Below are 57671 nucleotides of genomic sequence, written 5' to 3'. Positions count from 1 at the left end.
TTGCCAGCGTCTTTGGCTAAGTTTTTGGCCATTACTCGCCTCCTCCGGTTGGGTCCGTGGTGTTATTTGGAGCGATATTGAGCTGCTCTGGGAAGTTACCGTCTCTAAGTTCAACGTTCTCTTCCCAACCTAACTGATAATGCTCACCCATTTTGCCTTTCGCTAATTCAATGGGAACGACCTTAATGGTGGCGACTTCCGTAACGCAAGCTTGTTCGCATTTACCACAGCCAGTGCAAGCATCAGAATGTACAGTTGGGATTAGTTTGGCGTGATAACCCGTGCGTTGGTTGCGGATGGACTCAAGAGTGATTGCTTCATCGATAAGAGGACAAACTCGATAACACACATCACAACGCAAGCCCTGCCAATTTAGACATTCTTCATGATCAATGAGTACGGCTAGACCCATGCGGGCGTCGTCAATATTGGTGAGCGAATGATCAAGAGCACCACTAGGGCAGGCGACAACACAGGGAATATCGTCACACATTTCACAAGGAATATTGCGAGCGCTAAAATACGGTGTCCCTGAAGCAACGGGGGACAGTAGGGTCGCAAGTTTAAGCGTATCGTAAGGGCAGGCTTGAACGCACAAACCGCAACGAATACAGGCTTCTTCAAATTGATTTCCTTCTAGTGCCCCTGGTGGACGAATCGGTACGCTGCCGCTGTCTTTTGCTTGGCTTTGGCGAGATTGTAATCCCAATACAGTTGCAGCAGCACCAACACCGACGGCGGTTCTGGCGGCATCTCTCAAAAATCGGCGACGACTTTCAGACGTTTTACTACGAGACATATTGAGACCTTTATCAACTATGACAAAAACATGTCGGTCATTATTGGTGTGGCGTTATTCGATAAATTTAGTGGTATTCTTTTTGAATAACATCACACTTTGGGATTAAACGTAGAGTGTGTTGATTTGCATCAAGTACGAGATAAGGCGGTGATCACATCTTAAGGAAGTTGCTAGGGCGACAATGCTGACAACGCGTGAGTTCCTACGTTTCCATCTAAATATTATAGCTTAGTTGGCGCTGAACGAGCTGTTCAGGCAGCGGAAGGAGTCCACTGCCTAGAGAAGGAAAAGCTAGGCGAATGGATTTTTTTTGTTGTTCTTAATGGCTCGATGAACGAGCCCTATGATGGCCAATAGCATCATAGATAGACTGATTACGACAACGCCTTTAGAAAGCAGCTGTTGATAATTATCTAAAGCCGGATTGGTCATAATCCATTTGCCAGCGAGTAGTAGTACCAAGCACCATATTAGCGAGCTTGAAATACTAATGAGAACGGTTTTTAGGGGGTTAAGTTTAGCGATTCCCATTAGCATGGGTGTGAGCACTCTAACAAAGGGTACGAAGCGAGAGATAAATAATGAAGCGAAGCCGTATTTGTTTAATAAGCGGTGTGCTTTAGGCAGGGAATCGTCGGGAAGAATTCGTTCTAGATAACTCACAAAAGGGGTTTTGTGGAGTACACGTCCCTGGAAATAGGCACATATTGAACCTAGCGATGCCGCTGCGCAAAGCGCTGCTCCGGCTGAGTAGAAATCTAAGATACCCAAGCCTATCATGCCACCAACGAAAAGAACTAGACTGTCTCCTGGCAAGGGCAAGAATACAAAGCTGGATTCTAAAAAGAGAATGGCTGCCAATAAGAACAGAAACCATTTTAGAGAGCTAACTTGCTGTAGTGTTTCAAAGTCGTGATGCCAAACGGCGAGTAATATTTCGAGCATAATTCAAACCATCCTATAGAAAACGGTGCCACTATTATGTGTGAAGCAAAAAAGTGGCACTTAGAGCAACGACTGAAACATCAGCGTGATATCGATAACAAAGACAAGCAGTTGAGTTGCCCTATTTAGTGAATTTGTACGGCGGCTGGTAACGTGACACTAGCCATGAGTTCTGCGATGAACGGTAAGCACACCGAGCAGCAATAAGCGTTCTTTTGTGAAAGCGTATCACGGACAGACCTCCTCATTGCTCATGTCGTTATTGGCATAGTGCTTAGGTTGAAGACCCAAAAGTTGTGGTAGGGTGACGCCAATCGAAATGGATGACCAAGTTCCACTCGCTATTCCAACACACAATGCGATGGCAAAGCCTTCTAGCGCTGCGCCGCCAAGAAGCCATAGGCTTGCGACGGTCACAAGTGTTGTTCCTGATGTCACAAGCGTGCGCGAAAAAGTTGCCTTAACGGCATCGTTAATAAGATGGTTGGTCGTTCCATTTGGGTTGCCTTTTAGAAGCTCTCTGGCTCTGTCAGCGATGATGATCGAATCATTAAGCGAATAGCCCAGCACAGCCAAAACAGCGGCCAAAACAGTTAAATTGAATTCAATTTGCGTAAGTGAAAATAGGCCAACAACCAATACAACGTCATAGACCAGCGCTACTAGTGAACCAAGAGCTAAGCGCCATTCAAATCGATAACTAAGGTAAAGCATCGTGAGAACGAAACAGGTCAGAATAGCCAAGCTTCCTTGCTCTACCATATCTTGTCCTACCTGAGGGCCCACAACACTACTATTGAGAACATCGACACTGCTACTAATCGGTGTCAGCACGTCGGTAATTGAAGGTTGTATAGTCTCCGTCTGGTTGTAACGAATGATCCAGCGGCCGGGTTCATTTGAGCTTACAAGCTGGACGTCTTGAGCAAGCGCAGAATCGAGTTGTGTCTTAATGGTGCTAGACGTAATGTCGTGATCAATATTCACCTCGGCGACCACACCGCCAGTAAAGTCCAGCCCCCAGTTGAAGCCCTTAAAGGTGATAAAGGCAACAGAGATGATAAACAAGAAAGCAGAAATACCAGACATGCCAAAGCGAAGTCTTGTAAGCGTGTTGTGAGAAATCGTCATAATTAAACCCTTACGTCACGGCGTTGATCACGCCCCCAAATTAAGTTGATAAGCGCGCGAGAGGCAAAAATGCCGGTGAACATACTGGTTAGCAAGCCAAGCCCTAGCGTTAGAGCAAAGCCTTGGATAGGCCCATTACCGATGGCATAAAGTGCGAGTGCGACAATCATGGTGGTGAGATTGGCATCGATGATGGAAGAAAAGGCGCTATCAAATCCCCGATCAATCGATTGGGCAAAGTTCCTACCCTCTTTCATTTTGTCTTTAATGCGTTCGAAAATAAGTACGTTTGTGTCTACTGCCATACCAACGGTGAGTACTAATCCTGCAATACCGGGTAAAGTAAGCACCGCACCCGGCAGCAATGCGATAAGACCAAACAACATCACCATGTTGGTGATAAGAGCAGCGTTGGCGACCCAACCAAGGCGGCGATACCACAGAGCAATAAATGTCAGCGTAAACCCAAGACCTAAAGCAAGCGCTGAAAATCCGTTTTTGACGTTTTCGGCACCTAACGATGGGCCAATGGTGCGTTCTTCAATAATGGTCACTGGCGCTGTAAGAGACCCCGCTCGTAATAGCAAAGCAAGCTCTTGCGCGTCTTGCATGCTACCGACACCTGTGATTCTGAAGCGGTTACCAAGCTGGGATTGAATCGTCGCAACACTAATCACATTACTGACTTGCTGGCTTACTCCATTGGCATCTCGACTGTACTCGCTATAAACGGTGGCCATTGGGTTACCAATATTGGCACGGGAGAACTGCGACATTTTTCGGCCACCCATTGAATCAAGTGAAATATTGACCTCGGCTGTGCCCATTTCACCCACGCCAGCACGCGCATCAATGATGTGCTCACCACCGAGTACGGCGCGACGATTGACCACAACGGGGTTGTCGTGATTGTCATTTAACGTTTTAGAGTGCGCGTTGGCGGAATTGACGACGTCATGGAATGCCAGAGAGGCGGTTGCACCAATCACATCTTTGGCGGTAGCGGGGTCCTGCACTCCAGGAAGTTCGATCCGAATACGGTTTTCACCTTGACGCTGAACCGATGCTTCAGTAATGCCTAGTTCTGTCAAACGACTGCGCATGATTTGCAGGTTTTGCTGTACCGTAAGAGTGCGTAGCGTGCTTTTTTCTTCATCCGATTGAGTCAGAATGACGGTATTCGTTGTGGAACTGATCTGCCATTGAGGGAAACGCTCACGAACGATACTGCGCGCCGAAGTCACATCCTCACGAGTGCGCAATGTTATTTGTACTTTGTCTTTTACTTGTCGACCGCGGCTCGCACGAATTTCGCTAGTGATTTCGTCAATCACCATCTGACGGTGCGCTTGATAGACGGGTTCCATATCGACTTCCAATAGAAATTGGACACCGCCTCGCAGATCAAGCCCAAGCTTAATGGGTGAAAATCCCCAGTTGGTAATCCATTTTGGCGCTGCAGGCTCCATTGCTAAAGCAACGGTGGTATCTTCGCCCAGTTGTGCGTCAAGCTGCGCTTTTGCTGTGGCTTGCTGAGCTGGGTCTTGCAATACGACTACGGTACGTTCACCTTGTTGATCGATACTCAATGTATCGATATTGGCATTATCGAGTCGCTTGGATAGCGCAACAGCATCAAGTGTATTGTTGCCGCGTTGACTGATGTGTAAGGCTGCATTTTCCCCGTACCACGAAGGTAGAGCGCTGAGCAGCATGATAACGATGGTGCTAATTAAGACGATGTATTTCCACTTCGCATAGCGGTTAATGGATGGTTGTGTTGTTCTTTTCTTCACGTGTAACTCTCTTTTCAAAAGAAGAATAACAAGTGCGCGAAACAGTTCAGTGTTAGGACGTTGCATACATGTGGCGTAGCGCAATGAGCTCGATTTTAGCGATAAACTACAAGCTACCCCGAATGAAATTCACTTTTGGATGCAAGGAATTGGACTGTTTGAGCGCGATCTAAGTGGGTGCCCTTAAGGCATTAGATGCGTGAAATTAGATAAACCGAGCGTGATCGTGGGCGTATAAAGCGTTGCTGTCCTTCCAACCAGACAGCCGGGAAGGGGAAGTGGCGTTGCTATTGACCCAGTAAAGGGTAGATTCAGGCAGTTCAATGGTGCTTAAGGCGCTAGCCAGAAGCTGTGGTGGCATGAATGCAATAAGTAAGTAGTAGTCGGGTTTTACCCCCAAAGTTGCACAGTTGTCGCCACTCATAACGCGACGTAGCAAGGAAGCAAAGTAGGGTGTCGCATTTTCACTAAACGCGGTGTCATCTTCATTACCTGAAGTGACAGTGTCACCCGTCCGAGCCGGTAGACACCGATCGATAGGGTCGCTATGACTGCATTCTAAAGTAGTGAGGGAACTGGTAAAGTCGATGTTGAATTGAGGTGTTGACGGGTACTCTTGTGCGCTCACTGTGTATGAACACAATGATAAGACCGCGACAACAAGTAATGCATAACAACGCTTCAACAAGGATCAAAACCAATTTCAATTTAGAACTTGCGCAGTATAAACGATAAATACCGTATGAAAGACTCTTATTCAGAGCTCTTTGTTGCAAGATATGTCGAAAACCCAGCTGTGACTGGTTTTTATAACAGAGTCAGCATTAAGAATGCCCCATTGACATCTATATTGTTGTAGGAATGTAAGTTTGTTGTATTGATTGATGATGACCTATATGCAGGCTTCATGGTTTGTATTTTCTTCTATTTTTCTTTTTCCATTAATCTGCTCGCAGCCAAAGACTGGCTAACAGAATAATTCTTAAAGGTAAAATTATGAAAAAGCAAATCGTAGCGATGACACTGGCTTCTCTTTTCGCAGGTGGCGCTATTGCCAGTGAGTTTACTGGTGGTTTAGAGATTGATCATAAATTTGACGCAGGTGCCGATGCCGAAGGTAATAAAGGCACAGTTAAGGATGACGGTCTAAAAATATTTGCTGGCTATAATGGATTTGGCCTATCTGCAAAACGTAACACTGCAGGTGAAAACGAATTTAATGCAAACTACACCCACGATCTTGAGACATTTTGGTTGAAGGGTGAAGTTGAAGGTGTGGTACGTACTAAAGGTAGCAACGATGTGATTAAGGCTGGCCTTACCGCAGGTACATCGTTCGATGACTATCTTGATGTGAGCATTCGCTACCGTAAAGACCAGGAAGTGAACAAGAAAAATGTGACTGCTGAAAAGTCTAATGTTGATCGCTTTGACTTCTTCGTAGGCAGCCAGGTAACTGAACGAGTTTACTTTGGCGCTAAAGTTGTCAACCAAACTGAACGTAACAGCACTCTTGCATCACAAAACAACGGCAAGAACTGGAACAACTATGAGCTTCGTGCGTCATTTACAAGTTTCGAAGCCTGGACTCCATTTGTTGAGATCGGCAACGAACAGACTGGTCTAAACAAGCGTGATTCGTACGCGAAATTTGGCGCTGTATTCGCGTTCTAATTTGTCGGGAATAGCCGCTATAAATAAACTATCGAGTGCTATACACAATTCCATTACCATGCCCCCGCATGGTACTGGAGAGCAGAGTATTCGGTAGATGATAGGCGCATGAGCAAACAACTAGCCATGCGCCATTTTGTCAGACTGGTCGTTAGGAGGTTTCTTCCTCGGTTAAGTTATTCACCCAACGATTGCCGAATACGCGCCATGCTGCGGGCAGCAGTTTGATCATTTCTTCTGATACCATCATCAATAATACAATTGGAAACGTCCATTCAAAATACATGGCGCCCAATGCCGTCATCGGCACAGCCCACAGCCATTGACACACAAAGTCCATATTCATACAAAACTTGCTGTCACCACCACTTCGCAATATGCCAACTATCAAGGTGATATTGATGGTTCTAAATAGAATGCTCAGTGCCATGATAGGGAAAGCGGCCACCATGAGTGCCTGAACCTGTTCAGAGAGTTCGCCGTACAAGGTAAGAATCAAAGGTTGTAATACCAGCAGCATACCAGCAAGGATCATCCCGCCAATCACAGACACTCGTAATGCCCAGCGCGCGTACATCTCACTTTTGGAAAACTCGTTGGCACCAAGAGCATTGCCTATCATGATCGCTGCAGCGCTAGAGATGCCGTGAGCAATAGAAAGGGCAATCGATTCGATAGGCGTAATTACTGCCATGGTCGCCAATTCAACATCCCCCATTCGCCCCAAAATAATGTGGAATGTAAAAATACCAGCACACCAAATAAAGCTACCGACAATGATGGGGTAGGTCACTGTTAAGAACTTACTTAACATGACTCGATTGAATGCGTTGGCAAAATGCTGTGGTCGAATCGCCAGTTCAGGAAAACCACGGTAAAGGATAATTATCGCAGTGACTAAACGAAGCGTTCGGGCTATCACACTACCAATACCAGCTCCGATCAGCCCCAGAGCCGGTAGACCGAAATGCCCAAAAATGAGGAGATAATTGAGAATGACATTGACGCCGATTTCAAGTATCGACAAATACAGGTTTATGCGTGTTTTTCCAATTGAGCGCAGTGCGCTATCAATAGAAATGGAAACACCCGCAAACAGTATGGCGATGCCAAGCAATCGGACATACGATTCGGATAGCGCTTGAACCGGCTCGGAAGGATCAAACCAGCTTGGCAAAAGCGCCGGGAAAAAAAAGCACACGATAAAGCAAAATGTGGCAAAAAGTTGGGTAACGCTCGTGCCGAGTGCAAGGTTGCGCTTTAGGCCCTGGGAATCTTTTGCCCCCCAATACTGAGCAAGTAAGATCCCCATACCCGAGCCCATTCCCCAAATAAATACGCTCGCAACCCAAAACACACGAGAACCAATACCCGCTGCAGCGACTTGGTCATTGCCCAGTTGACTGATCATCAAACTGTCGACAAACCCCAGGCTACTAAATAGAAGGCTCTGTAGAGCGATTGGAGTACCGAGTAGTAAAATCCTTTTAAGAAACGCGCTAAATCTTTGTTCTTCCATGAAAAACCTCTGCATCGACACACCGCTAACGTACTGTTTTTATGCAATGAATTCAATAATTAATCACAAGTCCATAGGGAGGTAAGCGCAAGATCTTCGAGTCAGGGCGCAAAGTGCGAAATTTAAAACCTACCGGGCTTTAAATTGGGGAGACAAAAAAGCAGGCAGAGCGCCTGCTATTTGAAGGGGTGTTGTGATTAAGTTCGCCACTACACCAGTGGCTTGTCCATCAGTTGTTGCTTAAGCGCCAGAATATGCTCAATTGCCAGAACATGCTGAGGATAATCACTAAATTTAGGCAAGATCTGCTCATTGACCAGGTCTAGATCATTGCTGATTTCCCAGAACAAGGTTGTGGTGTGAAGCATCGAGGTCAGTGGTTTGTATACCTGAAACTCATAGACATCACACAATAATGCGTAATGCTGTTCGCGGTCTGACTCACTCAGCAGTGGCTGTGCAAGCGCTACGGTAAAGCGTTGATAAATATCACTGCTTTGCAGAGTTTCTATTACCGGCTTATTGTCTTTTGCTAACTCGCTGAGCTCAGCGTTAATGATGCTCAGCCAGTGTTGCTGACTTAAAGTGCTTTCATCGATGAGGTCGTCATTACTGCGAATATTCGATTCAATGACTTTTTGCCCATTTTTGACCGCCGCTCTAACCTTTGGAAACGGCAATTGGAATTCTTTGCAAAGTTCGACAATGAGCTTATGAAACCCACCGTGTGGTAGGTGGATATTGCTCTTAAATATTGCCAGTGCGCGTTCTTGTTGTGTGGTCATTTGGCTCATAGGGTTCACCTTACAATGCTGATATTCGAATTTGGAGTGAGCGTGATATGGGCTAACAGTATTGAAACTTAAACCACCAAGCGATTATTGCTGTCTCGGCTATTGAGGATCCGCTCCTGGTGATTGATTTCTGTCGATGATTTAGCCAGTCGGTCGTAGAGCAGAACGTTGGTTGTTGCTGCCAGGTTCATACAACCAATCGTCGGCACGTAAACGACAGCATGAGCTTTACTCACGATGTCTTGGGGGATCGAACCATCTTCAGGACCGAAAATATACAGCGCATTCTCAGGGTGTTCGAATTCAGGAAGCGGTGTCGCCCCTTCAACTAATTCAACACAAACAATGCGTACGTCCCCACTGAGATCCGCTGTGAGATCATTGGTTGCCTTGAGTGGGATCTTGCTGGATATATTTTTTGTGTCTGTCTGAAACTTTGCCGCTCTGGCAAAACGTTCGCCACTGTAACGTACTTCTGATGCTTGATAGCACCCGGCAGCACGCATGACGGCACCAACGTTCGATGGGCTTTTAGGATTGACCAAACCAATTACAACAGACATTTTTCTACACACTCACTTTCTTACAAACCAAGTCGAGCAGTATACATAGAAAAGCTTTTTTGATAAGAGCTGTTGAGACTATTTTGTCAAACTCAGGGCAAACGGCGAGCTGTTGACCCGCGCTTTGGGTGTCAAAATGTCACCTGCGCTCGTTCAGCCCATACTTGATGCGGAATCTACTGCCAGCGTGCTGTGTCTCGTTTTTGCACAAAAGCGACTTGGACACGTAGGAATGAATTTACCCACTGGGTAACTTATAGTATCCCAAAACGCAATCAGGATTCGCTTACCGCGCTGCTTGAGATACAAGAAATTGAAAAGAAAAGGGCAACGTATTTTTAGGGAACCAGATGGTTTTATACTGATCTAACGAAAATCTATGTATTGCTGCCTTTTGGAAAATTTGCCAAACAGCACCTTCCCGATGGGTTTCGAGCCGTACACGCACAATTGCCACTCTTTTTTTCCTGAACCACAAACTGACGTGTAAGAGGATTATTATTGGCTTCTGCGTTAGTTATACCGTAGCAATAACAAACTAGAGCATCGTTTGACTCTGACTTAACCCCAACTAAGGTGCGAAGTGAATCGGACTCAATGACTGAATTATCCTGACCAAAGTAGACCACCGAACAATCAGGAGCGGAGCAGAAGTAGTATCCTTGATTCTCTGGTTGCCACGCCCATGGATCTTTGATGTGATGCCTAATGGTTGCTGTGGATACAGAACTATACTGCTCTCCATTCGAAGGACAAGTATGTTTTCGTGGAAAAGAATCAGAACAAGTAGATTTTGAGCAGCAATCGGACATTGTCACCTCCTTGGCCAATTTAAAGACTCAGACATCATTTAGAATAGTTCACAAAGAGTCTCATAAATTGTAAATATATCCACATCAATTTGATGTCGCTAATCCCATACAAAAGTAAACTAATCAACCACAAGATTTTCTTTGTATTCCATTAATATCAATCTATTAGCTTGAATTAAACTATACTCAAATATACACATGCGGATAATGTCCCCATAAGGTTAACTGATGGTAAACATAGAAAAACCGACTCACGACCGAAAAATGACTAGTTTCTTTGAACGCTACCTGACGGTGTGGGTTGGATTATGTATTGTTATTGGTATCGCCCTTGGTAAGGTCGCTCCTGGACTTGCAAAAACGCTAGATGGCATGGCCATTTATGTTAACGGAGCACCAGTGGTTTCTATCCCCATCGCTATCTGTCTTTTTTTCATGATGTATCCAATCATGGTAAAAATAGATTTTGCTAGTGTCGTTAAAGCAGGAAAAAGTGGTAAACCAGTGTTCCTGACACTTTTTATTAACTGGTGCATTAAACCTTTTACTATGTATGCCATTGCCATGTTTTTCTTGGGGACCCTACTGAAAGGTTTTATCGGTGATGAAGCTATAGATCTGGTCAAAATGCCGTTTGGTCTTAACTTACCTGTTGGCGCTGCATATGGTGATGGAGTTGTTGTACTAAAAGATGGGATAAAAATGCTTCAGATCCCTCTTTGGCGAAGCTATTTTGCTGGATGCATTCTTTTAGGTATTGCACCTTGCACTGCTATGGTATTGGTTTGGGGCTACCTAGCAAGAGGTAACGATGGCCTTACATTGGTAATGGTCGCAATCAACTCTCTGACCATGTTGGTGTTGTATGGGATTCTGGGTGGCTTCTTACTAGGCATAGGTAAACTTCCAGTACCATGGCAGGCATTACTCCTTTCCGTCGCTATTTACGTGGCTATGCCATTGGTTGTTGGTTATTTTTCCCGTAAATGGGTTATTAAACATAAAGGTGAAAAGTGGTTCAAAGAAAAATTTTTGCGCGTACTTACACCGATTACAATCGGTTCATTATTACTGACACTTGTGCTCCTATTTAGCTTTAAAGGTGAGACCATTCTGAATAATCCAATGACTATTCTGTGGATCTCAATCCCGCTTTTTATCCAGACAGTGTTTATATTTGCTTTAGGATACTTATCAGCCAGATTCCTCAATTTACGTTATGAGGATGCGGCGCCAGCTGCAATGATCGGAGCATCAAATCATTTTGAAGTTGCGATTGCTACTTCCGTAATGATTTTCGGACTTTCATCAGGAGCCGCTCTGGCAACAGTTGTTGGCGTTCTAATTGAAGTACCAGTGATGTTAATGCTGGTTAGTATCTGCAAGCGTACTTCAGGATGGTTTACAACGGATAACTCTTCATAGTCAGTTCAGTTATCTTTGGTATTGCATGAGTATACATTTCCCCCCTAGAACTCACCAAGTCACGAACGCTGTTACACTGATGCTGTGCTCGCTGTCGTTAGATTCCAGCCTTCACAGTAATGACTGTATTTGAGCTAGGCGTAGCGTCACGTATTCAGTCGAGCGATATGGGGTTCTCATCGTCTTGAAACAACACTTCTGTTCAAACCTCGTTATTTTACAGCTTGCATATACTAGCCATTCGGTTTAGCCTAATTTGTAATCAATTGGAGATTTGAATGCTTTACTTAGTGACTTACCTCTGGCTCAACGTTCTAATGCCTGTAGCTCGGTAGGTAACACTTTGCCCGGCTACGAGATATGCGTAGCCAGGTTGACCCTTTCTCGCACTCGTAGCCCAAACCTGAAGGGAGACGAGAATGACAAACCAAACGCAAGCGATACCAATTAGCGAACAGAAATCCTGTTATACAAAGGGGGTACTGCTTGCTCTATCTGGTGCCGCACTGTTTTCAATTAAGCCGGTACTAATCAAATTGGCGTATTCTGTCGGTGGCGATCCAACATCGATCATGACGATGCGTGCGTTTAGTTCGTTGCCCATCTATCTGGTGATATTTGCGCTTCTATGTCGCCAACAACATCATCGCAATAATGTAAGACAGTTTGGGATGAAAGCGGCGTTAATTGGTGTGGCGGGTTATTACTGCGCCAGTTATCTTGATATTGTTTCCTTGCAATACATCCCGGCTCAGCTAGAGCGGTTATTGCTGTTTCTTTTTCCTAGTTTTGTCATTTTGATATCGTGGCTTGTGTATGGAAAAGTCCCAAGTAAAGCGGTGTTGACTGCGGGGCTTATCGGTTATGTAGGCATTGGGTTTATCGTCGTCCACGATATGTCTGCAGTTGGGCCCCAGGTGTTAGTAGGCAGTGCATGGGCCATCGCCTCGGCCATTGTGTTTGCCTGTTATCTTATCTGGAGTAAAGGTCTTATTGGCGTTATGGGGAGCCAACTCTTTACCAGTATTGGCATGGGGAGCGCTGGGTTTGCGATCATCATTCACTTGCTCGTGACGGGAGCTCAAATCGACAGTTGGAGCGGTGAACTTATCGCCTTAGGCATAGTGTTGGGGATCTTCTGCACCGTGATCCCCTCGTACCTTATTGCAGCAGCCATGGCTCAGTTGTCACCAACCCAGCTCAGCTTAACGAGCAATATTGGCCCGGCGATCACTGCGTTGATGGCGGTATTGATTCTGGATGAGGCGTTTACGGTTTATCACTTAGTAGGGATGACATTGGTGCTGTATTCAGTTTATCGAATGAATAAGAAATAGCCTGAAAGAGCCCTATCGGGCTCTATTGCTTTGTCTTACTACCAGGCACTGCCGAACTGGATGTAGGTGGTCCATTCTTCTGGGCCTTTGGCAACATCCACGCCGACCCTTAAGCCAAGTTGTCTTGCCAGCAAATAACGAAAGCCAGCGCCTCGAGTGTAATACCACTGGCTGTCGGAAAAGCGTTGCTCATGATTGACTGCGGTTGCGCCACCGACAAAGCCAAGCACCGTCCAGCGCTCATCAATATCGTAGCTTAGCTCAAGCTCTCCCAACAGCGTGTTATCGGCTTGATAGCGCATCGCAGCAATGCCTCTCATGTCGATATATGGGCGGGCATAAAAAGGGGCATCGTCGGAACTAGACTGCATGTCAGCACGCAGGCCAAGCCCCCAGTTTTCAGCTAGCCTCGCGTAATGATGGGTGTAAGCCTGATACTTTTGATAATTGAAATCGCCGCCAAAAGCTTTGCGATGATGATCCACTTTGATGCCGGCCTTGGTGCCTTCTCTGGGGGCAAATTGATTGTTGCGGCTGTCATAAGTGACGCGCCAACCAATACGACCGTCATTGGAATTTAAACCCGATAAGCCAAGATTTTCGAGTGTGGCGAATTTTGATTCTGATGACATATAGCTGTAACTGCCGCCAACAAAAATATTCGAATCACCTAAACGCACATCGATATCTTGAAAGAAATACAAACCGCGCATACTGAACTCTTCAGCAGGAGCTGTCGCATCATCGTAGTATTTGAGGTTAAATTGAGCCCCAAACAAACCACCTAAATAGCGAACGCGATCATTGAGCCAGTTACCAGAATGAAATCCCCCATACAGTTGGCTGCCGTTATTGGTGCCTAGGGCCATCACACCGGATGCGCTCGCCGGGATGTCTTCGACTTTTTCGCCCGCAAGTCTTTTGGCTTTGCGATCTTCTGATTCATGAAAGAAAAGTAGTGCTGCACCGCCGCCAACGCCTACAGCAGGATCGGTGACCGTTAAGGGAATGGGTAAGAAGCCAACAGCGTTGTCTAAGATGAAACTACTGGCGTCAAGACGACCATCTTGTGGATCAATGAAGTCATCCATCATTCCGGCCGTGGCAATCATAGGGACCGATGACAGTAAAATGGACACAGCGAATAAGTTTTTAGTTTGGGACATAATTCCAATTCAGTTGTTTGCGCTAATAGAAGGCTCCCTCCCGTTAGTGAGCAATTATAATGAGTTACTGAATTCTCCAGGTCAGTATTGTGTAGGATATTGGCTGTTCTCTAAATAGAAAAACCAGTTACTATCGGTTGGGTTAATAGGTGGGAGGGTTTTATTGGGTTTTTTGCTCTAAATTGAGTTTGCTGTTATCTGCTTAGGTATTTTCTATCTTTGCAATTTTCTATCTTTGCAATGTCCTGTCTTTGCATAGAAGGCTAACTGATCCGTACCAGCAGTATCGGACACCGAGTTAAGTGAGTAAAATCACTAACGAGGTGAATCAATGTCCATTAAGAAAACGAAACGAACTCGACACACAGAAGAATTCAAAGCCGAAGCTCTCAAGCTAGCCGATTTGATAGGTGTGGCCAAAGCGGCTAGACAGCTTTCTCTGCATGAATCTCAGCTTTACGCTTGGCGAAAGGCGCTAAAGCACAGCGCCAGTATCAGTGGCCGAGAATAAGAACTGGCTTCTGAGAATGCTAAGCTCAAACGCCTGCTAGCGGAGCAAGCAGAGGAGCTAGAAATTGTAAAAAAGGCCGCAACCTACTTCGCCAAGCATCTAAAGTAGAGTCTTATGAGTTTATGCTAGAGCACTTGCTATTTTTCAGCATTACCCGAATGAGTAAGGTGCTCGATGTCTCTCGAAGTGGGTTTTATCACTGGTTGAAGCACCGTCACAAGGTGACTTCACGTGAGCTTGCGCGTCACGATCTTGATAGTAAAGTCAAGCAAGCCTTTGTCGAAGGTAAGGAACGCGATGGTGCTCGGCGCATTCAGAAAGCTCTGTATGAAGACAAAAGCCCCCACAACATCAAGACGATATCACAAAGCATGAAACGGCAAGGTCTGGTAGCGAAGGCAGCACGGAAGTTTAAGTGCACGACCGATAGCAATCATACTAGAGCGATATCTCCTAACCTATTGGCTCAAGACTTCAGTGCCACTGAGCCAAATCAAAAATGGGCGGGAGATATCACGTATATCGCCACTAGTGAAGGCTGGTTGTACCTAGCGGTGATTATCGATCTCTATTCAAGGCAGGTCATCGGATGGTCGATGAATGAGCGTATGACAGCGGGGCTTGTTTGCGACGCATTAAAAATGGCGTTATTCCGTCGAGGCTTTCCTGAAGGTGTGCTCCTACACAGCGACCGTGGTAGCCAATATTGTTCGAATGACTACCGAGAACTTATAACTGCTTATAAACTAAGACAAAGTATGAGTCGAAAAGGGAATTGTTGGGATAACGCCTGTGTTGAAAGCTTCTTCCACTCACTGAAAGTTGAAGCGATCCAATATGAGCCGATCATGAGTCGAGAAGAGATGCGTCAAACTGTCTTTGAATATATTGAAGTTGATTATAACCAAACAAGGAGGCACAGTGCTCTTGGATATCTAAGTCCAATCAACTTTGAAAAACAAAATGTCGCTTAACCGTGTGTCCAGTGTTGCTGGGGCAGATCACATCGTCAGTAATTAGGCGTTTAGAAGAGTAGCCATTTCGACTGTTACTATCATTGGTCGGTGAGTGTTTTTCGTAGCCAAGGTGATCATCAAGTTCAGCATTTAAAGCTGTCTCAACCGTCACCTTGGTTAACATTTTCCTGAAGTCATCAAGATCCGAAGGAGTCTTAATTGACTTAGCGGCTTCGCGAGCGAAGGCTTCTAAAGCTTTCTTATCCATGTTGCTTATCCTTAGCCATGACTGGCTTAATTATAAGCAGATACACAATTTAAATTACAGGCTCCCAACATGCATCGCTACTCAATCTGAGTAAAAGAATACGAGTTCTTTATACTAATATTGAAATATTTTCCTTTTGAAGATGCGGATATAAACCCATCCCATACTGTTTCAGGGACACCTTCATATCGATACACACTATCATCAGCAAACTGAACATCGAGTAACTGGCTAATAGATGAATACCCCACACTATTGATAGCAGAGCTGCTTACTGATTGTTGCTCATATATTGGCGGTGGGACTAAGTTACGCGCAATACGCTTGATATGATTGGCAATTACATTCGCCTGCCCCGAAGGAAGCAAATATGACGGTATCAAGCCATGGCCCGTTATGTCATTGAAACTAAAAGAGGCATCATAGTTTGAAGGTGCTGCACCAATATATTCCCTAACTGCCGCCATTATAAAGTCAGTATCATTAGTAATGTGACCAACTAACTCTGGTCTTGCAGAGCCTATAGAGCCCCCTACTTGACTTGTTGGAAGTGCAATTCCCATATAGGACAGCATCGGATATGTAGAAAGCTGATTTCCATCATCGAAACGATACTTATTATACAAGCTCTCCAATAGACCATTGGAATAAAAGTTACCTTGAGAGTGGCCAACTAATATCACTCGCTTACATTGATCAAGGTTAGATGACAATCGTCGTTCTGCAGTGAGGTAATCTTCATCCCCAGTTATAAGGTAAGCATCCAATTCACTAAATAGACCGCTAATCAGAGTTTTAGCCTCTTCGTCACTCAAGCCAGTATAAAAACTGAAAGTACCATTAATAAGCATTTTCAGCACTTCCCTTTGTTCGGGAGTAGCTTCTTCATAATTTTGCTTGGCTACCTGCTCTACCTGTTTGGTTAAGTCTTCAGAATTATTGTAACTGCCATCAACAATTGGAGACATTTCAAATTCATTAGCTAAGTATTTCTTCTGGTAAGTAATAAGATGGGCTTTGTTAGCGCCGAATTTCTGATACGTGGTAAACATTCCATTTACGTAGAACAGTTGAACCTCATCGACTCTAGGACCACAATTTGAAGCGTATGCAGTGTTAAGCGACAAAAGCGCAATAATAACAGCGGTTAATATCTTTTTCATTTCGAAACCCCTCCTAAGAACTTATCACAATCAATTTCAGTCACTACCGGGTCATTTCCTTGTAACGAGTGATAGAGCTTGGTAGAAGCTTCTCTGTTTGCAATCGCACGAGCTAAAGTGTCAAAATACAAATCAATTGGATTTAAAAATTCTGGGTTTTCCATTTTATAGACATCAATACAGTATTGTAGAGCAATACCATTCTTTGCCATTAGTTGTGCATCTTTAATGGTGATTTCAACGTCATTTTCACTAAATTCAAGTAATTTTCCAAACTCCTTACCTGCTTGAGTTGCTAATGCAAATTCTTTCCATTCCGTGTAGCTTTCCTTAATAGTAACGGCGTAATCATCTCGTAGACCATCCCCATCATTATCTTCACCAATGATGTTTGTATCATCAGGGGCAGGGGGTGGCTTTACAATCGTATTGATATCTAAGCGCTGCCACTCTGAAGAGGTGCTAGGAATTGTATTCGTATTCCACCACTTAGCAATGTAGAAGCCTGTATTGTATTCGACTACATCACCACCTTTATAAGCAGTGGATTGTTTCCAATCTTCAATGGATTCGTCATCTATGGTAATCCAACCATCCCATGAAATTTGATTATCAACAGGCTCTGTACCTTGGGTCCAGTGAGAGGAGATATATGTAATGCCCTTCCATTTGACAATATCACCAGATTCATAAACTGAATTCTTATTCCACTCATCTGCAGAGTAAGCAATAGTGGGTATGAGAAAAACCGCAATAAACGATATTTTTTCTATAAATTTCTTTTTCATAAGCTCCCTTTATAAGTATATTTTGAAGTTTTATTTAAAAGGTTGACGCATATTTTTAACTTGATGGTTTCATTACCTGAATCTATTCCAATAGGGCCAGGTAGCAACGATTCAATTTTTAAATAAGGGGGTATCACAATTTGGGCAGTCAAAGTCGAACTGGCTGATTGGTATAACCGTGACTTTAGTCCTGGGGTAATGAGGATCTGGCCATAAAGTGCTTTTTTAACGAGGGAGTCACTTGAATAGTTGTCTAGGTTTTCAAGACTAGAGCCAAGAATGGCTGCGTTTACCAAGTTAATGATAGAGTCTATCTTATCAAGCCTCTTTAACCGATACGAGACGTGATTTGTTGAAGCTAGCGATTCAGTTAATTTAATCAGAAATCCCTCTTTTTCGCTCTCAATGCTCATTGGAGTATAGATATCGCTCTCCAATGTGTTGAAAGAACACTCGTCAGGAGTGTCATTAAATTCGCCCAACAGAGCAACATCATTATTTAGAAACTCTACGACCATTTGATAATTGGGGCACAAATTTTGTTCATGCAAGCCAAAAGAAATTTTGGATTGTATTTCGTAAGTATAAAAATTCCGGTAGCGAGATGCACTAGAAAAATAAAATAGAAAATAAAAAACAATTTCATGATCGGAAAATTTTTTGGTTACTTGGTTTTAAATTACATCACCCCGATTTTTTATGAAGAAAAGAACATTTAAAAATAGACCAATATCTCACCATCTAAACCTAAGTAAACAAATGATTACTTATGTTTTTAAGATCAATATATCGACTATGAAATTATCTTTAGAACGCCTTAATTGAGAGGGCTATAGATTAGACGTAATATTTATGTGTATTTCGTAGTATTCCGAATCGCCATTTTTACTGTTTTTAAAACAAGTGCTCGCATTTACCGAAATGTAGACACTTATACCAAGAAAAACATGCGTATTTGAATAATTCTATGCCAGTTATCGAAAAGATTATAGCTTGGTAAAAGAAATTGAGTCTCGGATTTTTAACGCGGATTGGGACACACGAGAGTCGAAGTCTACCTTATTAATGTGAGTGATTCACACACTTACTTTTACTAGTCCAAGCCATCCAAATTAGAGTAAAGGAACTAGCTCGTCTTTGACCAACAACGTCTTAAATGTCCATCCATGCATAATGTGATCTATGCATAAAACATCCCGTGGAAGGCGTATTCAAACGATGAGATTCACACTGCGTAGCGCACCATCTAAACCTTATATCACACTTCATGATTAGGCGTTGATTCATCTACTCTAAGAACCGGGTGCTTGCGGCGCGGCATGAGCCGCAATACCAGAGTAGCTAACATCTTGTTTCTAGGGCTGTGGCGAGTTAAGGCCGCAGCCCAATTACTTTTCATTTCAATTAATCCTCTCATCTACCTCTATAGCTTGCTAGAATACGGCCAAATTTATGAATGATGAAAGCAGACGTATGTATCAACTGACCTTTTCCTTGCAAGAATTTCTCTCTCAATACTGGCAAAAGCAGCCAACCATTATCAAAGGTGGTTTTGCGAATTTTCAAGATCCGATCACGGCAGAAGAACTTGCTGGTTTGACAATGGAAGAAGAAGTGGACTCTCGTTTTGTCTCTAACAAAGACAACGTGTGGCAGGCTGAGCATGGTCCTTTTTCAGAAGACAAGTTCGCCGATCTTGGTGAGAGTCACTGGTCGTTCATCGTGCAGGCTGCCAATCACTGGCATGCTGGAGCTGCACAGCTGGTGGAACCGTTCAAATCAATGCCCCAATGGCTGTTCGATGATTTGATGATCAGCTATTCAGTGAAAGGTGGGGGTGTTGGCCCTCATATCGACCAGTATGATGTGTTTATTATTCAGGGACAAGGTAAGCGTCATTGGCGCGTGGGAGCCAAGGATGTGGGGCAATACAAGGAAGTGAGCAATCACAGTGCGTTGCGTCAGATTGAATCGTTTGAAGCGATTATTGATGATGTGCTAGAGCCTGGCGATATTTTGTATATCCCACCTGGCTTTCCACATGATGGCTACGCGATGGAGCCGTCTTTGAGCTATTCCGTTGGGTTTCGTTCTCCAAAAGAACAGGAGTTGATCAGTAACTTTGCCGACTATGTCCTGGCACACGATTTTGGTGATACTCACCTCCACAAACCCGATCTAGCGACCCAGAGTAATTTTGGCGCAATTTCGAGCAGTGACCTGGCATCCTTGACACAAATGCTGCAAGACAATTTAGCCGACCCTATACGTCTAAAAGACTTTATGGGTTGTATGCTCAGTCAGTCTCGTCATCAGCTTGATATTGTGCAGCCAGAACCAGTCTGGAGTGCAGAAGACATCGCGATACACTTAGAGTCTGGACAAATCATAGAGAAAGTCGCTGGTTTGCGAGCATTGTTCCACGAAGATGAACCTCACCTTCTTTATATTAACGGTGAAGTCATTAAGTTGACGGCAGCAATGGGAGAATTAGCAGCGTTGTTGTCGGGCAGTGACTCCCTTTCAACGGATGCATTCTCACAACCGGTTGAAAGTGATGCCATTGCCTTGATAACCGACTTAGTCAATAAAGGCTATTGGTTTATCGACGAAGAGTAATCGTCATGGTGAAATGGGTGCTGTATCGCTGAGCTATAGTATCCACCTGGTTTATCTAAGATGAAGCATGTAATACACAGGGTGGGAAAACATGGAAAAGTTCGCGTCGATTTATGAAAGAGCTTCTGAACGTAAAGGCGGAGAATCCCGCCTAGAAGAGCTGCTGTCTAAGCCCCTGCCCAGAGAGGCTTTAGCCGCGATTCCTGATGACCGTTGGTTGGCTGAGTTTACCTTGAAGGTATTTCAGTGTGGGATTAGCTGGAAAGTAGTCAGAAATAAATGGCCACAGTTTGAGGAAGTCTTTTTCCAATTCAAGCCGGAGTCATTGTTGATGCTCTCGGATGAACATTGGGAGCAAAAAGCACAAGATCCCCGCATCATCCGCCATTTGACGAAAGTGATGTCCATTCCTGCTAATGCCCAGATGATCGTGTCAGCGAGAGCTGAACACGACAGTTTTGCACAGATGATTGCCAATTGGCCGAGCGAGCAAATCACAGAGCTTTGGGAACACCTAAAGAAACACGGCAAAAGACTTGGTGGTAATACGGGTCCGTATGCGCTGCGCCAGTTAGGGGTTGATACCTTTATTTTGTCATCGGATGTAGAAGGTTACTTGCGCAGTTACAACGTCATCGATTCTGGAAGAGGAACAAAACGAGCATTGAAGGCCGCGAGTGAAGCGTTCGCCAACTGGCAACAGGACTCGGGACGTTCCCTAACCGAAATCAGTCAGGTGATTGCTTATAGTTGCGGTGATAATCGCGTAGTCTGACGCTTGACGAATAATTGATAAAGCGCGCTTGGGCGCGCGATATCAATCAATCGGTCCTAATTACAATTCCTCGATAGGTATGGTTTTGCCTAACCGACTGCTTTCCATCGCCAATTCAATGAGTTTGATGGTCCAAAGAGCATCTTGAGGATCAACGGGTATTGCACCTTGTTTACGAATAGAGTCACTTAATGCAACAAAATAATTTTGGTAGCTTCCCGATTGAGTTGGAATAGCTTTTGAACCTCTCTCGTTATACAACAGGCCATATTGATCTTTCGTTTCGTCTCCCCAGCCCTCAACCGTTGGACTGACCCCAGCGATAAGCCTTGCTTCTTGAGGATCGAGTCCAAGCTTTTCATAGCTACCGATGCTGCCTTTTATAGTAAAGCGTTTATTGGGTGCGGGGCTGTACAAATCGCCGTGTAACGTGACTTGTTTATCGGCGTAATGAAACACAATATTGAAGTAATCAACGTTGATTGAATTGTCGCGCATTTTTAAACATTGCGCGCTTAATGACTGTGGCAAGCCAAATAGCTGCAATGCCTGATCGATTAGATGTGATCCTAGGTCAAATAAGATCCCGCCGCCATCAGTGGTTTGCTCACGCCAGCGCTCGCGTACTTGCGGCCTGAAGCGATCAAAGTGCGATTCAAAGCTCTTTACGTCACCCAACTGCCCCTGGGTTATTAACATTTTGGCTGTGAGGAAATCGCCATCCCAGCGACGGTTATGATACACGCTTAAAATACGCTGTTGTTGTGCAGCAAGCTCGATCAGTGCCTGTCCATCTTCAAGTTTGGTGACAAATGGCTTTTCGAGAACAACGTGTTTATTGTTCTCTAGCGCTAACTTAGCAAGAGCGAAGTGAACATCGTTTGGTGCCGTGATGATCACAAGCTCTGCGTCTGATTGAGAGAGTAGCTCAGACGCTGTGGAATAGTGCGTCACCTGAGGCCAGTCGTGTTCAACAGCCTCTTTTTGACTGGTACTAATGGCGCATAGTTCGAATTCATCAAGGCCAGCTATGAAGGGAATGTGAAACGTCTTGGCTGAAAACCCATAGCCAATAATGGCGGTTTTAATGGGGAGCTTTGTCATGTTGAATCGATCCTTGATTAGATAAGTTTGTTATGCTTTTTCAATGTTAAAAACAGATCATAGAGCAGCTCAATATCGTTGTGATCCATGCTCATCATTGTGTCCATCATATGCAAGACACTCGCGGGCACTGCAAGTTGCCCGCCATGCTCACGGTCAATGTCATCAACGGGAAACAACTGCAAAATACTGACATCCAGACTCTTACCAATTCGAAACAGGTCGAGGACCGTGAACTGGCTGCCTTGCTCTTTGTCCATCTTACTGTAAAAGGCCGTCTTGCCGATCCCGGCCTGCTCAGCGAGCTGATTTTTCGTTAATTGGCGGTGCACCATGTATGCTTCTATTCGTTGGATTAACATCGCCCGAAAGCGCTGTTCATTCTCACCAAAAAATTCAAACCCGGTTGTATTGAGTTGCGCCATCGTAGACATCCTTCTGGCTATTGGTTTCATATTATAAAAAACATCATAGCTCTTTGTTCATAATATGGAAACCATTGCGCTTATAATGGAGGAAATTTAAGCAACTATTGGTTGCGCGCTGTGTGTTCGATGGGGAGTCGGTATATGTTTATTAAGCAAGTCAGTCAATTAATCACAAGTCTTTTCTTGGTGGGAGCCTTGGTATTGTCAGTTCCAAGTTTAGCCCAAAGTAGCCCTGAAGGGATGGTTGTCGATGGGCAAACAGAGCAATATGCAAGAGTGGTTGCGAGTGGAAAATTATTAAGCTTAACCAAATGGAAAGTCGAAGTAGACTTTGGGCAAGAAACAAAGATCAGCATCCGTAATAAAGACCTTCTAAGGGATGATAATGGAAATACCATTGTCTTTAATTCGCCAATTGATGCCGTGAACTTTTTAAACTCGAAAGGTTGGGTGTTGGTTTCAGCCAGTTCATCAAGCGATCACTTTACTGCGATCATGAAACGTAGCTTGTAATCTTGCTTGATCAAAGAACGGAGAGGGTTGAACGGTTTAATCACAATACACATAGATGTCGTAATTGATTGCTTTGTCGCCAAAGCTTGCGTTGCTGCACTAATTCGATAATAAGATAACAGCTTTTCTGTCAATTAAGTGCATATTTGCTAGTTTACTGCTTGAGGATTTATTGGTGGAGTGAATTGATGGCAAACCCTTTTCGTTTTATTTCAATCAGCAATACTATGCTGGTCGTGTTTTCTATTCCAACCGTGTTGTTACTTCTATTCGTTGGTATCCAACTTAATAATGCCAGCTTGCAGTTAGAGCAAACAGAAAAATCTAGAGAAACCACTCAACTTTTTCAGCTCTACGATGAGGTCGCTCATCAATTTGCGGTTGAGCGCGGTTTAACCGCAGGTGTCGTTGCGGCTAAAGGTCAGGGATCTCAGGTTGACGCGCTGATGAAGCAGCGTCAAAAAGCGGATAAAGCATACGAAGCATTGGCGAGTTTCTCTGCCGTACACCTCGACTCAGGTTTGGTCACCACGCTGTTAACCGACGTTAGCCGTGAGTTAGAGCGTCGACACAATATTCGAACGCAAGTCGATAAACTTGCCATCGTTAATTCTCCTTTCGCGTATTACTCAAATATTAACAGCCTTGCTCTCGATAACCTTTCGGCGCTGTTGACTCAGATTAATGACGCCCAGCTTAAAAAAGAAATGCAGGGCCTGCTGGCTCTTCTTATTGTTAAAGAACAAGCGGGAAAAGTGCGCGGTGCATTGAACGGTGCTTTTGCTGGTAAACGTTCTTCGTTAGAGATTTACGCCCAAATTCAAACTTACCTTGATACAGAAGAGTACGCGCTTCGAAAAGCCAATGTCTTGCTTAGCGACAGTGCCAGAGCATCTCTTGCCTCTCTTTCAGCTCAGCCAGATTGGCTGAAAGTGAAGCGAATTGAAGGGCAGTATTTGCAGCAAAAGGACACTTTGGCAAATCTAACAGGCCCAAGCGCGCCAGAGTGGTTTGGTTTGGCAACATCTCGAATCGGTATGGTCAAGCAACTTCGTGATCAGATTTCTACGGATGTGTTACTGCAGGCGGTTGATAACCAAAAGGCGGCAGAAACGTTACGCTGGTTACTTATTGGACTAACAGTATTTGTGATTCTGCCAATGACATTGGTGACTTTACGTGCCGTGACTTTACTCCGAACTCGTGTAAAAAGCTTTGTTAGTAAACTTGATACAATGGCAAAGAATAAGGATCTCACCGTTCGTCTCGCTGATTCTCAGTACGATGAAATTGGTAGAATTGCGCATCACTTTGACCATCTAACACACGCGCTTGGAGAGGCGCTATCTAAGTCGTTGGCGGTCGCGAATCAGACGGAAAAAGAAATTACTAGTATGGCGAGTTTGGTTGAAAAAGCACAATCTATGAGCCAAAAAACACATCTGCGCTGTGACAGCATTGCAACAGCTTTAACAGAAATGACTCAAACCAGTCAGGAAGTTGCAGGCCTAACGGTTGAGGCGCAACGCAGTGCTGATACGGTCAAAGAGAACGCACTTGGTTGTCAAACCCACAGTGAGAAAACATTGGGAACGACGAAGGGGTTACTTGATAGTGTGAACAATACTTATGCGTGCTTAGAGGGATTGGAAAAGCAGACAGAAAATGTCACGGTGATCCTTGATACCATTAATGGAATATCGGAGCAAACCAATCTACTGGCATTGAATGCGGCTATCGAAGCGGCTCGAGCAGGGGATCAGGGACGGGGTTTCGCGGTTGTTGCCGACGAGGTAAGGACGCTCGCACAACGCAGCAAGCAGTCAACAGAGGATATCCGAGTGTTACTCGATGGTATTAACGAAAATGCCAAAGTGTCTTTTAGTCACATGCAGCAAAGTCGTGATGCCAGTTATGCCACGCAGGAAATGGTCTCTGACACCAAATCTTTGATTGAGTCGTTGATTGTCATTGTCACAGAAATCACGGATTTCAACGCTAGCATTGCCGCGGCCTCAGAAGAGCAGTCACAAACTACCAATACAGTGGAAACGGACGTTGATGATCTGCTTGGTGTGGCGCAAAGCACCAACCAATCGATCGTGTCTATTCAACAAGAAATGGATGTAATCAAATCTAGAATGTCTGAATTGGTCGAGGAAGTGACGGTGTTTCGTCTAGCAAACTAGCGGTCACCTTAATCGTTCATTGGATAATACAATCGTTAAGATGAAAACAGCCCCTTAGTGAATTAGGGGCTGTTTTTTTCGGTGCGTTATAACGTTCGAACCAATTTTTTATTCACAAATTCATCGATGCCTAACCGACCAAGTTCGCGTCCGAACCCTGAGCTTTTGATGCCACCAAATGGTAGGCATGCTTCAGACATAGAGAACGTATTGATAAAAGAAGCGCCGCAATGCAATTGGTCAGCGACACGATGAGCTTTATCTACGTTTTCTGAAATCACCGCTGAGCTGAGTCCATAGGAGCTATTGTTCGCCAGCTCAATCGCCTCTTGCGCGGATTGGACACGGTATACGATAGCGATAGGCCCAAATAATTCCTGGTCAAATACATCCATGTTAGGGGTGACACCGGCCAAAATAGTGGGTTTTAGCCATGCGCCTGGCAAAGGTTCCGCTTCACCGCCCAATACTAGCTCAGCGCCTTGAGAAATGGCGGTTTGAATTTGCGATATTAAGTGGTCACGCTCAGCAACATTAACAACTGGCGCGTAACCCGTCTCGTCTGACATAGGGTCGCCGGGCTTCAAGCTTGAAAGAATAGCAGTAAACTTGCTCATGAAAGAGTCGTAGACAGCATCTTCGATAATAAAGCGCTTGGCACTAATACAGACTTGCCCTGAATTAAACATTTTAGCAATGACAGCAAGCTCGACCGCTTTATTAATATCGGCATCAGCCAACACGATAAACGGGTCATTGCCACCAAGTTCCATCACGACTTTTTTGAGGTGTTTTCCCGCTAAGGCAGCAACACTGGACCCCGCCTTTTCACTGCCCGTGAGTGACACACCTTGAATACACGGGTTGGCAATGACGACTTCAGATTGGCTAGAAGAAATGAACAGGTGATTGACTAAGTTCTTAGGGAAACCGGCTTGCTCGAAAAGCTCAGTAATTGCCTGGGCACATTGAGGTACGTTAGATGCGTGTTTGAATACAACCCCATTGCCTGCCATGACATTTGGTGCGATAAAGCGAATAACCTGATAGAAAGGGAAATTCCAAGGCATCACGCCGTAAATGATGCCTACAGGTCTGCTTACAATATAAGCAGAACCGGCACTGATGTCTTTAATCGGTTCTGGTGCAAGAAATTCCTCCGCATTTTGTGCGTAGTAGCGACAAATCTGGGCACAAAGGGGGAGCTCTAGCCCAATGCCTTCTCTATGAAGTTTGCCCATCTCTTTCGTCATTAGTTGTGCATATTCGTCAGACTTGCTTTCAAGTAAATCTGCGACTTTTAGTAAAAGGGCAGCACGTTCAGCATAGGAGGTTTGACTCCACGCCTGAAAGGCTTCATCGGCTTGATGAATTGTCGCACTGATGTGTAAGTCATCGACAGTCGCAAAGGATTTTTCGATCTGGTTGGTGTAGGGATTCAATGTTCTAATTGTCATTTCGTTTCTCCGGGGGGGCAAAACTAATGCTTATGATGTAGGTATATTTGCTCTTTTTGGCAATGTCTCTAAGCTATTGTCTTATCGGATTTTTGAATAGTTAGTAGTGGTGAAAATGTGATTCAATCCCCATTAATCACTATGTTTTAACATTACCTCTCGAAAGGTTAGTAAAAAACGCCTCATAAGTATTCGCTTGTCATATAGGAATTATTGATGTGCTCAACGTATTGCAGTGGATCTATTTTCTTGGGCTTGTTTACCAAAGTTGTGGCCCACTCCCTTTTTCACTTAGCTTGTCTTCGGGGTTATACAGTTCACAAGACTTCATAGACAAGCAGCCACACCCGATACAGTGATCTAGTTGTCCGCTAAGCTTTTGCAGATTATCAATGCGCGCTTGTAACGTGCCGTGCCATTGTCGGCTCATCTTTGCCCATTGCTGTTTAGTTGGGGCTTTATTTAGAGGCAACACCGACATGGCCTCTTTGATTTCCTCTAATGTTAACCCCACTTGTTGAGCGATTTTAATCACGGCAATTCTTCTTAAAATATCACTGCTGTATTGTCTTTGGTTACCAGCATTTCGTGTAGAGGAAATCAATTGTTTGCGTTCCCAGAAATGGATGGCAGATACCGCGACATCGGCTCTTTTAGCAACTTGTCCAATAGATAGCATGTTCTTAAAATCTCTTGTTGACCTCAACTTAAGTTAAGGTTTTAGGCTGGTTTGTATTGCAAGTCAAATAACAAACCAGAAAATGAGAGGGACCTTTTATGACACATTTTGAACACGCAAACATTACCGTACCGAACATCGATGCATCGATTGCATTTCTGGCCATCGCAGCTCCAGATTTTAGAGTAAAAGCCGATGTGACACCTAAAGGAGAGAAACGCTGGCTCCATATCGGCAACAATAACCACTATTTCGCGCTTCAGGAACCAAAAGACATCAAGACATTTCAAGACCAACGAAATCCGTACCACGATATTGGTGTTAATCACCTTGCCATGATCGTCGACGACTTAGAACTGAAAAAACGAAAGCTATTAGAGGCAGGTTATCGTATGAACGGTGATTTAGTTAACGAGCCATACCGAAAAAGGGTGTATTTTTTTGATTCGGCTGGTTTTGAGTGGGAATTGGTTGAGTACTTTACTGACGATCCGAACTTGAGATATCAATATTAATCCGTGAAGAGTGATTCCGGTCGACGGCATGAAATCAACAGTGATAAGGTGTACGCGAATTGTTTCAATGTTGATAATGAAAAATGACAAAAAAGTTTCATCAATTATCGGGTACGGCAAAGGGGGTGTTAGCCTCTATTGTCGCATCCTGCTTGTTTGGTTTTCTGCCGCTGTATGTTCAATTTCAACCCCAGTTACTCGACACTGGCGTCGCTGGGGGGGAAGGCCATTGGATCGCCAGTCAGCGCATCGTATGGAGCTGCGTTTTGATGTTGTTTGTACTGGCGTTTACGAGAAAACTGCCCCTTTTAATCAAGAGTTTAAGTCAGTTTAACCAATGGCCTAGATACTTACTATCTGGCTTACTCGTTGGCCCCCAGTTTTGGATATTCGTGTGGGCTCCGCTGTATGACGAAACGCTTTCCGTTGCGTTGGGTTATTTTTCGCTTCCGTTAGTACTGGTCGTGGTCGGTAAGGTTGTCTACGGTGAAAAGCTCAGTCGCCTGCAAACGGTAGCTTGCTTTATTGCAGCCTTTGGCGTTGCCTACGCTTACATCATGGCTGAAGGGTTATCTTGGATTGTGTTGCTCATAGCCCTTGGCTACCCATTGTATTTTATTCATCGTAAAAGTCTGAACCTTGGCAGTGATATAGGCTTTACTCTCGATAACCTTTTTCTTCTGCCCATAGCACTCGGCTGTATCTTCTACTTACAGCCGATGGAATACATTGTTGGCCTAGATAGCCCTGTTTGGCTGTTTTACATTGGCTTGGCTATTGCTGGTACAACACCAATGTTGTTGTTTCTTTATGCTTCCCAAGCACTGCCAATGTCGATATTTGGCCTGTTGGGTTACGTAGAGCCGATGTTGGTCTTTATTGTAGGACTATTACTGGGTGAAAGAGTAGAAGCAAATGAATGGCCGACCTATGTGCTCATTATGCTAGCGCTTATCGTACTGGCTCTGGATGGGATACGGCGAGCACGCACCCATGGTGCCATCAAAGTCACCTCAGCATGATTTACGTTTAGAACGGAAAAACCTGCTGCTTTACGCAACTTTACACCTCCTTACGTTGCTTTACCTGCAAGTACCTACAGTTAAAGTGAAGCAGGCTTAACGGAGGGAGTTCTCATGAAAGCACTCATTTATGTACTAGCAATTGGTTTAGCGACTGGCGCATACGCAGCGGGTCGCCAAGCACCGTTGTTTACCGATATTGATATCGATAACAACCAACAAATCACTCACCAAGAGTTGGTAACGTTTCATCAAGCAAGAATGTCTGAGCAACAACTGGAAGGGCGTCAGCGCAAAAATGCCACAATGGGGCCGAACATTGAGATGTTTGATAGCAACAGCGATGGTGTACTTAGCGTTGATGAGTTTGATGCGATGCAATCTCGTCGGATGCAAGCAAACCCGCCAATGAACGGAAAAAAACAGGGTCAACGAAGCAACAAAATGGTAGGTGGTTTTGGTAAAGGGAATGGTTGAGAAAACGAAGCAAACATAGCCTTAGGTTGAATGCCTAGGGCTATGTTGACTTAGCCTGGCTCACATCACCTTTTGCCTACCTATTGTTGTTATAGAAACGGTGCGTAGTCTACTCTTCCATAGAGATTAAATAAGATGCCACTATGACAACTTGCTGTCCTAAATTGCAAATAGCTCATAGTACATGGATATGCAGTGGGAATGTAATTTGAAGGTCATGCTTGTTGAAATTAGTACTGAAGGGGAGGGTATATGGCGACGTTGAGAGCTTATAAATGCCAAGACTGTGGGCTGACTGCAACGGTATCTGGAGGAGAAGATGCGTTATTTTCAGGGCCAACGAATACGTTTTATTGCAAAAGCTGTGAAACGCTGCAAGACATAGTATTGCCCCTAGTGCGTCCATCTTTAGACGCCCCAATCGAGAATAACTGCTCCAGCTGCAATAGTACTCACTTGGTCGAGTGGAGTAGTCTTAAACCCTGTCCTAGATGCAATGGCTCTTTGGCATTAGATCCTACAGATAATTTCGTTATCGATGCTGATTAAGTAGTACCAGTAGCGTATTGAAGTGCAGTGTAAGAGGGGGGCTAAATGATCCTGTCGATAGTCGTACCGGCCCTTTGCTTGTTAAAAACGCGATGCGGTTAGCTTATACGTGAGCGAGGGCCAATAAATTTTGGCGCGGGTCATTGGTGATCTCGCAGTTCTCGTTTATCAACAAATCGTAAATCCCAAAGTTCAAATTCTACTGTCAGATTTTCCATCTTAGTCGTCTACTGACACGTTTGGCTGTTTTTCGGTAAACGGCTTCAATAAAGCCGCGTTACCGCTGGCACCCAAATCTAAAGTTAGATTGGTTAGCCCGCACTCACAACCGGTTGATAACGCCCTGGTTTGTGGTTCATTGCCAATATTAGATTTGTAGTAATGGCTCCTAGTATTGATAGTGCGATAAGCTGAATATCGACGATAAACAGTGACAGCACCACAATAGAACAGTCTAGACCCATCTGAACTTTTCCTGCTCGGATACCAAAGCGCTCTTGTAGGTAAAGGGCAAGAATATTGAAGCCGCCCAGGCTCATTTTGTGCCTGAAAATCACTAGCATACCAATGCCAATCAGCCCGCCACCAATTAAGGCTGCGTATAAAGGTTCAATATGGGAAATTTGAATCACGTGATGCAGATGGTCTACCGCAAAGGAAACAATACTCACCGCCACGAAGGTATTGATGGTGAAGGCTTTGCCCATGCGATAAGCCGACAATAGGTAAAATGGAATGTTAAGAGCAAAGAATACCTGACCAAAAGAAAGCTCGGTGACTTTAGTGATAAAAATGGCCAGTCCGGCTGTCCCGCCTGTCAGTAATCCGACCTGATTAAAGAAGATAACGCCTAAAGAGACTAAGCCACTACCTAAAAGAAGTGCGAGTAAGTTTTCGCGAAGACTATGATCCTTGTCCATGATGAATTGATCCCGTTTTCTGTTAAACATGTTGACTGTACGTAGTGTACAAATCCCGACCTGCCCCAGTCATTAACCGCCAGGGGGGAAATTGGCGCTTAATATCGCTTGAAATGTGACATGTGTCGAGATCTCGCAGTGAATCCATGACGGCGTGAGTGTTTACTTTGCTTTACAGTTGAGAAAACTCTCTGTGACAAAATGGTGCAAACCCATTAACTAAATCATAAAAAAACATTGTTAATTAGTAAGTTGGTGCAAGGTGATCATAGCTGGCGGCAACGCGTTTGGAGTTTACTCGCCAGCAAAAAAGAATGGAACGGTGAATTACGCTTGTTGAGTCAGTTGGCAATAATGAGTGTGATCACTCATCTCTATGAGTTTGTCTAGAATACGTTCGCCATCTGCGCGCAACCCATTGTGTTCATATTCATTGGTGATCCACGCCTTAGAGTTAGGGATGCGCGCTAAGGTTTCACGACTGATGTCCATCTCTACAAACATGTCATCGGCATAGACAGCACAGCTCACCGGCACTGTGTTGTTGGCCAATACGTTAGCGTCATAGAGGCTGCCCCAATCGTCTTTCTCAGCCAGTAGTTGCGCGGCCTGTTGCAGTGGCTGCAAACACTGGTATTGCTCGAACATCCACGGGAAGACCATCTCACCAGTAAAGTAAAATGCACTTTCACTATGGCTGTCGTCAGAGCCTGAACGGTAATTGAACTCATCGAAGCGCTCACGAACCCGGTGTGCCGACCAGTCAGAAGCAACCCCCTGACAGTAAATGGATTCGTGCAACAGTGCATAAATAGGATTGGTCTGAAACGCTTGTTGCATCAGCATTTCATTTAAGAATTCATAGCGTAACGTCGTCACACCATTGATCTCTATGAGTGCATTTTCCAGCGAATAGTAGGTGGGTAGAAAAGTGTCACTGACACCAAAATTGATACCAATTTGCTGAAATTGCTCGACAGTAAAGCGCTGGCCATTGGGCAGAAACACTTCGTTTTGCAGCAGGTGATTCGCTATTTTCTGGCATAGCCCCTGGGCTTTTGGAAATTGTGCAAAAAATGCCTCATTCTTAGCTTTGGTACGCAGGAAAGTCGCTTCATACACATCATCAGGGTGACGGGATACAGAAGGGACGCCACCGGTAATAAAGGCGCGGCTTAGGCTTTCAGGAAACAGCGAAAGGTAAGTCAATGAACAAAAGCCGCCAAAACTTTGGCCAAGGATTGCCCACTGCTTTATGCCCAGGGCTTTTCGAATATGTTCAGCATCACGTACGATACTGTCTGCCCGAAAGTGACTTAAGTATTCGGCTTGTTGTTGCGGCGAAAGATGTGCCAGTGTTTGGTGATTAATCACAGAGCTATTCCCAGTGCCACGCTGGTCAAGCAGCAATACTCGGTAGTCTTGCAGTGCTCGTTTCATCCAACCACTGTTACCATTAGGGCGAGGGGATGGAAAACCAGGGCCACCTTGAAAAAACACCAGCCAAGGTTTGTCGCTAGCGCCTTTTGCGCAGTCAATTTCGCGAGCAAAAACCTGCAATGTCCCTTTGGAGGGGTCATTGTGATCCACGGGAATATCAAAATAATGTGGTGTGTGTTTTAGGCCAGAATCAATAAAGGTGATGGCTGAAGTCATATTCGAAACGTCCATGATGAAGTAAAAATTGCCCGGCTAACTTAACGAGTTTTGACAACAAAGCAACTGGTTTTTAATAGGCCACCATGGTTTGTAGCCAACTGCACACCTAACGTGGCTTAGTCAGAAAAACCAGCGCTATGCCACCTAAAATCATGGCACTGACCAAGATAAGAAAGATAGAAACGGATTCACCAAGCCAGAGCGAGCCCAGCCACAGCGCAATCACCGGCACCGATAATTGTGAAATGGACGCCTGCAATACCGTGAGCTTAGCCACCGCGTAATACCAAATAACATAGCCCAGCGCTGAAGTGATAACACCTGAAGTGAGCGCTAACATCACGCCGTTAAAGCTGATACTTGAGTAGGTAAACATCCAGGGGCTGGCAAGCATCGCAATAATGCCAGCGCCAACAAATCCTTGAGTGATGCCCACTCGTGCAGACGAGGCATGTTTGCCCAGTAAGGTAAATATGGCCCAGCTGACCCCCGACAAAATCATTAACGAAGAGGCGAGTATATTGGGAGAATCGGCCGAAGGCAGTAACAGCAAAACAAAGCCACTTGAGGCGACAGCGATGCCCAACCATTCCCAACGAAAGAGTTTGTTGCCCTGCACCAAGTAAAAACCAATCATCGAAAGCTGAACAGCGCCAAACAGTAGCAATGCGCCCATACCTGCTTCGATATTGGTATAGGCATAAGAAAAGCACAGCGCATAGACAAATAAGGCAATTCCCGAAAAAGCAATAAAACGAGCATTTATCAGCTCGTTGGTTTTACCTCGGCTCAGAAAATGAATAACGACCAGAGTTATGGCTCCGGAAATCAAGCGAAGGTAAGTAAAGCTTGCCGGATCCATAACATCATCAAGCAGGGCTGCGCGGCCCAACAAAGAGTTTGCGGCAAACGCGAGCATCGCCAAAGCGGTGATTAGGATGGTTGGCAAGGCAAACTCCCAGTATGCGATGTAATTAAGAAACCTTAGTGCGGGGTTTCTTAATTAACAAGTTGCGAATAGAAAAGCCAGTGACCAACATGGTGCCCGACAAAACCAACGTTGTACCGACAACGGTATTAAGGCCAATGGGCTCGTCAAGAATCAAATAGCCCCACAAAATACCAAAAGCAGGGATAAGGAAGGTCACAGAAAGTGCTGACGCAGGGCTAATGTCCTCGATTAACTTGAAGTAAAGCAGGTAAGCCGCGGCAGTACATATCACACCAAGCGCGAGAACGGAGCCCATCTCGTAGCCCGATGGTGCGGCGCGCATAGGAATGAACGGCAATAAAGGCATAACAATGAGCACGGCGGCCCACATGTTGCCATGAGCATTATCAAAAGCGGCAACCTGAGGCGCTGTTTTGGCGTAATTAGTGGCGATGCCATAACAGCACGCCGCCGAAATACCCGCGATTATCGGCCATACAGCCTGCTCACCAATATTAACTGCATCCCAACCCACAAGCACAGCAACACCAAACACCCCTAACCCCATGCCAAATAACGCCTTGGGCGTTAATGGCGTTTTATGCCAAAAGAACCCAATTAACGCTCCCCAAATGGCAGCAGTAGAATTGAGAACCGCCAAAGTTGACGCATTTAGCGTTTGCGCAGCGTAAGCGAAAAAAAGAAAAGGTAACGCGGTATTAAAAAGACCAATGGTAAAAAAGTGTCTGGGGTGCTTAAAAAATGGTAAGCGACGTTTGAGGTAGATAGACACTAATAACAAGCTAATGGCGGCAAAGCCAACACGGAACTCGATCAAGTATGCCGGACCGAAAGTATGGGCGGCGATGCGCATAAAGATAAAGGAGCCACCCCAAATAGCGGCGAGACAGATCAAACGTAAAAAGCTGGCGGTAGACATCAATCATCCTTTGATTCAGAAGTACGCCTAATGTGAACGATGATGATGTTTTGTGCAAGGGCGAATGAGTGTTGAAGCCCCTCTCAAAGTAAACACCCAATACGAATGAAGCCGTGTACCTCTGTGCTTCATTCGTGGAGATGATGGCTTTATTGTCTTAGTTGATGAGCTCTTGTGATGTGTTTTGCCAAATCACAGAATCGTCTTTTACAAACACACCAACCAAATACTGACGTTGATTTTGCTGGAAGGTTGCGAGCCTGGCGTGAGTGTATTCACCATCAAAGTCGGAGTTTTTGCACTCCTGAGCATAGACATCATTAGAAACGTAATAGCCATTTTTCTCGACCATTGTGCCTGTTAAGACGCACCCTAACGATTTGGTGTTAATCATAAACATACCAGATTCCAGAATTTGCCAGTTCAAATAAGAGGTATCCTCCACCCAACCCGATGCTAACTCCTGCAATGACTGTGAATCGCTGCTCTTTGACAGGGAATAGTCGATACTGCCCTTGTTCATCACGCCGCTAACAGTGGCCGTATTGTCGGCTATCTGGATCTTAAGTTCGGTATCTTCATCGTCTAGCCAGCCAAACAGACCACCCGAAATCGCCCCTTTGGTTTTGATATTTGGCAACGTATCAATCGTCCGTTTCGTCGCGTAGACAGCACCTTTATTGAAATCGCCAATAAACACAGGGAACTCGTTCGTTTCTGTGTCCACAAACATCACTATTGGCTTTTGGCTATCAATGTAAATACCTTGCTCATCCCCCGTTGCCTGATAAAACGAAAGAGAGTCTGAATTGCATGCCGCTATCGACAATACCACTGATGCCAGCAGTAGCGGTTTGAAATAGCTCATAGTTGCAATGCCCTTTTTATATATCACCTTATTCAATAAGGCGGACATAACCCGCTGAGATTAAGAAAGAAAAGTAAAAAAGAGAGATCGCGAGTGTCTTAAAGACCACACGTTTACCTTGCAACTCTATTTAGAGCTGAGTGAAGTCATCATCACCAGAACCACAAACTAGTTATTAGCGTCGTCAACATTGCAGAGAATGAGAAAAAGAGCGCTATCGTAATGGTCGGTGGGAGACTGAATCTTGTGCCGTTAGGGCTAAACCCTCACAAGGAGCAGGACGACAACACCAGTAGCTGTATGGTATCGCCCAATCATCCAAACAGACCTAGCTGTATTCAATCTCTTTTTCAATAAAGTCCACGTCACTAAACCACACAACACGGCCAATATATTGGTGCTGCTTAAGTTTGGCATCGATCAACGCGGCATAACGCACTGTCATTTTGAACCATCCGTTCTCTTGTTCTAACCCTTCTAATAGATCACAAACGATATCCTGAGCTTTGGCATCTAGTTGTAGGCTTGTAGTGTGCATTTATTTATCCATTTTTCATAACAGCAACACGGTAGGTGGGCTGATAATATTGAGTAGCAGCCATGTTACCATCGTTTTGGAAAGGTGTAGCTACGTATAGAGCTTAGTTAGTGGTAGGGTTATCGGTAGTATGCCAAATAGTGTTGTTCTCTCGTATAAACGTAGCTGAAACATCCATTGGCTGGTTACTTGAGGTGTAACCAGCTCACTAACGACATTTGCTAATTATGCCAGTCTTGTTAGTTACTTATTGGGTATTATCTAAAAGTCATCAATATAATCCCACATAATCACATTATCTCGAATGAAAGCTGCTGTAGCATGCGTTATTTCGTGTTGTACGAATGTTGAAACCCGCACTTGGTGGTAACTACCGCCTAACTCGCTGTTTGTACAACCAGATGCAACCGTATCGGTAGAAATGTAAAAACCCTTTGTTTCGGAAATTAAAGGGACACACATTATAGGGGTAATCACAAATCTTTTAGGCTTATTTTCTATTATTAAAGAGATTGAGTAATTAGTGAGTTTTTTATTTAACATTCCCTTCAAACCAGTCGTAACATGCAATGTTAGTCATAGGAACTAGGTAGCTGTGTTTCTCGAGTACTGAGATCAGCGTAAATAGGGATATTGGAAGATGAAAATAAAACTACTGATAGTTTTACTTACTACTTTGCTTATTAGCTGTACATCGGCTAATAAACATGGAGAAAAAGGTGACAAAAGCATTGCTTTTACAAAGTCTATGAACGATAAGCTTATAGTCCCAATGGTAATTACCGCCAATGTAAGGATTTTTGGATTTCGCCATTATGACTATTGCGGTATTGGAGACCCTATCGGTTTTAAAGAAATACAGAAATTTACGCTTAAAGAACTGCTAGATAAAGCCAAAGATAATGATGGGGCAGCTCAATATAGGCTCGGGGTTATGTATGACATTGGCTATCAAGTGGCTGAAAGTGACCATGATGCTCTCTACTGGTATTGGCGCGCTGCTGAGAATGGGGATTCACGTGCACAATTTTTGTTTGGAATGCGTGCAATGCAAGGCACGCATGTAAAAAAGAATCTCGTTATTTCAGCAAGTTGGCTTGAAGCTGCGCATTTGCAAGGCCACCCTTGTGCGACTACACAATTGGCACGACTTTACCTTACAGGTTCGGGGGTTGCTAGCGATCCAGAGTATGCTTTAACTTTGTTAAAACAATCAGAAAAATATGACCATAATTCGATTTTTCATCAAGCAAAAATCCATCAAAATGGCTTGGGTGTAGAAAAAAATACAGCTAAAGCAGATGAGTTATTCATAAAGGCGGGGCGGTCAGGGCATATCACTGCCCAGTTTCTTAATGGTCATAGATACCAATTGGAGAATGATTTAGAAAGTGCGAAATACTGGTATGAACTTGGTAGCGCGGGTCATGCGACTGCTCAGTATCAATTGGCCTTGATCCTGATAAAAGAGAGAGTATCAGAAGAAGACTACTTAAAAGGTATTTCTCTTCTAGAAGAATCATCAGAGCTTGGTTTTGCTCCTGCAAGTTATTATCTAGGAACGATGATAGTGAAAAAGGAAAATAAAACGGAAAAGGATATCGCAGATTCGCTTAAATGGTTCCGCCTAGCCGCTAATCAAGGTCATTTTCGAGGGATGAACTTTATCGGGCACTACTACGCAGAGGGTAAGGGAGTAGAGCAAAGCTACAGTACCGCTTTAGAGTGGTATTTGAAATCACTACAAGTCGAAAACTCTGATTCAAACCAATATGCACTTAACCAATTGCCTAACACATTACGTAAGTTGCCAACGGGTGTTATCGACAACGAAACGCAATCTTATAAAAACTCGTCACTAACCACGCCAGTAAAAAAACTAAAACATGAAGTGGTATATATTCTTGAGCGCGGTGATAGCTGGGAGAAAATATACTCGGAAAATGAAGACAGCATCGTATTCATTAAACAAGGAATAGCATATTAAAGGAAGCGACTATGCCGAACATCTACTTAAAAATGAATACGTGTATTGCCTTTTCATTGATAGCTCTCTCAGTGGGAATAGCTAGAGCGGGTAAGGATACAGCAGGTATCGATAGTAGCCTATCAAGCCAGATCAGCCAGCTACGAAAGAGTATTATTGCGAAAGACTATCTAGCTGCACATCGAATTTTGTTACCATGTGGAAATGGTTTTTCAGATAATTATGAACAAGAGCAGAGATGCCTTTCAATCTATAAAGACACGCCAAATTTGCGCGAGGATTTAGTTGAAGCTCTTAATCATTGGTTTACGCTTGAGCCAGATAGCGTTCACACAAATATACTCATGGGGAGCCTAATTTCTTTGGACGGATGGGTGGAGAGAACCCACTTTTCGTCGAAGGGCGTATCATTAAATCAAATGACGTATTTTAGAAAAGCTCAGCTAAACGCGGTTGAGTATTTTCATCAAGCAACAATCTTAGAACCGAATTTACCTTTTGGTTACTTGATGGGAGCAGAGGCTCTTGGAAAACTCCCAGAAGAATATGACCAATATCGATTGAATTGGGTCAATGCGACAAAGGAAGTGTTTCCAAACAGTATATCTCTCGCAAAAATGGAAATTTATGACAATCAAGTGCGTTGGGGTGGTTCTTATGAGGAAATGGAAGCAGTTAAGGATCGGTACTGGAAAAGCTCGAACAGTCAAGATGGTAGGTCTGTTTTAGAAAACCAAATTGAGCTAATAAAATCACGCGACCTTTATGGTGATCATGGCATCGGAGAAGGTAACCCCGATTATAATCTAGCACAAAGTATTTTATATATGCTTTTAGAGAAAGGGTTTAGTCCTGCTGAGGTTCATATGCAATTGGCAGAGGCGCATTCAATGAAAAAAGAGCACATTGAAGCTGAAATGCACATAGGTGAGAGTTTAAAACAGAATCCATTTAATGAGTTTGGCTTGTGGGTAGCCGGTGCGTCTTTGAATAGTGATGACTTTGAAAATAGGCGAGAGTATCTCAATATCTATCTTAATAACTACCCTTCTTCCTATGCAGCCTGGGTGCAATTGGGAAGACTGCATTTCGATAAAGGTCATTATTTAGAAGCCATTGAATCATATTCAAAAAGTATTGAGATTAAGCCTTTTGAACCAGCGCCTTGGCAAATGATTTCCTTTTCTAATAGGAAGTTAGGGCGAGAAACGCCACACTTTGAATCTGAAGAATGGTTCAAAGATACCCTAGCTTATGTCTTCCCAAGTCAAAGCGTACTTACATTTTTAATAACTAAGTTGAATGAAGTATTCGAAAAGGTTGAGCAAAATAAGCGGCAGGAGTTAGTGCTTGCAATGGAGAGTCACTTTACATTGGAAAGGTACACTCAAAAGTTAAGACATAATTTGGAAGTTCTGGAGTTAACTCATCAGGAATGGAAGGATGTGATCACCTATTATGCTCATACTAGCCGTATAACGACACAAACAACTAAAAGTCATAAAGATAAGGTAGTGGAAAGGTTTGAAGGGAAACAACCTGATTTACCAAGTTCTAAGGTTAATCTCATAGCTCAACAGACTCTTAGTGAGCTAAAAAATGAATTTATTGTAACTTATGAGGATCTTCTCCGTAATTAAAGGGACACACACCTTAAGCGGGAGGAACAGTCAAAGGGACACACACCTTAAGCGAGCAACGTCGATAGCAGTACGAGGTTTTTACCTTTCCCGACCTTAAAGATGGTCTAGTGTTTCGCTAGGCCATTTATTATGCATTTGGCGCGGCTTAATCAGGTTGTGTAAACCGTCGCCTAAAAGTACAAACACAGCAGCCGATTCCAACAACCCGATTACTGGAACCTGCGCAATACCCATTTGCCAGCAGCGATTCAACATGAGTTGATGCGATTTACTGGCTTAAATACAGCGCAGTTACTCAATGACCCAAGCCAGCAGTTGGAGTATGGGTATGTGAGTGGGAATCCGTTGGGGTTTGTTGACCCGTTGGGGTTGGTTGCTTTTGAGTTTGTTGTAGAGGGCAAAGTAGGTGCGGGAATTCATTACCAGGAGGGTTATGGAGTGTATGCAACTTTTGGAGAAGAAACAGATATTGGCTTTTTAAAGCAAACATCTGTAAGTGCATCTGCAGAAATTTCAACTAGTCTGCAAGCTACGGGAACTTTTAGGCCATCAGTAAGTAGTTCGAAGGAACTAAGTGGCGAATCATACTCTGGAGGTGTTGTTGTAAATACTCCAACTTTTGGAGGTTCAATGTCTACCGATATCAATGGAAATACGGCTTATAGTGGCTCTTTTGGCCCCTCCCTAGGACTAGAACCTCCGATTCATACTGAAGTTTCACGAACAGTAACGGAGATAGTAACGACAGACAGCCTCATTAATAAATTTAATCGTAACTTTGAAAGAGTATTTCTAAAAGGAGTGAAAGCGTGCCATTAATGAAAAAACTACTTGTATTACTATTCTTTATTACTTCTCTTCATGTGAATGCTAAAGGTGATATTGACTTAATGTTGAGTCATACGATGAAAAGCTATATAGAGGGTGGGGTGGGCAAAATTGAACAAATGTGGCCTTTATCTGACGGAATTGAAAAACGACCTTTTGTTGATACGTTTAGAGCGATCGAAGGTTACTATGGCTCGGCTATTAGTTATGATGTAATAAACGTAAGTAACGTCAGCCCTAAAGCCATAGTTGTTTATATTGCAGTGAATTACGAGAAGGGCGTTGGTTTCATCAGAATGCAGGTATATAGAACTCATAAAGATAAATATATTATCACGTATGCAAATGTACATACTGAAGCATATAAAATCATGCCATCACGTTTAACATTGAAGATTAATGAAGAATAGAAGTATTTCAGGGTTTAATAACAGGGTTTAATAAGGACAGGCACCATTAAAAAGTAAAAAACAACTCAGTTGCCTTGCTTTTTGTACTGTTCCAACACCCAAGATGGTCTAGCTCTTCGCTAGGCCATTTTTTATGTTTATTGATGCGGTTTAATTCGGCTTTGCTAACGGTCGCCTAGAATATAAACAGGCCGCGAAGCCATACGTTTAGGGTACAGCCCGTTTGGTCAGGTATACCGCAAACATACCGACAAAACGTTCTGGAAGATAAACTCCGGAGTGAACGCCAACCGACAACTGGGACAGTTAATGCTGTATCACTTTCTTTAGGTAGAGAGGCGGGCGGTTACACCGACGGCAATACGGGCTTGGTTCAGCTTGATGCAAGATGGTACAACCCGCACAGCAGCCGATTCCAACAACCCGATTACTGGAACCTGCGCAATACCCATTTGCCAACGGCGATTCAACATGAGTTGATGCGATTTACTGGCTTAAATACAGCGCAGTTACTCAATGACCCAAGCCAGCAGTTAGCGTATGGGTATGTGAGTGGGAATCCGCTGGGGTTTGTTGATCCTTTGGGCTTGAGTTGGGGGATATATGATTATGATGTAGCCGGAAATAATACTTATGACCCTGATCGAGTAATTGATAGTAACTCCGATGCGGTCTATCACTATACTCACAAATCCGCAGATGGTTCACCTAAAGAACTTAGTGACAGAGCCAAAGAGGCAATAATGAACCAGCCAGAGGTAACGTACAACCTGGAAGCTCATCAAAATGGTTCTGCAAAATATGGTGAAGGTAAGTTTGATGTTAATCTAGAGAGAAATTTAGGTCCAGATTGGCATGTGGGTAATACTGGAGTCTATAAATCTGAAGTATGCAGTGGCAGTACTTGCAAGCTGACTTTTACTGCACCTGTAAATAGAAATGATAAGGGAGAAATCGTCGCTGACACATTCTCAGACCCTTTAGATACTTTTAATTGGGCTGAGAAAGATGTAGAGATAGGCACTCCTTACGAATATAGAAAGTTTAGCTGGAGTTATGAGTATGAGAACCCTAATAACCGTTACTGTTCTGATTAGTGTGGTTACTTGTTTGCAGTTTTTTATAACAAAACCAGCAAGGTTCTATTGTGGGTTATTAAATGACAAACCAGAGCTTTATTTTAACCTCGAGCCTAATTGGGATTTAAATAGATTCCGCGTACTGGTCGACTGTAAAAACCATGGGGAATGTATCGAAGTCCTTAGCTCTACTGAGAAGGTGGCAGATGACCTAACGCTAAAACCCTACTCTATTATTTTAGGCTATTCGAATCAGAAAAAAGACTCTTTTATTTTCAAAGCATATGATGAAGGAAAAGTAATATCATTGTATCAATTAAAGTTTGAACGCATTGGAAAATACTATAAACCTAAAGTGAACAAGTTGAGTGGCGATATAGATTCATTTGTTTGGCATGATGTTAGCTTTACTACCTGTAAAAGGTGGTTTATACCTTTAAAATCATAGGAACATGCATCATTTAAAAGTAACAAACAAGTCAATTTCCTTACTTTTTACACTGTTCCAACACCCAAGATGGTCTAGCTTTTCGCTAGGCCATTTTATGTTTGTTGGAGTTGCTTAATCTGGTTGTGCGAACTGTCGCCTAGAGTTTAAACAAGCCGCCAAGCCATGCGCTTGGGTTACAGCCCGTTTGGTCAGGTATACCGCAAACATACCGACAAGACGTTCTGGAAGATAAACTCAGGGGTGAACGCCAATAGGCAACTGGGACAGTTAATGCCGTACCACTTTCTTTAGGTAGAGAGGCGGGCAAGTATACCGACGGTAATACGGGCTTGGTTCAGCTTGACGCTAGATGGTACAACCCGCACAGCAGCCGATTCCAACAACCCGATTACTGGAACTTGCGAAACACCCATTTGCCAGCAGCGATTCAACATGAGTTGATGCGATTTACTGGCTTAAATACTGCGCAGTTGCTCAATGACCCAAGCCAGCAGTTGGCGTATGGGTATGTGAGTGGGAATCCGTTGAAGTGGGCGGATCCGTTTGGGTTGGCGACGTTTGATGATTTCGTGGATCATCTGGTTACAGCAGGTAATGTTGTAGGAGCAGCGGGTCAAATAGTAGGTGGTTTTGCAATTGCTTACGGGAGCGGAGGACTAGGCATTACGGTCGGTATCGCAGTAGCAGCTAAAGGAGTAGATAATTTAGTTGCAGCGATTACGGAAGACAAAACTGTGACTCAAAAAGCACTAGAAAATGTCGTTAGTGAACCGTGGGCAGAAGGCATTAGCTATGGTTTGGATTTGACTGGATCTGTGTACGGATTGAGTAGACTCGTGCCGAAAGTTAATGAATTAGGCAATGTTGCAAAACCTTTGTTTATTAAAAAAGATCCTGTGCAATTAGAGAGAGCAATAAAACAAACTGGTGGTGTTGCATTGTCTGTAGATATCGTAGGCACTACATCATCAACGGTATCCCTATTAAGAAGTGAGTGTGATGACTAGTATTACAATTGGTTTTTCAATAATTTTAGTGATTTTGTACTATTCATCGAGAAAGCTCGTATCAATGCATCGTTCAGGAAAGAAGTACTCTTTATATATCTATATTTTCCAGTTGATCATTGTAGGAGGCTTATTCTCGGTGTTGGAAGAGAATAGTTTAGAAGTTTCATGGTTGGACTTTGGACTCTGGTTGGCGATGCTTATTGTAAATCTAATTGCAGTTAGTAAAATGTTGTCGACTAAGCCATAAATACCGAATACATCAAATAAAGGCACTCACCAAAATAAAGGTGTGTGCCTTTATTTTTTCTACACGCCATTTGGTGAGGTCTATCGTAAAGACAACGACAAAGCGTTCTGGAAGAAGAATGACACCGTGAATGCTAACCATCAGCTCAACCAGCTTATGCCGTATCAATACACGGGTAAGTTCACAGAAAGTAACACGGGTTTAGTACAAATGGATGCGCGTTGGTATAACCCTCATACGCATAGATTCCAACACCCCGATTACTGGAACCTCAAGAACACATATCTGCCAGCAGAGATTCAGAATGAGTTGATGCGATTTACTGGATTAAATACAGCGCAGTTACTCAATGACCCAAGCCAGCAGTTAGCGTATGGGTATGTGAGTGGGAATCCGTTACGATACATCGACCCATGGGGTTTGTGTATGACTGAGGGAGCATTTAGTAGTTCTTCTAGTCAGCCAGAAGGAGAGATTCAGTATACCGAGCAGCAAATAGCCGACAGCCTTGATGGTGTTGGTTCAAGAGCACATATGACTTATGGTGAGCGTTTAGAGGATGGTTACCAAAATGAAATAAGACCTGTGATTAACACTGCCTCTAAGGGTGCAGTTGTGGTATTGGACACTGTTTCTACTGCTGCGTTAGCCTCATACAAATTCACTGGACTTGCCGGATTAAAAGTTGCTGGTATTGCTGGAGCTGGTAGTTATTTTGTCGGAATACTAGAGGCAGCAACATCTGAAAAGCCTGTCCAAAATACGGTGAAACACGTTTCAATTGAAACAGGCATGCACCTATTACCTAAACCGTTGAAAACCGTAGTTTCAGATGCGATTGATTTAGACGAATCAGCACCTTACTTGATTTTTGAAGATACCGTTAAATCAATCATCAAGAATGAGTTAAATTCAGATGTTAATACCGTAGAAAATAATAAAGAAAATTCAAATGAAAAGTAGGTTTATCATGAGGTTACTGAGCTTAATTGTAATGGTTAAATACCCTATTCGTACAAATTACTATTGGACTGTAAAAAGTATTCTGTTCTTTGTCGCAATAGCTGTTTTTTGGTGGGGACTTGACCAGTATCAAGAAGGTTTCGTGTATACTTCGGCAGGTAACTTAAGAACCAAAGAAGATGATTACTGGCACTTTATGTTGCTAACCATAATTAGGAGCACAGTTATCGGTTTACTTGCTCTGAATTACTCTTTAAATGGAGTAAAAAAAAGACAGATTTAATAAGGACAGGCACCATTAAAAAGTAACAAACAAGTCAATTGCCTTACTTTGTGTACTGTTCTAACACCCAAGATGGTCTAGCTTTTCGCTAGGCCATTTTTGTTTGTTGGAGCCGCTTAATCTAGTCGTGTAATCTGTCGCCTAGAATGTAAACAGGCCGCCAAGCCATGCGTTTAGGGTACAGCCCGTTTGGTCAGGTATACCGCAAACACACCGACAAAACGTTCTGGAAGATAAACTCAGGAGTAAACGTCAACCGACAACTGGGGCAGTTAATGCCGTATCACTTTCTTTAGGTAGAGAGGCGGGCAAGTATACCGACGGCAATACAGGTTTGGTTCAGCTTGACGCTAGATGGTACAACCCGCACAGCAGCCGATTCCAACAACCCGATTACTGGAACCTGCGCAATACCCATTTGCCAGCAGCGATTCAACATGAGTTGATGCGATTTACTGGATTAAATACTGCGCAACTGCTTAATGACCCAAGCCAACAGTTGGCGTATGGGTATGTGAGTGGGAATCCGTTGGGGTTTGTTGATCCATTGGGGTTGTGTTCTCCAGAGTTTTATGGAAAAGAGCCAATCAACTCATACAGTAGTGCAGGCACTGTTATAGAAATCAATTATGACGGTACGGTTTCACAATATGGTGTTGATTCTTACAGAGCAGCGGAAATTGCTGGTGTGACGCCCTATGAACAACAAGATATTGATTCTTTTTCTGACACGATGACTGCCATCTCTACCGGAGCAACACTGGTTGGGAATTTACCTGTTGCCGCTGTTGCTGGAGGACTGGCAGGTATAGGAACAATTGTTTCGATAGCAATGGACGATGAACCGTTGAAAGCAGCGACAGTAGAAGCGGCTTCTGTGGTAACAGGCACTAAAATAATTAAAAGCCTAGAAGTGATCGCCAAAGGTGCAGATGTAATACCAGAGAACAATCTAACTGATGGTGTTATAAAGCATATTGAAAATAAAATCGTCGATACGATTAAAGAAGCTAATGAGTAGGAGCCTCCCTAGTGAACCTAATTAGAGTTTATATTCGTAATAAGTACTTAATCGGTTTTAGGATTGTAATGCTATTGCTAGCACTACCAATTGCTATTGATATCTATGAAATCGTTCAAACTGGAGAAGCTGTTCGAAAAGACGTAGTCCTAATGAATGATAATAACTCGCATAGGTACTATGCATACTTGCTTAAACAAGTAATGTTTTTTTGTTTCTTTTTTTGGTTAGGAACCTTTGGTTCGAAAGGAAAAGACGAAAATCAGCAAAACAAACCTTAATGGTGGCAAGTAATATCTATAGTAACAAATACCTAAGTATTTGTACTGTTCCAACGTTAAAGATTGGTCTAGCTTTTCGCTAGACCAATCTTTATTTTGTTAGTGCCACTTAATCTCATGATTAAATTTGTCGCCTAGTATATAAACAAGGCCGCTAAGCCATACGTTTAGGGTACAGTCCGTTTGGTCAGGTATACCGCAAGCACACTGACAAAACGTTCTGGAAGATAAACTCAGGAGTGAATGCCAACCGACAACTGGGGCAGTTAATGCCGTACCAGTTCACGGGCGGTTACACCGACGGCAATACGGGCTTGGTTCAGCTTGATGCAAGATGGTATAACCCGCACAGCAGCCGATTCCAACAACCCGATTACTGGAACTTGCGCAATACCCATTTGCCAGCAGCGATTCAACATGAGTTGGTGCGATTTACTGGCTTAAATACAGCGCAGTTACTTAATGACCCAAGCCAGCAGTTAGCGTATGGGTATGTGAGTGGGAATCCGCTGGGGTACTTTAGTTGTGTGCCCTCAAATACAATTTGAAGGGAGTGAGTAAGGGTGGGGAACTAGTTGAAGATTGAAGAGACAGCCTATCGTCCAATTTTTTGTAGCAGCGATAAGCATCTCTTTCTTACTTACTAGTTGTTCGAAGCTTCAATAACATTGTCCCATATAATAACGTCTTCTCTGAAGAAAGTTCCAACAACGTAAGTTGATTGGTTTTGAGTGAAAGTAGCAATACGGACTTGAGGAAAAGCACCGTCTAAAAGGTGGTTTGTACAGCCCGATGCAACAGAATCGAGAGAAATATAGAAGTCATGTGTTTCAATCAACGTTCCTTCGAATATGCATGTGTCGAAAGGATTAATTCTATAAGTACCATCACTATTAATTTGCCAATTGGCATTACTTTCGGTTTCGACCCACCCGGAAGACAACTCTTCTAGGGATAGAGATTTAGGCGATTTATTAAACGTATACAGCACGGTTGTATCTACAAGGTTGCTATAAGCATTTGCTTGCGTTCCGTCAATCAAAATAGAGAACTCAGTTGTATTATCGTTAATCCACTCGAGAGCACTCCAAGAAATGAGCCCTTGAGTTTTAATTGTGGGAAATGTTTCAACCACTTGTTTGGTAGCGTAGATAGAATTGCTATCGAAATCAGAAATTACGATTGGAAATTCGCTGTCAGAAGCACCAACAAACATTACCGCAGCAGAATCTGCATTCACGTAGAGCCCTTCAGGGCTACCTGTATAATCTTCAATTGGTAACGTTGTTGAGTCGGTGTTGCAACCTATTAACGAAACCGCGATAGGTATTAATGCGAAAATTAGCTTTGCGTTCATAGCACTAAACATCCTTGTTGATAAATGTAATAGTGCTAGGCGACTAAAAAAATGGGATTATGAAAGATAAATGGGAGCAACGTCCGAAAACAGTTGTGAGGTCACATAGTAGGTCAGAATCATAAAGATGAATTAGAAAGTGAAAACTAAAGGGAAAAACTAAAGGGACACACACCTCAAGCGCACAGAAAAACAATAGGGGTATCACGTCATCATCGAAATAGCCATCGTCATATCGACTGGCACTTTCTCGCTTTTGGTAAGTTAAAGGGACACACGCCTTAAGCACACCTTAAGCGAATGATACTAGTGGGGCACTTATCACCAAAACCAAACGAAAAGCTGTAGGTGACAATTTGTGAAAGCGCTAGGCAATTAACTGATATTAAAGGCATAACTTTAATCCTCCCCAAAAACAAGCTATACCTATATTCATATCGCTTTCAGATAAAAAATTCACACCGGAAGACTCAATGACAGTCAAAGAAATACTTCAGATTAAAAACGTTCGCTACTTTTTAATGTTTCGCAGCAGCTATTTTGCACGCTTTTACTACCCCGTTTTTACTCTACTCTATTTGGATTACGGCCTAACCCTTTCGCAATTTGCCATGCTCAATGTCGTTTGGGCGGTAACCATCGTCATTTCTGAAGTACCTTCTGGCGCGTTCGCCGATACGTTAGGTCGCAAAAAACTGGTGGTGCTGTCATCGATAGTGATGTTTGTAGAGATCGCTATGATTGCCTTTGTTCCCACTGGGAACGCCAACTTGGTCTTCGCGGTATTTTTGGTCAATCGCGTGTTGAGTGGACTGGCGATGTCGCTTGCTAGCGGCGCCGATGAAGCGCTCGCTTACGACACACTAAAAGAACAGGGAAAAGAAGAATTTTGGCCGAAGGTTCTACAAATACAACTGCGTATAGCATCCAGTGTTGGTATTGTCGTCACATTACTTGGCGCAGCGATGTATGATGTCAACGTGATGGGAACCATTGCAGAATGGTTTGGGCTGACTAAGCCAGAAAGCACTCAAGATATTATGCGCATTCCCGTTTACGCCACTTTGTTGGTTGCGCTTGTTGCCATCTATGCCGCCACCAGTATGCAGGAAGAGCGCAAAATCTCACCACACGCCGAAGGAAAAGTCGCCTCGACGATGGCAAGCCTAAGACTGACACTTGATACAGCTAAGTGGATAATATCAACCCCTTACGTACTATTTATCTTGCTCTATTACAGCTTGTTTGAGCACACCTCAAGAATGTTTTTAACCATGAACAGTCAGTATTACCGTGCCATCGAGATCCCGATAATCTACATCGGTTTTATTGGGGCTGGGTTTAGTGTGTTTCAAATCCTTTTAGCTGGGCAAAGTCGCAGATTAGCCGAACATATGGAGCCTAAGTCCTTCATTGCTCTGATGGGGCTTGCCGCCATGGGAACCTATTTCTGGATCAGTCGCGGCTGGCCCATATATGGCGTGATTCCCGCTCTATTATTGGTGTTCATTACTATGACGGTGAATATCTTCATTAGCTATCACCTCAACAGGAACACCGAGTCACACAACAGAGCGACCGTGCTTAGTTTTAAAGGCTTAATGTTCAACCTTGGCTATGGCATGATTGGGATGCTCTACGCCTACTATTATAAAATGGTATCTCAACGCTATAGCGAGCAAGAAATCGCACAGCACCTCGATTTTTTAGCGTCACTGTCGTCGTTTTTCTATTACTTTGCCGCCTTGTTCATCGCGGTCAGTACGCTGTGTTACTTCAGTAACAAGAAGCGCCCCGTATTCGAACAGTCATAAATGAGGTATTCATGCAGTCATTGTCTCTCATTCAAGCTCAAAAATTAGCGCTGCTATCACAAGGTCTTCCTTCTCAGTCTCTTGGTGGAACAGCCTATCAGCAGTCAGTACAAGCAATGAGAGGCTTGGGGTACGTGCAGATCGACACGATTTCTGTGGTTCAGCGTGCTCATCATCATACACTTTGGAGTCGCAACCACCGCTACTCACCCGATCATCTTGATCGTATGGTGCGAGATAAAGTGGCTTATGAGTATTGGTCACACGCGGCCTCATATCTCGATATGCAAAATTATCGCTTCTCTTTACCTCAAAAACACGCCCTCAAGTCGGGTCAACAAAACCATTGGTTTAAGAAGAATCCCAAGCTAATGGCAGAAGTACTGAATAAAATCACCATTGATGGCCCTTTGATGGCCAAAGACTTTGCCCAAAATGCGGTCAACTCCATCACAATAAAGAAGCAAGCCTGGGAGAGTAAACCCACAAAGCAAGCTCTGGAAACGCTGTACATGCAAGGCGACCTGATGATCAGCGAGCGTAGAAAGTTTCACAAAGTGTATGATTTGACCGAGAGAGTACTAGAAAATGGCGTAGATACACGGATGCCTACCGCTGATGAACACGCCCAGTTTTTGGTGCTAAACACACTAAAAACCCATGGTATTGCCACTATAATTGAGATGAGTTACTTACGAAAAGGTACCAAACCTTTAGTAAAAAAGGCGCTGCTAGAGCTAGCAGAAATGGGCAAGATCGAGCAAGTGACCGTCAACGGTGAAGCCTATTTTGTGCTACCTGAATCACTTGAATTGCTAGGCAAACGAATAAACCGCCGTCAAGCAAAGCTGCTTTCACCTTTCGATAGCTTCATCATCCAACGCGACAGGCTGCGTAGGTTTTTTAACTTCGATTACCTGCTAGAGTGTTACGTTCCGGCAGCCAAAAGACAGTATGGCTATTTTGTGCTGCCGATCTTATGGGATGGTCGATTAGTCGCTCGAGTGGATTGTAAGGCTCATCGAAATCGTGCTCATCTTGAAGTGTTCAAGCTCTACATCGAGTCCCACTTATCGCGAGATGAAGAATTTGATCATGCCCTAGCAAAAGAACTGACGGCATTTGCCCTATTTAATCACTGCGATAGCTACAACATTGATAAGACAATCATTGTGTGAGGCCTTTTAATTAAAGGGACGCACACCTTAACCCCCAGTCAATAACTATGTCGCAAGCTGAATTGATTCGCATGCACCAAAATCGATCCTGTTATCAATTTGATGTATATGGTAGTAAATTCCACAAAATTACACCTTAATAAACAAATATATCTGGCCAATCCATTAAGCCGAAAGTTTGGCAGACAATTTATCCAAACCAGTTCGCACAAGGTTGCAAATTTCTTGCACGCTTTGTGACCTATTCCTCTCACCCTTATCACTACGCCCCTTAACGTCAGCTTACAGGATGAACGGCTTGAAATTCGCTCACATTAAGCTGGCTATGTATTAATCAAAAACAAACAAGGATAACCCATGACATCAATGAAATCTGCTCTGTCTATGGCAGTGATGAGTGCACTAATGTTCGGCTGTGCGTCGGATCCAGCAACATCTTCAGCGGACGATAGTGCGGCAGTAACGACAACTGCAGCTGTCGCGCCAGCGCCTGCTGGCGTTGACACGGCTATGATGGCTTCGTGTGATAACCCAACGGTTTCTGAAGCCGGCCCCGTCAGCAAAACGCTTTATGTAGTGGGTACCTTCCCAGGAGCAAGTTGGAAGCACATCGATGCTCGCGCGTTTGAGCACAAAGGTGATGGCCTGTATCAAACCGTTGTCGAAGAGCAACCTGGCAAATACTCAATGCAATACGCGGCATCGGACTGGAAACCGCAGTATACCGCAGAAGGCCGAGTTCTGAACGTTGGTGAAACCAAAGTACTGAAATGGGGTGGCTACGGTAAAGACACCAAATCAACCATTGAAGCGGCAGGTAAATACGTTTGGTCTGTTAAGTTTGACCAGAAGGCCAATCCAGTCGCTGTTAGCCTCAACCAATGCCAATAATTTTTTAGCGCCGAGCGAGAAAAGCTCGCTTGGCGTTAATTCTTTGCTCTAAAACGTCGGTTTCGGCCAGCGAATGAGTTTGCCAGCTTTACCCCTTCCAAGCTTTTATTAACGTTCTCTTCTGCAACTGTTGCCCTCCTCAATGAAAAAGCACGAACAGCTGGTTGAAGTTCGGATCGGCAAAATTTGCCAGGATGTGGTCGCCCAAATGAAAAATATAAGGACAAAAACCTTAGGCGTTCATACATTAAACGTTTTATAAGTCGAAAGGGAAACTGTCATGATAATGCAATTTCGGAAAGCTTTTTCTCATTACTCATAAAAGACCGAATAAAGAGGACAACCTACAAAACCCACGATGAAGCCTGTTCATAGATATATGACTATATTGAGTGTTTCTATAACCCCAACGAAATCATGGTACTCATGAGGGGCTTCCACCAAATGAATATGAAAAACAGTATTTTCTAAAGCTTGAAACTGTATAGAGATCTTGAGTCTTACAAGTTTGAGCGGCTTAGTAGGCTTTGATACTTAAGGTGTCAATTCTAAATGGTTTAATCTCTCGGGTTTGGATCTGACTCTGAATCATTGTGAGACGATTCTTGTCTCTTGTTACCTTTAATACGATAAAAAAAGTTTACCAACTGAGTTTTCCATAGCCTTAATGTTGCAAAACCCGCTGCAATTGTTGCGATGACTACCTGTAGGATAACACTGCCTGTTCCTGGGTCTAGATATGCGTGGGCTGGAGCGCTAACAACAACCAAAAGTATGGCAAGCTTGCTTGGTTTTGAACAAATCATTGTCAATTCCCAATAATTTTTAATAAATAGAATATAGGTCATACTTGTGGCTAACAGCAAGGAGGGATTCAACTATAGTTGTTAGTAGTGTTGGGAAAAGGAATAGCGAAAGAAATATGAATGGATTTCAGGAACATGATGCTTCATTTCGAGACAGCAGTGGATTTGTTTTTACTCATGACGGTAATCTATATAGGCAAGTGAATGAGGTCTTTAAGGATGAGTTTGATGCTTATATTAACAGTGGCCTCCATCAGGCTTTGTTAGACAAGGGATATGTCGTAGATCACAAAGAGGTTGAATTAATGGGTAATGACACCCATGAAGCCTACAAAATTCTAAAACCTAATTATATACCTTATCTTACATATCCGTATGAATGGACTTTTAGTCAGTTGAAAGACGCAGCTTTGCTTACATTGAACATTCAACTATTGGCACTGGAATATGGATTTACGTTGAAAGATGCCAGTGCATACAATGTACAGTTTTTTGAAGGTAAACCTATATTTATTGATACATTATCTTTCATTCGTTACACAAGTGGTGCGTGGACTGCGTATCGTCAATTTTGTCAGCATTTTTTGGTACCGTTATCTTTAAAAAAGTGGCGAGATTATCGTCTTGGGAGAATGGCTCAACTCTATATTGATGGCATTCCTCTGGATTTAGCGAGCAAACTTCTGCCCGTAAGAAGTTGGTTTAATATCAGTACCCTATCGCACATACATTTACATGCCAAAATGCAAGCCCACTATGGAAACTCTACCAAGGAACGTGTTGTTCGAGCAAAGAAAATTAAAAGCAATCTGACAAAAACTAAATTGTTGGCTCTGGTTAATAACCTGAAACATTCCGTAGAAGGGATCGATTGGTTACCAAGAAACTCGGAGTGGGGTAATTATTATGAGAATACCAACTACAACTCGCTGGCAATGGACGGAAAACTAGATATTGTTGAGAAGTTTCTATGTAGCATCAGCAAAGACATCCCCTTGCTTGCAGACATTGGTGCCAATGCAGGAAACTTTAGCCGTCTCGCTGCAAAATACGCGAAACAAGTGGTTTCCTTTGATATAGATGAAGTTGCAGTTGAACATAACTACTTAGCGGCTAAAGCCAACAAGGAGATATCAATACTTCCTGTTGTGTTAGATCTATTCAATCCATCGCCAGCGATAGGTTATGAAAATAAAGAACGTATTTCGTTTTCTCAGAGAGGTAATTTTCAAGTGATAATTGCTTTGGCTTTAATTCATCATTTGGCAATAGTAAATAATACGCCATTAAATAAAATAGTTGATATGTTTCATTCACTTGTAACTGAAATATTAATTATAGAGTTTGTTCCTAAAATAGATTCACAAGTAAAAGTTTTACTAGAAACTCGCGAGGATGTTTTTCCTGATTACCATGAAGATGGATTCGAAGAAGCATTACAAGGGAAGTTTACTGTGGTTAAAAAGGAGTTAGTGCCGGACTCCTGTAGAACAATTTATATTCTATACAAAGACTAACTTACTTTTCAAGGTGTTTTACATCAAAGTTATGTTTTCTAAGATGTTCAATTATCATTTTATAGGCAGTATTTTTATCTAAGGTATCGTGGCGACAGTGTCTAGTTTTAACATGGACACCTTCTTCAGTTATTATGGGTTTCTGGTTTGAATTGATATTAATAGAATAAATGTTTCCACAATATGCCATTGATATTCTCCCCAAAGTATAAAAAGGAGGGGAAAGATCAGCAGATACAGCACCGGCTTCAGCTTCATTCTGCTTTAAGCCTGGTTTTGCTCCGACTATAAATATAGGGTAACTAATATTAGGGCGATCTAGGAGGTCATACCCATCCATCCATTGTGGTGTTTTTATGTTCAGGTAATTTAATATCGTTGGAGCGATATCAAGCCTCTGGGAAGGTTGGATGTGTTTTTTGGCATATTCACCATAGGGAAACCGGATTATCAAGGGCAGAGTTTCGTTTGCAGCCCAACGCTTACCATGATCGCTATTAATTATTAGTATTGTATTGTTCAGTTGACCGACTTTTTCTAACATCTGATAGACTTCTTGGATATATGCATCCCATTGGTATATGGCATTGTCATAATGGTCTTCCATCCAAGTTTCTGCTTGCTCTTTCGTTTTGGTAAATACAGGTTCTTCATAATAGAACTTGGGTCCGTGAGTTCCGAGAAGGTGTACATGGGCAAATAAAGGGCGTTGAGCTGTGAGGATTTGTTGTTTAAGTAAATTAATTCGACTTTTATCAGGAGACTGCTCTGTCGGAGAATGCCCGTGTCCCAAAAATTTGAATGGATTACCCATTGGTGTTTGATTACTCAAATGAGCAAGTCGACCGTAAATACGTTGCCAACTCTGTTCAATAAATTGCATTGCAGAAGGCCACCTGAGCAAAAAATAGGTGTATAGTGGTTTTGCAGTAGTAATCAGATCACGATGATTCGCATAGTGGAAGGAATTGCGTAGCTTAAGATCGTTAGCGTCGGCATAGTGCCGAATACTAAGATCAATATTGTAGTATCCTAGCTTTAAAAGAATACCAGGCAGGTGTTGATACATATCTTGAGCTTTGAAGGTGTCTGGTCTGTAAATAACTTTGGTTGAAGTTGGATACTTCCCACTCAGTAGAGCACCAATTGATCCCGTTGTTGGCGATGAATTCGTCCAATGGTTATGAAAGATTAGAGTTTCATCAATAATACTTTCCAAAAATGGCGTTGTTTTTCGTTCATTTCCATAAACTGACATATTTTCTGCATTTATACCATCGGAACTTAAAATTATTATATTTGGTAGTTCATTTCTTGACTGACTATTATTAATATCCATGTCTATAGGAAATGGTGGGCGGTATGATGATAGAGCCGTTAAGAATGATATTAATAGGAGTATATAGGTCGAACGCTTAATAAAAAAGTTATATGAATGAATTATACCATCATTTGAGTTTGCCTGACTTACTCGAAGTATGGTATATATGAAAATAATAAAGAGAAAGCATAAATATGCATAGCGCGCTATCTCATTCGAACTTGATATTGATGAAATGTTAAACGCAATATATGTAAAGTTTTCAATTAGAAGGAAAATAGCACATGTTACTATTAATGATGGGATAGATAAAGCGATAATCCTAATGGATTTTTCTAGATAGAATGAACTCTGACCAATTGCGTAAGATATTATGGAAAGAGCTACAACAATAATAGTTGATAATGCAATAAGAGGTATAGGAGCCAACATTAGAGTTTCGAGACTCTCAAATGTTGTTAAATAACTTAAAAATGAAGGCTTTGTGAAGAAAAATAGCCATTCGGTAAGAATGAAAAAATAACAATAAAGGACCGTACTGATTATTACATTAGAATAGAAGTTTCTAGAGCTTATACCATCAATCAAAGCTGTCTTCCTAATAGAATTTATTATCTATAATAGGAGTCTATAAAAAGTAAAAGCTTGAACTGTATCGACCTTTTATAAAATTCTTTAAAAAACTCTACGCTTGTGATAATCGCAACGTGAATCGGCAATGACAACATGAGGTAGCATCAACCGAAAACAGTGGCTTTCTAGAAACAAATAAAAGGACACACACCTTATCACACACCTTATCAAGGTGAAGTTCAAGGTGAAGTTCAAGGCGGTGAGGGGCGTTACCTTTCAAGCGTTTTTAAATGGTCTAGAAGACACTTTAGGTGTGTGTCCTTTCTAAAGAGCAAAAGTAACGAAGACTCTCATTGTCTAACCTAGATAGGTCTCTCAGCATGGGGTCGTTGATCATTTTGATTGACTACAATGTGTAGTAAATTAGCCCCTCTTCTGAAGGGCTAAATAAGACTAGATAACTACTTAAACGTATATTGAAGACCCGCACCACCCGATACTTGAGATCTCGAGTAAGTACCAGATGATTCATAGTTCACAGTAAATGAGGCAGAAAGGTTATCTGTCAATCCCATGGCACCACCGACCGCTACCGCTTCTTTGCTACCAGCGAAACCTACACCAGCACCCATCGCGAATTCACCTTCTTGAACAAAAGGACGCGCGTTGGTAATAGCGTGCATAGACGCTGTCACACCATCCATACGCTCATCAAGCTCGTTAAGCTGATGCGCTTGTTGTTCGAACGCTGCTTCTAAGTTGTCAATACGGTCGTTAGTAGCAGCTAAGTCGTTTTGATAGCTGGTGCGAGTTGACTCAATTGCATCTCGAACAGGTAAATCAGGATTCGTTGCAGGAGGCATTTCAGGACGTTCTAGTTCCTTATCGTTTGGTTTTTCTGCTGGATTACCTACTGGCGGTGTAACCTCCGGCGTCGCTGGCTTTTCTCCACCTAAGTTTTCAGTGCGGTAGATCGTACCATCCTCTGTAACACCAACTGTGATATCGCCTTGATGCTTCTCTCCGTTGAAAGTGATATTACGTGTGCCATTCTCTAAGCTGTGCTCAACACCAACGACTGTATTACCTTTTGCATCGACAATCCCGCTGCCCTGCTTAAAAGTAAAATCCGTTTTCTGCCCATTCACTCGTACTGTGTTGTCAGAGAGAATTCGGACTTTGTTTCCATTGTCGCCAGTAATACGAATAGCACCATTGTTGTCGTTAACGCGAACCGATCCTAGATTGTTGGAGTCAAATTCCCAAGATGGATTAGACACCTCTGGATATTCAGGTAAGTGAATACCTTCGTCTTTCGCTAACGCACCAAAAGAAACAGAAGAAATAACAGCTGCGAGGATAGTTTTTTTCATGGTATAAATTTCTCAGTAAAAATATTGCATCAAATATATTAAATTCATTTTTTATCAGTAACCCTCAGTTAACGTTGAGGTAGCCGCAGTAGTTTCAACGGAATATTTATGTACCAATCCTCCACTACTTTTTTGTTATCGTTTTTTCTCCACTATCCTTTATGGAACACAGTATAACCTCTGTGAACTTTCAAATGGGAATACCACTGCCAACCAGACATGTCTATTCTAATGTATTATCCATGACTAGATTTGTCGAAACAGAAGCAAAGAAATAATCCTTCCCTGTAGTAAAAATTAAATATTCAGCCTAACCACGCTGACAATAGTGTTGCCTTTTAATTAAACTCAAACACTGTAATTTGTTGGCATTCATTTAGTTAAAAACGAATGCCAGTTAAACAATTAGAAATATTTTTATTTTTTCGTGACGCCTTTAAGAGAATACATTTCATCGGCCTGAGCTTTGACTTCCCATGCGTCGACAGGCAGATACATGCGGATCAAAAAGTTACCACCAGCTTCAACGGTAGCGTTGCTCGCTGAAGTGTCACAATTTGTGGTAAAGCTAAACGTGTCGCCTGAATCAATCATACTTTCATGAGAAATGTAGAAGTCTTCATCATGGATCCAGCCGTCTGCGCCATAAAATGTCGCTGACATATAACCATTATTATTCCAATCCAATGAAGGTTTCTTGATTGTCCAGGTTTGACAGCTCTCCGAAGTCACCTGTACTGGTACGTATTGAGCCGTTGTCATTGGCAAACCTCCCCAACCATATGCTGCTGCATACAGATAGTTA

At 43.2% G+C, this 57671-nt stretch carries 54 protein-coding genes and 3 pseudogenes (2 of these 57 running past the window's edge); 27 read left to right on the top strand and 30 right to left on the bottom strand.

What is annotated here, in order from left to right:
• From napH to LNL84_RS08800, 6 genes are all read right to left on the bottom strand, one after another.
• Positions 1-32, bottom strand: the beginning of a protein-coding gene (gene napH, locus LNL84_RS08825; RefSeq protein ID WP_244356856.1) for a quinol dehydrogenase ferredoxin subunit NapH. It extends 805 nt beyond the left edge of the window; 32 of the gene's 837 nt are visible here — the first part of the coding sequence; the start codon lies at positions 30-32; its stop codon lies off the left edge, out of view.
• Complete coding sequence (gene napG / locus LNL84_RS08820; RefSeq protein WP_244356855.1) at positions 32-799, bottom strand: ferredoxin-type protein NapG; 768 nt, start codon at positions 797-799, stop codon at positions 32-34. The genes napH and napG overlap by 1 nt, the downstream gene beginning before the upstream one ends.
• 294 nt (positions 800-1093) lie before the next feature.
• Positions 1094-1747 carry a DedA family protein gene (locus LNL84_RS08815; RefSeq protein WP_244356854.1) on the bottom strand — a complete coding sequence of 218 codons (654 nt, stop codon included), beginning with the start codon at positions 1745-1747 and terminating at the stop codon, positions 1094-1096.
• A 228-nt stretch (positions 1748-1975) separates the two neighbouring features.
• Positions 1976-2878, bottom strand: a complete 903-nt coding sequence (secF, locus tag LNL84_RS08810; protein ID WP_244356853.1) for a protein translocase subunit SecF — start codon at positions 2876-2878, stop codon at positions 1976-1978.
• Positions 2879-2880: 2 nt separating this feature from the next.
• Positions 2881-4674, bottom strand: coding sequence for a protein translocase subunit SecD (gene secD / locus LNL84_RS08805; protein WP_425244295.1), 1794 nt, complete (start codon positions 4672-4674; stop codon positions 2881-2883).
• Positions 4675-4879: 205 nt separating this feature from the next.
• Complete coding sequence (locus LNL84_RS08800; protein WP_244356851.1) at positions 4880-5302, bottom strand: hypothetical protein; 423 nt, start codon at positions 5300-5302, stop codon at positions 4880-4882.
• A 368-nt stretch (positions 5303-5670) separates the two neighbouring features.
• On the opposite strand from LNL84_RS08800, the gene LNL84_RS08795 reads away from it, so the two are divergent.
• Complete coding sequence (locus LNL84_RS08795) at positions 5671-6348, top strand: oligogalacturonate-specific porin KdgM family protein (RefSeq protein WP_244356850.1); 678 nt, start codon at positions 5671-5673, stop codon at positions 6346-6348.
• Between the two features lie 151 nt (positions 6349-6499).
• Here the strand turns inward: LNL84_RS08795 and LNL84_RS08790 are convergent, their stop codons facing one another.
• The 4 genes from LNL84_RS08790 to LNL84_RS08775 all read right to left on the bottom strand — a co-directional run bounded on the left by LNL84_RS08790 (position 6500) and on the right by LNL84_RS08775 (position 10036).
• The gene (locus LNL84_RS08790) at positions 6500-7867 is read right to left on the bottom strand and encodes an MATE family efflux transporter (RefSeq protein ID WP_244356849.1); all 1368 of its coding nucleotides are present in this window, start codon (positions 7865-7867) and stop codon (positions 6500-6502) included.
• Between the two features lie 209 nt (positions 7868-8076).
• Positions 8077-8661: a hypothetical protein gene (locus LNL84_RS08785; protein WP_244356848.1), complete on the bottom strand. Its 585-nt coding sequence runs from the start codon at positions 8659-8661 to the stop codon at positions 8077-8079.
• A gap of 68 nt (positions 8662-8729) precedes the next feature.
• The gene (locus LNL84_RS08780; RefSeq protein WP_244356847.1) at positions 8730-9224 is read right to left on the bottom strand and encodes an RNA methyltransferase; all 495 of its coding nucleotides are present in this window, start codon (positions 9222-9224) and stop codon (positions 8730-8732) included.
• Between the two features lie 377 nt (positions 9225-9601).
• Positions 9602-10036, bottom strand: a complete 435-nt coding sequence (locus LNL84_RS08775; protein WP_244356846.1) for a putative iron-sulfur cluster-binding metallochaperone — start codon at positions 10034-10036, stop codon at positions 9602-9604.
• 228 nt (positions 10037-10264) lie between these two features.
• On the opposite strand from LNL84_RS08775, the gene arsB reads away from it, so the two are divergent.
• Both arsB and LNL84_RS08765 read left to right on the top strand, forming a co-directional pair.
• Complete coding sequence (gene arsB, locus LNL84_RS08770) at positions 10265-11461, top strand: ACR3 family arsenite efflux transporter (protein WP_244356845.1); 1197 nt, start codon at positions 10265-10267, stop codon at positions 11459-11461.
• 419 nt (positions 11462-11880) lie between these two features.
• Positions 11881-12798: a DMT family transporter gene (locus LNL84_RS08765; RefSeq protein ID WP_244356844.1), complete on the top strand. Its 918-nt coding sequence runs from the start codon at positions 11881-11883 to the stop codon at positions 12796-12798.
• A 38-nt stretch (positions 12799-12836) separates the two neighbouring features.
• Here the strand turns inward: LNL84_RS08765 and LNL84_RS08760 are convergent, their stop codons facing one another.
• The gene (locus LNL84_RS08760) at positions 12837-13964 is read right to left on the bottom strand and encodes a BamA/TamA family outer membrane protein (RefSeq protein WP_244356843.1); all 1128 of its coding nucleotides are present in this window, start codon (positions 13962-13964) and stop codon (positions 12837-12839) included.
• 331 nt (positions 13965-14295) lie between these two features.
• Here LNL84_RS08760 and LNL84_RS08755 point away from each other — a divergent pair.
• Positions 14296-15449, top strand: a pseudogene (locus LNL84_RS08755) (IS3 family transposase).
• 10 nt (positions 15450-15459) lie between these two features.
• Here LNL84_RS08755 and LNL84_RS08750 read toward each other — a convergent pair.
• The 4 genes and pseudogenes from LNL84_RS08750 to LNL84_RS08735 all read right to left on the bottom strand — a co-directional run.
• Positions 15460-15699, bottom strand: a pseudogene (locus tag LNL84_RS08750) (transposase); the annotation flags it as partial.
• A 77-nt stretch (positions 15700-15776) separates the two neighbouring features.
• Entirely contained in the window at positions 15777-16862 is a 1086-nt protein-coding gene (locus tag LNL84_RS08745; RefSeq protein ID WP_244356842.1) for a KTSC domain-containing protein, read from the bottom strand.
• Positions 16859-17650: a carbohydrate-binding protein gene (locus tag LNL84_RS08740; protein WP_244356841.1), complete on the bottom strand. Its 792-nt coding sequence runs from the start codon at positions 17648-17650 to the stop codon at positions 16859-16861. Before LNL84_RS08740 ends, LNL84_RS08745 begins: the two co-directional genes overlap by 4 nt.
• 1258 nt (positions 17651-18908) lie before the next feature.
• Positions 18909-19049: a hypothetical protein gene (locus LNL84_RS08735; RefSeq protein WP_244356840.1), complete on the bottom strand. Its 141-nt coding sequence runs from the start codon at positions 19047-19049 to the stop codon at positions 18909-18911.
• A gap of 74 nt (positions 19050-19123) precedes the next feature.
• Here LNL84_RS08735 and LNL84_RS08730 point away from each other — a divergent pair, with 74 nt between their 5' ends.
• Both LNL84_RS08730 and LNL84_RS08725 read left to right on the top strand, forming a co-directional pair.
• On the top strand, positions 19124-20269 hold the full coding sequence (locus LNL84_RS08730) for a ribosomal protein uL16 3-hydroxylase (protein ID WP_244356941.1): 1146 nt from the start codon (positions 19124-19126) through the stop codon (positions 20267-20269).
• 91 nt (positions 20270-20360) lie between these two features.
• Positions 20361-21044, top strand: coding sequence for a DNA-3-methyladenine glycosylase I (locus LNL84_RS08725; RefSeq protein ID WP_244356839.1), 684 nt, complete (start codon positions 20361-20363; stop codon positions 21042-21044).
• Between the two features lie 60 nt (positions 21045-21104).
• Here the strand turns inward: LNL84_RS08725 and LNL84_RS08720 are convergent, their stop codons facing one another.
• Positions 21105-22148, bottom strand: a complete 1044-nt coding sequence (locus tag LNL84_RS08720; protein ID WP_244356838.1) for an oxidoreductase — start codon at positions 22146-22148, stop codon at positions 21105-21107.
• Positions 22149-22165: 17 nt separating this feature from the next.
• Positions 22166-22573: an XRE family transcriptional regulator gene (locus LNL84_RS08715; RefSeq protein ID WP_244356837.1), complete on the bottom strand. Its 408-nt coding sequence runs from the start codon at positions 22571-22573 to the stop codon at positions 22166-22168.
• Between the two features lie 144 nt (positions 22574-22717).
• Between LNL84_RS08715 and LNL84_RS08710 the strand changes: the two genes are divergently transcribed.
• Both LNL84_RS08710 and LNL84_RS08705 read left to right on the top strand, forming a co-directional pair.
• The gene (locus LNL84_RS08710; RefSeq protein ID WP_244356836.1) at positions 22718-23089 is read left to right on the top strand and encodes a hypothetical protein; all 372 of its coding nucleotides are present in this window, start codon (positions 22718-22720) and stop codon (positions 23087-23089) included.
• Positions 23090-23277: 188 nt separating this feature from the next.
• A complete protein-coding gene (locus LNL84_RS08705) occupies positions 23278-25278 on the top strand; it encodes a methyl-accepting chemotaxis protein (RefSeq protein ID WP_244356835.1) in 2001 nt (666 codons plus the stop codon).
• Positions 25279-25364: 86 nt separating this feature from the next.
• Here the strand turns inward: LNL84_RS08705 and LNL84_RS08700 are convergent, their stop codons facing one another.
• Complete coding sequence (locus LNL84_RS08700; protein WP_244356834.1) at positions 25365-26735, bottom strand: NAD-dependent succinate-semialdehyde dehydrogenase; 1371 nt, start codon at positions 26733-26735, stop codon at positions 25365-25367.
• Positions 26736-26994: 259 nt separating this feature from the next.
• Positions 26995-27414: a redox-sensitive transcriptional activator SoxR gene (gene soxR / locus LNL84_RS08695; protein WP_244356833.1), complete on the bottom strand. Its 420-nt coding sequence runs from the start codon at positions 27412-27414 to the stop codon at positions 26995-26997.
• A gap of 98 nt (positions 27415-27512) precedes the next feature.
• On the opposite strand from soxR, the gene LNL84_RS08690 reads away from it, so the two are divergent.
• The 4 genes from LNL84_RS08690 to LNL84_RS08675 all read left to right on the top strand — a co-directional run bounded on the left by LNL84_RS08690 (position 27513) and on the right by LNL84_RS08675 (position 29977).
• Positions 27513-27929 carry a VOC family protein gene (locus LNL84_RS08690; protein WP_244356832.1) on the top strand — a complete coding sequence of 139 codons (417 nt, stop codon included), beginning with the start codon at positions 27513-27515 and terminating at the stop codon, positions 27927-27929.
• Between the two features lie 83 nt (positions 27930-28012).
• Positions 28013-28951, top strand: coding sequence for an EamA family transporter RarD (rarD, locus tag LNL84_RS08685; RefSeq protein ID WP_244356831.1), 939 nt, complete (start codon positions 28013-28015; stop codon positions 28949-28951).
• A gap of 114 nt (positions 28952-29065) precedes the next feature.
• Entirely contained in the window at positions 29066-29428 is a 363-nt protein-coding gene (locus LNL84_RS08680) for an EF-hand domain-containing protein (RefSeq protein ID WP_244356830.1), read from the top strand.
• Between the two features lie 252 nt (positions 29429-29680).
• Positions 29681-29977, top strand: a complete 297-nt coding sequence (locus tag LNL84_RS08675; RefSeq protein ID WP_244356829.1) for a hypothetical protein — start codon at positions 29681-29683, stop codon at positions 29975-29977.
• Positions 29978-30288: 311 nt separating this feature from the next.
• Here the strand turns inward: LNL84_RS08675 and LNL84_RS08670 are convergent, their stop codons facing one another.
• The 6 genes from LNL84_RS08670 to LNL84_RS08645 all read right to left on the bottom strand — a co-directional run bounded on the left by LNL84_RS08670 (position 30289) and on the right by LNL84_RS08645 (position 35833).
• Complete coding sequence (locus LNL84_RS08670; protein ID WP_244356828.1) at positions 30289-30897, bottom strand: DUF6198 family protein; 609 nt, start codon at positions 30895-30897, stop codon at positions 30289-30291.
• A gap of 327 nt (positions 30898-31224) precedes the next feature.
• Positions 31225-32553 carry an alpha/beta fold hydrolase gene (locus LNL84_RS08665; RefSeq protein WP_244356827.1) on the bottom strand — a complete coding sequence of 443 codons (1329 nt, stop codon included), beginning with the start codon at positions 32551-32553 and terminating at the stop codon, positions 31225-31227.
• A 109-nt stretch (positions 32554-32662) separates the two neighbouring features.
• A complete protein-coding gene (locus LNL84_RS08660) occupies positions 32663-33505 on the bottom strand; it encodes a DMT family transporter (RefSeq protein WP_244356826.1) in 843 nt (280 codons plus the stop codon).
• Positions 33506-33530: 25 nt separating this feature from the next.
• A complete protein-coding gene (locus tag LNL84_RS08655; RefSeq protein WP_244356825.1) occupies positions 33531-34427 on the bottom strand; it encodes a DMT family transporter in 897 nt (298 codons plus the stop codon).
• Positions 34428-34584: 157 nt separating this feature from the next.
• Positions 34585-35295, bottom strand: coding sequence for a hypothetical protein (locus LNL84_RS08650; protein ID WP_244356824.1), 711 nt, complete (start codon positions 35293-35295; stop codon positions 34585-34587).
• A 328-nt stretch (positions 35296-35623) separates the two neighbouring features.
• Positions 35624-35833: a hypothetical protein gene (locus tag LNL84_RS08645; RefSeq protein WP_244356823.1), complete on the bottom strand. Its 210-nt coding sequence runs from the start codon at positions 35831-35833 to the stop codon at positions 35624-35626.
• A gap of 640 nt (positions 35834-36473) precedes the next feature.
• On the opposite strand from LNL84_RS08645, the gene LNL84_RS08640 reads away from it, so the two are divergent.
• From LNL84_RS08640 to LNL84_RS08595, 10 genes are all read left to right on the top strand, one after another.
• On the top strand, positions 36474-37820 hold the full coding sequence (locus tag LNL84_RS08640; protein WP_244356822.1) for a tetratricopeptide repeat protein: 1347 nt from the start codon (positions 36474-36476) through the stop codon (positions 37818-37820).
• 11 nt (positions 37821-37831) lie between these two features.
• Positions 37832-39460 (top strand): tetratricopeptide repeat protein, encoded by a 1629-nt coding sequence (locus tag LNL84_RS08635; protein ID WP_244356821.1) that lies wholly within the window; start codon positions 37832-37834, stop codon positions 39458-39460.
• A 237-nt stretch (positions 39461-39697) separates the two neighbouring features.
• Complete coding sequence (locus tag LNL84_RS08630; protein WP_244356820.1) at positions 39698-40282, top strand: RHS repeat-associated core domain-containing protein; 585 nt, start codon at positions 39698-39700, stop codon at positions 40280-40282.
• A complete protein-coding gene (locus LNL84_RS08625; RefSeq protein WP_244356819.1) occupies positions 40273-40701 on the top strand; it encodes a hypothetical protein in 429 nt (142 codons plus the stop codon). The genes LNL84_RS08630 and LNL84_RS08625 overlap by 10 nt, the downstream gene beginning before the upstream one ends.
• Positions 40702-41069: 368 nt before the next feature.
• Positions 41070-41798, top strand: a complete 729-nt coding sequence (locus LNL84_RS08620; protein ID WP_244356818.1) for an RHS repeat-associated core domain-containing protein — start codon at positions 41070-41072, stop codon at positions 41796-41798.
• Positions 41764-42228: a hypothetical protein gene (locus tag LNL84_RS08615; protein ID WP_244356817.1), complete on the top strand. Its 465-nt coding sequence runs from the start codon at positions 41764-41766 to the stop codon at positions 42226-42228. Before LNL84_RS08620 ends, LNL84_RS08615 begins: the two co-directional genes overlap by 35 nt.
• Before the next feature lie 332 nt (positions 42229-42560).
• Positions 42561-43238: an RHS repeat-associated core domain-containing protein gene (locus tag LNL84_RS08610; protein WP_244356816.1), complete on the top strand. Its 678-nt coding sequence runs from the start codon at positions 42561-42563 to the stop codon at positions 43236-43238.
• 292 nt (positions 43239-43530) lie between these two features.
• Positions 43531-44451 (top strand): RHS repeat-associated core domain-containing protein, encoded by a 921-nt coding sequence (locus tag LNL84_RS08605; RefSeq protein WP_244356815.1) that lies wholly within the window; start codon positions 43531-43533, stop codon positions 44449-44451.
• A gap of 617 nt (positions 44452-45068) precedes the next feature.
• Positions 45069-45755, top strand: a complete 687-nt coding sequence (locus tag LNL84_RS08600; protein WP_244356814.1) for an RHS repeat-associated core domain-containing protein — start codon at positions 45069-45071, stop codon at positions 45753-45755.
• Between the two features lie 442 nt (positions 45756-46197).
• Positions 46198-46584, top strand: coding sequence for an RHS repeat-associated core domain-containing protein (locus tag LNL84_RS08595; protein ID WP_341829454.1), 387 nt, complete (start codon positions 46198-46200; stop codon positions 46582-46584).
• Between the two features lie 95 nt (positions 46585-46679).
• Here the strand turns inward: LNL84_RS08595 and LNL84_RS08590 are convergent, their stop codons facing one another.
• On the bottom strand, positions 46680-47393 hold the full coding sequence (locus LNL84_RS08590) for a hypothetical protein (RefSeq protein WP_244356813.1): 714 nt from the start codon (positions 47391-47393) through the stop codon (positions 46680-46682).
• 473 nt (positions 47394-47866) lie between these two features.
• On the opposite strand from LNL84_RS08590, the gene LNL84_RS08585 reads away from it, so the two are divergent.
• The 4 genes and pseudogenes from LNL84_RS08585 to LNL84_RS08570 all read left to right on the top strand — a co-directional run.
• On the top strand, positions 47867-49207 hold the full coding sequence (locus LNL84_RS08585; protein ID WP_244356812.1) for an MFS transporter: 1341 nt from the start codon (positions 47867-47869) through the stop codon (positions 49205-49207).
• Positions 49208-49218: 11 nt separating this feature from the next.
• Positions 49219-50385, top strand: coding sequence for a winged helix-turn-helix domain-containing protein (locus LNL84_RS08580; protein ID WP_244356811.1), 1167 nt, complete (start codon positions 49219-49221; stop codon positions 50383-50385).
• 357 nt (positions 50386-50742) lie between these two features.
• Complete coding sequence (locus LNL84_RS08575; protein WP_244356810.1) at positions 50743-51276, top strand: early set domain-containing protein; 534 nt, start codon at positions 50743-50745, stop codon at positions 51274-51276.
• Between the two features lie 261 nt (positions 51277-51537).
• Positions 51538-51764: pseudogene (locus LNL84_RS08570) on the top strand (IS3 family transposase); the annotation flags it as partial.
• A 69-nt stretch (positions 51765-51833) separates the two neighbouring features.
• Here the strand turns inward: LNL84_RS08570 and LNL84_RS08565 are convergent.
• Positions 51834-52082 (bottom strand): hypothetical protein, encoded by a 249-nt coding sequence (locus LNL84_RS08565; RefSeq protein ID WP_244356809.1) that lies wholly within the window; start codon positions 52080-52082, stop codon positions 51834-51836.
• 116 nt (positions 52083-52198) lie between these two features.
• Here LNL84_RS08565 and LNL84_RS08560 point away from each other — a divergent pair, with 116 nt between their 5' ends.
• Positions 52199-53599 (top strand): class I SAM-dependent methyltransferase, encoded by a 1401-nt coding sequence (locus LNL84_RS08560; protein WP_244356808.1) that lies wholly within the window; start codon positions 52199-52201, stop codon positions 53597-53599.
• Position 53600: 1 nt separating this feature from the next.
• Here the strand turns inward: LNL84_RS08560 and LNL84_RS08555 are convergent, their stop codons facing one another.
• The 3 genes from LNL84_RS08555 to LNL84_RS08545 form a co-directional block, all read right to left on the bottom strand.
• Positions 53601-55508 carry a sulfatase-like hydrolase/transferase gene (locus tag LNL84_RS08555; RefSeq protein WP_244356807.1) on the bottom strand — a complete coding sequence of 636 codons (1908 nt, stop codon included), beginning with the start codon at positions 55506-55508 and terminating at the stop codon, positions 53601-53603.
• Between the two features lie 446 nt (positions 55509-55954).
• Entirely contained in the window at positions 55955-56866 is a 912-nt protein-coding gene (locus tag LNL84_RS08550; protein ID WP_244356806.1) for a YadA C-terminal domain-containing protein, read from the bottom strand.
• A 417-nt stretch (positions 56867-57283) separates the two neighbouring features.
• Positions 57284-57671 carry the 3' end of a DUF1254 domain-containing protein gene (locus LNL84_RS08545; protein ID WP_244356805.1) on the bottom strand. Its footprint extends 608 nt past the window's final position, so 388 of the gene's 996 nt are visible here — the last part of the coding sequence; its start codon lies off the right edge, out of view — the gene reads right to left on this strand; its stop codon occupies positions 57284-57286.

The organism is Vibrio gelatinilyticus (genome assembly GCF_022836845.1).
Taxonomy (GTDB): Bacteria; Pseudomonadota; Gammaproteobacteria; order Enterobacterales; family Vibrionaceae; genus Vibrio; species Vibrio gelatinilyticus.
Note: the sequence above shows the minus strand (reverse complement) of the source record. Positions and strands in the feature narration are given on the sequence as shown.

Coding starts and splice junctions, on each gene's coding strand:
- LNL84_RS08550 (WP_244356806.1), bottom strand. CDS start 56,866: ATGAAAAAAACTATCCTCGCAGCTGTTATTTCTTCTGTTTCTTTTGGT.
- LNL84_RS08675 (WP_244356829.1), top strand. CDS start 29,681: ATGGCGACGTTGAGAGCTTATAAATGCCAAGACTGTGGGCTGACTGCA.
- LNL84_RS08585 (WP_244356812.1), top strand. CDS start 47,867: ATGACAGTCAAAGAAATACTTCAGATTAAAAACGTTCGCTACTTTTTA.
- LNL84_RS08815 (WP_244356854.1), bottom strand. CDS start 1,747: ATGCTCGAAATATTACTCGCCGTTTGGCATCACGACTTTGAAACACTA.
- LNL84_RS08635 (WP_244356821.1), top strand. CDS start 37,832: ATGCCGAACATCTACTTAAAAATGAATACGTGTATTGCCTTTTCATTG.
- LNL84_RS08720 (WP_244356838.1), bottom strand. CDS start 22,148: ATGACAAAGCTCCCCATTAAAACCGCCATTATTGGCTATGGGTTTTCA.
- LNL84_RS08790 (WP_244356849.1), bottom strand. CDS start 7,867: ATGGAAGAACAAAGATTTAGCGCGTTTCTTAAAAGGATTTTACTACTC.
- LNL84_RS08560 (WP_244356808.1), top strand. CDS start 52,199: ATGAATGGATTTCAGGAACATGATGCTTCATTTCGAGACAGCAGTGGA.
- LNL84_RS08795 (WP_244356850.1), top strand. CDS start 5,671: ATGAAAAAGCAAATCGTAGCGATGACACTGGCTTCTCTTTTCGCAGGT.
- LNL84_RS08590 (WP_244356813.1), bottom strand. CDS start 47,393: ATGAACGCAAAGCTAATTTTCGCATTAATACCTATCGCGGTTTCGTTA.
- LNL84_RS08640 (WP_244356822.1), top strand. CDS start 36,474: ATGAAAATAAAACTACTGATAGTTTTACTTACTACTTTGCTTATTAGC.
- LNL84_RS08735 (WP_244356840.1), bottom strand. CDS start 19,049: ATGAAAAGTAATTGGGCTGCGGCCTTAACTCGCCACAGCCCTAGAAAC.
- secF (WP_244356853.1), bottom strand. CDS start 2,878: ATGACGATTTCTCACAACACGCTTACAAGACTTCGCTTTGGCATGTCT.
- LNL84_RS08565 (WP_244356809.1), bottom strand. CDS start 52,082: ATGATTTGTTCAAAACCAAGCAAGCTTGCCATACTTTTGGTTGTTGTT.
- soxR (WP_244356833.1), bottom strand. CDS start 27,414: ATGCTATCTATTGGACAAGTTGCTAAAAGAGCCGATGTCGCGGTATCT.
- LNL84_RS08575 (WP_244356810.1), top strand. CDS start 50,743: ATGACATCAATGAAATCTGCTCTGTCTATGGCAGTGATGAGTGCACTA.
- LNL84_RS08670 (WP_244356828.1), bottom strand. CDS start 30,897: ATGGACAAGGATCATAGTCTTCGCGAAAACTTACTCGCACTTCTTTTA.
- LNL84_RS08785 (WP_244356848.1), bottom strand. CDS start 8,661: ATGAGCCAAATGACCACACAACAAGAACGCGCACTGGCAATATTTAAG.
- LNL84_RS08655 (WP_244356825.1), bottom strand. CDS start 34,427: ATGTCTACCGCCAGCTTTTTACGTTTGATCTGTCTCGCCGCTATTTGG.
- LNL84_RS08760 (WP_244356843.1), bottom strand. CDS start 13,964: ATGTCCCAAACTAAAAACTTATTCGCTGTGTCCATTTTACTGTCATCG.
- LNL84_RS08715 (WP_244356837.1), bottom strand. CDS start 22,573: ATGGCGCAACTCAATACAACCGGGTTTGAATTTTTTGGTGAGAATGAA.
- napG (WP_244356855.1), bottom strand. CDS start 799: ATGTCTCGTAGTAAAACGTCTGAAAGTCGTCGCCGATTTTTGAGAGAT.
- LNL84_RS08650 (WP_244356824.1), bottom strand. CDS start 35,295: ATGAGCTATTTCAAACCGCTACTGCTGGCATCAGTGGTATTGTCGATA.
- LNL84_RS08665 (WP_244356827.1), bottom strand. CDS start 32,553: ATGACTTCAGCCATCACCTTTATTGATTCTGGCCTAAAACACACACCA.
- LNL84_RS08705 (WP_244356835.1), top strand. CDS start 23,278: ATGGCAAACCCTTTTCGTTTTATTTCAATCAGCAATACTATGCTGGTC.
- LNL84_RS08680 (WP_244356830.1), top strand. CDS start 29,066: ATGAAAGCACTCATTTATGTACTAGCAATTGGTTTAGCGACTGGCGCA.
- LNL84_RS08725 (WP_244356839.1), top strand. CDS start 20,361: ATGGAAAAGTTCGCGTCGATTTATGAAAGAGCTTCTGAACGTAAAGGC.
- LNL84_RS08765 (WP_244356844.1), top strand. CDS start 11,881: ATGACAAACCAAACGCAAGCGATACCAATTAGCGAACAGAAATCCTGT.
- LNL84_RS08740 (WP_244356841.1), bottom strand. CDS start 17,650: ATGAAAAAGAAATTTATAGAAAAAATATCGTTTATTGCGGTTTTTCTC.
- LNL84_RS08700 (WP_244356834.1), bottom strand. CDS start 26,735: ATGACAATTAGAACATTGAATCCCTACACCAACCAGATCGAAAAATCC.
- LNL84_RS08710 (WP_244356836.1), top strand. CDS start 22,718: ATGTTTATTAAGCAAGTCAGTCAATTAATCACAAGTCTTTTCTTGGTG.
- LNL84_RS08780 (WP_244356847.1), bottom strand. CDS start 9,224: ATGTCTGTTGTAATTGGTTTGGTCAATCCTAAAAGCCCATCGAACGTT.
- LNL84_RS08690 (WP_244356832.1), top strand. CDS start 27,513: ATGACACATTTTGAACACGCAAACATTACCGTACCGAACATCGATGCA.
- LNL84_RS08645 (WP_244356823.1), bottom strand. CDS start 35,833: ATGCACACTACAAGCCTACAACTAGATGCCAAAGCTCAGGATATCGTT.
- LNL84_RS08580 (WP_244356811.1), top strand. CDS start 49,219: ATGCAGTCATTGTCTCTCATTCAAGCTCAAAAATTAGCGCTGCTATCA.
- rarD (WP_244356831.1), top strand. CDS start 28,013: ATGACAAAAAAGTTTCATCAATTATCGGGTACGGCAAAGGGGGTGTTA.
- LNL84_RS08615 (WP_244356817.1), top strand. CDS start 41,764: ATGAGAACCCTAATAACCGTTACTGTTCTGATTAGTGTGGTTACTTGT.
- arsB (WP_244356845.1), top strand. CDS start 10,265: ATGGTAAACATAGAAAAACCGACTCACGACCGAAAAATGACTAGTTTC.
- LNL84_RS08775 (WP_244356846.1), bottom strand. CDS start 10,036: ATGTCCGATTGCTGCTCAAAATCTACTTGTTCTGATTCTTTTCCACGA.
- LNL84_RS08745 (WP_244356842.1), bottom strand. CDS start 16,862: ATGAAAAAGATATTAACCGCTGTTATTATTGCGCTTTTGTCGCTTAAC.
- LNL84_RS08730 (WP_244356941.1), top strand. CDS start 19,124: ATGTATCAACTGACCTTTTCCTTGCAAGAATTTCTCTCTCAATACTGG.